The sequence below is a fragment of the Saccharopolyspora soli genome (assembly GCF_022678645.1).
Lineage (GTDB): Bacteria > Actinomycetota > Actinomycetes > Mycobacteriales > Pseudonocardiaceae > Saccharopolyspora > Saccharopolyspora soli.
Genome location: NZ_JALBWV010000014.1, coordinates 57,672 through 113,105 on the forward strand (window position 1 = coordinate 57,672; position 55,434 = coordinate 113,105).

The following is a 55,434-nucleotide window of genomic DNA, read 5'->3' on the forward strand; positions in this document are numbered from 1 at the left end:
CGCGGTGATGCGCAGTCTTCGAAGCTCTGCGCCGAACAGTGTGGGCTGCTCGTTCACATCGACCTCCGGGTTTCCCGTTGCCCGGTTCAGTTGGCGCGGGGAAACGGGTGTTCGCATCGACCGCATTTCGCACAAGGTGAAACGTGCCGGTCCAGCTGGCGAACCGCCGGACCACTGGCCGACCATAGGAGAAGAAATGATCAAGGACGAGCCCATCCGCGAATCGATACCCGAACAGCGCAATCGGGCCCGCGAATTGTTGCTCGGCCGCGCTGCGCTCACATTCGGGTTCACCGGGGCGCAGGTGTGGGCCGCGAGCATCCTCATCGATCTTGAGCTCACCGGGACGGTCCGGTACGCGTTGGTCCTGGTGCTCGCTGCCGCATTCATCGCCGCCCTCGACGGGTGGAGGGAAATCTGGACGCTGTTTCGAACCGCTGTTCGCGACTCATCGACGGATTGTGGCGGAGATGTGGAACCCAGCGGTAGGAAATAGGAGGGTTTCCCGTTTCCTCTTTCACCAGACCGCGAAGTTCGCCGGGTGCAGCCAGATCGAGAGCGCGCTGCGGTACATCCACCTGTCCGGCCGAGACCTTGCCCAGAAGCTCGACCAGGGCATGGAGCAGATCCACCAGTGGCGCGTCGAGATGCTGGCGCGCCTCGGCCAGGACCAAGCCGGTCGACCCGATCCTCGGCCGCGCGATCGCCGAGTGGGAAACCAGGCTGGGCCACCGGTTGTGAAGGGGTACTGACTCAAGGTGAGATGTGGCGTGGCGAACCCACTGCTGTCGCCGCTTTTGCGTCACGGCACCACGAGCTCGGCATAGTCTCGGCGGGATAGATCGATCAACCTCTGGCTACGAACCCCCACAACCAACCCGACAAACCCACCCAAACCTTGAAAAGTGGTACGCCACTTCTCAAACACGACCCAAGTCCAAAGAAAGACAGGGCAGAACGTGACTTCCACCAGGTACGACGGAGACACCTGGGACCTGGCATCCAGCGTCGGCGCGACCGCCACCATGGCCGCGGCGGCCCGGGCGATAGCTACCCGCGCGGATCGTTCGCTCATCGACGACCCGTTCGCCGAACCGCTCGTCCGAGCGGTCGGCGTCGACCTGCTCACCCGGCTGGCGACCGGCGAAGTGCCCCCCAACGACTTGGTCGAGCAGGTATGGATCGACGTGGCCAAGGTACGTACCAAGTTCTACGACGAGTTCTTCCTCGATGCGACGAACGCGGGCATCACGCAGGTCGTGATCCTGGCCTCGGGGCTGGATTCTCGCGCGTACCGACTGCCCTGGCCGACCGGAACCGTGGTGTATGAGGTCGACCAGCCGCAGGTCGTCGAATTCAAGACCCGCACACTGGCCGAGTTGGGCGCTGCGCCCACCGCCGACCGGAGAGTGGCCGCGGTCGATCTGCGCGACGATTGGCCCACCGCACTGCGCACCGCCGGATTCGACCCGGCCGGGCCGACCGCGTGGAGCGCCGAAGGTCTGCTGGGCTACCTGCCGCCCGAGGCACAGGACCGCCTGCTGGACACCATCACCGAACTCAGCGCGCCGGGAAGCCGGGTGGCCACCGAAAGCAAGCCCAACCCGCAACCGGGCGACGAGGACAAGACGAAGGAACGCCTGCACCGCATCTCCGAACGCTGGCGTGCGCACAGTTTCGATCCCGACATGGCGAGGCTGCGATATTTCGGTGAGCGCAACGAAGCGGCTCCCTACCTGACCGACCGTGGCTGGGCGCTGAACGGAATCAGCATCCGAGACCTGTTCGCCGCCAACGACCTTCCGCCTCTGAAGGACGACGACATGCGCATGGGCGACATGCGCTACGTCAGCGGCACCCTCAACAAGACCACGAAGTAGCAGCTACCCCGCATGACGACCGACTCGGCACGCGGGATCGTCGAAGGAGTCGGTCCGTCCCAATCCGCATTGTCTCGCTCGGGAGGTTGGAGCGGGTGCGGAAGGCGTCGTGGCCACCTTCGTTGCGACGGGTGGAGTCGATGTGGGTCAGATGATGACGGATTCGAGGGACTCGGGGGCGAAGAGTTCTTCCGGGGCATAGCGTTTGTCGGCGAGACCTTGTTCGTGCGAGTAGCGCAGGAACGCTTCCAGGGTAGTTCGGTTCGGTTCCAGTCCGTAGGGCCACCAGTCGGCGCCCAGTGCTTCTCGGGTGCGGTCGACTTCTGCCCAGAGCCAGGGGAGGGCGTACGGCAGTGCGGCGGTCTCCTCGATCCCCGCCATTCCCAGTGCTTTCGCCGTCTCGCATGCCTTGGCCAGCTCGCGGGCGAGCCACCGGTGTTGTTCGTGCACTTCTCGGCGGATGACGAGCACGTGCATGATCGGGAAGATGCCGGTTCGGGAGTGGTAGGCGCGTTCGACCTCCACCGGGTCGGCGAACAGCCGTCGGATGCCGCTGTGGAGTCGGCGCGGGTTGCGCGCGCTGTAGATGGCATCCACCTCGCCGTCCAGCAGCATCTGGGAGAGGGTCTGACCCGCCCCGATCTCGGTCGCCTCCACGTCGGGCGGCAGGTGCAGCGCCAGCTTCTCGGTTCGGCCTGGTTCGTCGAGCCCTCCGGTGCGGTAGCGGACCGAGTTGACCGCCAGGCCGTGGTGTTCGGCGAGGATGCCGCGGATCCACACCGCGGCGGTGATCTGGTATTCCGGAACGCCGACCACTCGGCCGCCGAGTTCCGCTGGTTCCGTGATCCGCGAGTCCGTTCGCACGTAGATTCCGCTGTGCCGGAAGGCGCGCGACGGGAAGACCGGCACGGCTGTGAAAGGTGCGCCCCTGCTGAGCGTCAGCACGTAGCTGGAAAGCGACATCTCCGCGATGTCGAATTCGTGGAACTTCAGCATTCGCAAGAACGTCTCCTCCACCGGCAGGTCGAGGAAGTTGATCCGCGCGCCGCCGAGGCGGACGGTGCCGTCGCGCAACGGCAGCATGCGGTCGTAAGCCTGGCAGGCGAGGGTGAACAGAGGCGCGTCCATGACGGGGCTCCTGGGGTTGGGACCTGCTCGGCCCGCGGTCGGGGGTTCAGCGTGCGGCGGGTGGCGCGAGCCCCGGTGGCAGACCGGCCATGCGGTCCTGCACGACGTCGATGATGACCGGGCGGTCCTGGTCCAGGGCCGCTGCCAGTGCTGGTCGCAGATCGTCGTCAGCCTCGACGCGGATGCCGAAGCCGCCGAGTGAGCGGGCGAAGTCGGCGAAATCCGGGTTGCCGTAGAAGACGCCGAGGAAGCGGCCGTCGTGGGCGAACCGCTGGCGGTCCCGGGTGTTGCCGTACGAGAAGTTGTTCATCACGACGTTCACCAGCGGGATGCGCTCGCGAACGCAGGTTTCGAAGTCCTGGGCCACCATCCAGAAGCTGCCGTCCCCGCTGACGGTGATCACGCGCTGGTCCGGGCTGGCCAGCGCTATCCCCATGCCAGCGGGCAGTCCCCAGGCCATCGCACCGCCAGCGGATCCGAAGAAGCTGCGATGCCGCGGCAAGCGCAGGTAGCGGTGGCTCCACGGCCCGAAGCTGGGGGCGTCCTGGACCAGCAGGATTCCGCTGCGGTCGGCGAGCTCCTGCAGCGCGCGCACGACGTTCTTGCTGGAGACCCCCGAGGTCGGCGCGGTGGCCTCATCGTCGAGGGTGGCTTCCTGGTCGTAGGTGCTCCTGAGCTTGCTCAGCCGCTCCACCCTGCTGGCGCTGGGCGCGTGCGCAGTGGCGTCCACCAGTGCTCGGGCGGCGAGTTGTGCGTCGGCGACGATGCCGACGTCCGGTGGGTAGATGCGGCCGAGTTCGTCCGGGTCGATGTCAACGTGCACGAGCTTCGTGGCGGGTGAGATCAGCGTCCAGCGCTTGGTGGTGAATTCGGAGAACCGGCAACCGAACGCGAGCAGCACGTCTGCTTCTCGGACCACCTGCTCTGAGATGTCGTGGGCGCCGTAGCCGAGCGCACCGAGGAATGCGCGGTGGTCGTGCGAGACGATGCTCTGCCGCAACCACGTGGTCAGCAGTGGTGTCGCGGTGCTCTCGGCGAGTTGGAGGTAGGTGCGGGGATCGCCCGAAGCCCCGCCGCCGAGCAGCATTGCGGGGCGGTGGGCACCCGCGAGCAGTTCCGCGGCCTCGTCGACGGCTGCTGGCGCGGCTGCTGGCGGATGGATTCGTCGCCGCGGCGCGGGCACCGTCTCCTCCGGGGCGGGTGATTGCAGTACGTCGAGCGGCAGTGACACGACCACCGGCCCAGGTCGGCCCGATGTCGTGGTCCGGATGGCGCGTTGCAGGAGTTCCGGTACGCGCCGAACGTCGTGGATCTCCAGCGTCCACTTTGTCATCGGTCGAAACGTCGCCAGGACGTCCATCTCCTCGAACGCCCGTCGCTCAACCACATCTGACGGGACCTGACCGATCAGCACGAGCAGCGGCACGGACTCGTCGTAGGCGTTCTGCACGGCGATGGCGAGATTGGCGGCGCCGGGCCCGCGAGAGGCCAGGCAAGTCCCGAGCCCGGTTCCGGACCGCGATATGCCGTCGGCGAGGAAACCGGCCACCTGCTCGTGCCGGGTGGACACGAAGCGGATGGTGTCCTGGCGCGCGAAGCTGTCGATGAGGTCCATGACAGTTGTGCCCGGGACACCCGCGACCAGCCGTACCCCTTCGACGGCCAAGCATTCGACCACCAGGTCTGCTCCGGTGCGGACCGGGACCATCGCGCTCACCTCTTCGGTTGCGACTCTGTACAGAGGAGAAGTTATCTGTGGTGCAGAAGTGTCTATCGGGGATGTTCGGTCGTCAACCCTGTTGATGTCGAGTCTTGACGGACACGGCGAATTGGCAGAAGGTACCTCTGCACAACAGAAGTGGCCAACCGGGCGGGAGCCCTCTCCCGTTTGTCACTGTCCCGTCGGCCCAGGGAGAGCTCGTGTCCATCCACGCCATCGGAGTCGTGGCCCTATTACTCGTCTTCATCATCGGAACGCTGCGCCCGGTCAACATCGGTGTGCTGGCGCTCACCGCGACCTTCCTAGTCGGAACTCTCGTCGCTGGCGAGAGCTTCGACGAACTGCTGTCCGGCTTTCCGCCGGACCTGTTCGTACTCCTCGTCGGCGTCACCTACCTCTTCGGCCTCGCCGCGGCCAACGGAACGATCGAATGGATCGTCGATCGGGCCGTTGGCTTGCTCGGTGACCGACCGGCGCTGGTGCCCTGGCTCATCTTCGTGTTCTCCGCGGTGCCGACCACCGCAGGAGCGTTGGGGCCAGCCGGGGTGGCCATGCTCGCTCCGCTGTGCCTCAGGCTCGGCGAGAGGTACGGGGTCGATCGGCGGATGTCGGCGCTGATGGTCATGCACGGATCGTGCGCGGGGAACTTCTCGCCGCTCAATGGATTGGCGATCATCCTGCGACAGGCAGCGGCCGCGAACGGACTCGAAACCTCGGCGGCAGCGCTCTTCCTCGGCAACGCCGCCTACAACCTCGGCCTCGCCGTCGTGATCTACCTGCTCTTCGGCGGCCGTGCGCTGCTCCGGCGGCGCCATGCGGAAGCCGTTGCCGTGGCGGTTGGCAACGGCCCCGGCGCCGCGCCCGCCACCATTTCCAGCCCGGCCGTTCGCGAGCGCGCGAAGTTGCGATTCGATCAGGCGACGACGCTCGTCGTCATCCTCGCGGTTGCGGTCGGGGCGTTGGTCTTCGAAATCGAGATCGGCATCCTCGCCCTGGCGGCCGCCGCTTTGCTGCACGCCTGCTTCCCCAGCCGCTTCGCCGGGGCCGACCGGCGCATCGTCTGGTCGGTCGTACTGCTGATCTGCGGTGTGGTCACGTTCGTCGCGGCATTGCAGCGCTACGGCACGGTCGATCTCGTCGGGGGAGCCATCGCCGGGCTCGGCGCGCCGCTGCTGACCGCATTCCTGCTCTGCATCGTGGCGGCCTTTACCTCGGCCTTCGCTTCCAGCGCCGGGCTGCTCGGCGTGCTTTTGCCGCTCGCGGTGCCGTTTCTCGTCCAGGGGAAGGTCGGCGTGACCGCGATGGTCATCGCCCTGGCGATCTCGGCCACCGTCGTCGATTCGACCCCGTTCTCCTCGGTGGGTGCGCTGACCCTGGCCAATGCGCCGGAAGACGAGCGCAAATCGCTGTTCCGCGTGATGTTCGCCTGGGGCATCGGGATGGCCGTCAGCGCGCCCGCGCTCACCTGGCTGATCTTCATCTTGCCGAGCGTTGTTTAGGAGAGTGCGCGAATTCGGTTGCGTGGCGGTGCGGGTGGCGGAACCTCAGACGCCGTCTCGGTCCGGGATCCCGACATCATGTATGCCATACACCACGTCGTGGCTGTCCTCCCGAGACGACGTCTGAGAACCCGCGGCGGTGCAAGTGCCGTAGGTGGGCTAAGCGGCTGCGCCGCTTCAAAACAAGAACAAGAGACAGGCACCAAGCCAGCGCTCGGACGCCGGAATCGGCTGGAATCCAGAGAGGACGACCCACAATGAGAGATCCGGAAACTGCCGTCGTGGACCGGTCGTGGCAGGTGCTGCTCGACGGGCGGCCGATGCGGACGCGCGCCCGGTACGAGGTGGAGGACCCGACTACCGGTGCTCAGCTCGCAGAGGTCCCGGACTGCTCACCCGAGGAAGTCGACCGAATCGTCCGCGCCGCAGGCGATGCCCAACGATCGTGGGCGCTGCTGCCGCCTCGCGAGCGCGCTGGGAAGGTCCGCGAGTTCGCCGCACTCCTGCGCGGCAACGCCGTCGAACTGGCCACGCTCGATGCCGTCGACGCGGGTTTCCCGCTGCCCGTGATGACCGCCGATGTGGAGGCCGCCGCGACCGTCCTGGAGATCATGGCCGACCATGCGTTGGGCATCGGCGGTGCGACGTATCCCTTGTCGCGCAACCTGCATTACAGCGTGCAGCAGCCTTACGGCGTGGTGGCGCGAATCGTGCCGTTCAACCACCCGCTGTTCTTCGCGGCGAGCAAGGCGGCCGCCCCGCTGGTGGCTGGCAATGCTGTCGTGGTCAAAGCTGCGGACCAGACGCCGCTGTCCGCGCTGCGCATGGCTGAGATCGCCGCTGAGGTGTTCGGCCCTGATCTGTGTGCGGTGGTGACCGGTCGTGGGGCGGTCACCGGTCAGGCCGTGGTGCGGCATCCGCTGATTCGCCGCATCGGCTTCATCGGAGCCCCGGAAACCGGTCGTCTGGTGCAGCGCCAGGCCGCGGAAAGCGGGGTGAAGCACGTCAGCCTGGAGCTCGGAGGCAAGAACGCGTTGATCGTGATGCCCGACGCGGACCTGGTTCGGGCAGCTGACAGCGCGGTGTTCGGGATGAACTTCACCGCGACCGCTGGGCAGTCGTGCGGCTCGACCAGTCGTCTCCTGTTGCACGAGTCGATCGCCGAAGAGGTTCTCGGCAGGGTGGTCGAACAGGTGCGGGCGATCCGGGTCGGGCACCCGCTGGCCGATGGGACCGAAATGGGGCCGCTGATCGACCGCAGGCAGTACGAGAAAGCCCTGAGCGCGATCGGGCGGGCGACCGCCGCCGGGGCCCGAGTGCTGGTCGGTGGTGGTCGGCCGGACGGTGTCGGTGCGGACGGCTGGTACGTCGAACCGACCGTCCTGGGGGAGCTGGCAGCCGACAACCCCGCAGCGGTCGAAGAGATCTTCGGTCCGGTGCTGTCCGTGCTGACCTTTCGAGACGAGGACGACGCGGTCGAGATCACCAACCGGAGCGAATACGGGCTCACCGCTGGTGTTTGGACGAGCGACGTCAACCGCGCGCACCGGATGGCGGCTCGACTGCAAGCGGGTTATGTCTGGGTCAACGGGAGCTCCCGGCACTTCTGGGGGCTGCCGTTCGGCGGGGTGAAGGCGTCCGGGGTCGGCCGCGAGGAGTCGATCGACGAGCTCCTGTCCTACACCGAGACCAAGGCCGTCACGGTCTTGCTCGACTGAGCCGGTCGCGCAGAACCGAGTCGAGGAACCGCTGCGAGGCGTCGTGCGAGCGACGCCTCGCAGTCATGCGTGCCCATCGCTGGAAGCCGCGAGCAACAGGATTCGGTACCGGGTTGACAGGTCCCAGCACCACGGTTCACTCTGTATAGAAGAACATAACTCTGCAAAGCAGAGAATGGTTGGTTGCCGTTGAACGGTCCTGGCCAGCTCAACACGTCAGGTGGGAGTCACTGATGGCGGAACTGCCCTTCGATCCGGAGGCGGTGCGACGCGGGATGATCCCGGCGCACATCTACAACGACGAAGAAGTCTTCCGGCTCGAACGCGAGCGGTTGTTCAACCGTGCGTGGATCTTCGTGGGACACGTCTCGGAAGTTCCGCAGCCCGGCGACTACGTGGTGCGCCAAGTGCTGGACGACTCGTTCATCATCTCGCGGGGTGAGGACGGGGAAGTCCGGGCGCTGTTCAACATGTGCCTGCACCGCGGGATGCAGGTCTGCCGGGCGGAGATGGGCAACGCATCCCACTTCCGCTGCCCGTACCACGGTTGGTCCTACCGCAACGACGGGCGGCTCGTCGGGCTGCCGTTCCACAAGGACGCCTACGGCGGCGAGGCCGGATTCCGGCGGAAGGGCCAGACGCTGCTTCCGGCGCCGTCGCTGGACACCTACAACGGGTTGATCTTCATCAGCCTCGACCCGGATGCGCCGCCACTGGTGGACTACCTCGGGGACTTCGCGTTCTACCTCGACTACTACACCAAGCAGTCGCCCAGCGGGATCGAACTGTCCGGGCCGCAACGTTGGCGCATCAAGGCCAACTGGAAGATCGGCGCGGAGAACTTCGCCGGGGACATGTACCACACCCCGCAGACGCATACGAGCGTTGTGGAGATCGGCCTGTTCCGCGAGCCGAAGGCGGAGAAGCGCAAGGACGGCAACACCTACTGGGCTGGCAACGGCGGCGGCACGACCTACAAGCTGCCGCCGGGCACCCTCGAAGAGCGGCTGCGCTACGTCGGCTATCCCGAATCGGTGATCGAAGGGATGAAGCGGTCCTGGACAGCGGACCAACTCGACGTCGTGGGGCGGGACGGCTTCATGGTTTCCGCCGCATCGCTGTTTCCCAACATGAGCCTGGTGCACAACTGGCCGCGGGTCGAGGATTCCGAGGACGTGTTGCCGTTCATCTCGATCCGCACCTGGCAGCCGATCTCCGCTGGCGAGACGGAAGTGCTGTCCTGGTTCGCGGTCGATGCCGAGGCACCTGAGGAGTTCAAGGCGCTGTCCTACAAGGCGTACCTGATGTGCTTCGGCAGCACCGGGATGTTCGAGCAGGACGACGTCGAGAACTGGGTTTCGCTGACGCACACCGCTGGTGGCGCGATGGCCCGCCGACTGCTGCTGAACAGCCGCATGGGTCTGCTGGAAGACGGTGCGGCAACAACACCGGCGCTGACGAAGGAGCAGTTCGCCGGTCCAGGCGAAGCCCACGTCGGCTACGGCGAATACAACCAGCGCCACATGCTGAACCGTTGGTCCGACTACCTGGCGCGGCCAAGTGCCCCGGTGGCATCCGTGAGGGTGGGCGAAGCACCGGTCGGCGCGACTTCCAACGAGACCGAGGCGGTGACGGCATGAGCAGCCCTGTGTCAACCCCAGTAGTCCTCAACCGCACCTCAGGGGACCGCGACGCAAACCAGCCACAAGAAACCACGCAACAGGAGATTGGGCTGGACGCAACCACCACTGTAAATCGCGGAGAAGCGGACGAGTCCGCTGTGGACTCCAGGCTCGGTGCCCACGCTTCGCGGATCCAGCGGGTCGGCCAGACCTTGCCGTTCTCGGACGAGCGACACCTGCAAGCACACCAGTGGCTCGTCGACGAAGCCTACGTGCTCGACGCCCAGGACTACGAGCGTTGGCTGGAGCTGCTCACCGACGACATCCACTACCTCATGCCGGTGCGGGTCACCACCGCGCGGGGCGCCGGTTACGACTGCGCGCCCGGCATGGCGCACTTCGACGAGAACAAGTACTCGTTGAACCGGCGCGTGGCGCGCTTCCAGACCGAGCACGCCTGGACGGAGGACCCGCCGTCCAGGTTGCGGCACTACGTGACCAATGTGCGGACCTTCGCCACCGATGATCCGGACCACCTCGTGGTGGACTCCGCGGTGCTGCTCTACCGCAGCCGTGGCGATGTCCGCGAACCGGCGGTGATCTCCGCGGGGCGCGAGGACCTGCTCCGCCGCACCGCCGATGTCGGGCAATGGCGGCTCGCCCGGCGAACGATCCTGGTGGACGACGCTGTGCTGCGGACCCAGAACCTGGCGATATTCCTATGAAACTCGGTTGGGAAGGCGAAGATGAGGACGCGCGGGCCGCGGCGCGCGCTGCGGCCGAGCACCGCGAGTTGCGCGCCCGGCAACGCGGGGAAGCGATCGTGCTGGGCAACGAGTTCGCCGAGGTCCGGGTCTGCCGGGTGGACACGCGCAACGGCGCGCGGCTGCTGATCGAGTCGCCGAAGTCGGGGCAGTGGGTGGCGCTGTGCCCGTACGAGGTGGAGGCGCTCACCTGGCAGAACCCGGACACGTATTCGGCCCTGATCGGCAACCCGTACGCACCGCTGATCACCCCGGAGGAGGAGACATGAGTGGATGGCTGGCCGGTCAGCGGGCCCTCGTGGTCGGGGCGGGCTCGGGCATCGGTCGTGCGGTGATCGACGCCTTCCGCGCTGAAGGAGCAGAGGTCGCCGCCCTGGAGATCGACGAAGCCAAGGCGCGGCAGCTCACCGCGGACGTCGCGGGAATGCCGGTGGTGGTCGGTGACGCCACTACCCGGGATGCCAACGACGAAGCGGTGTCCGCCGCACTGGACGCGTTCGGCGGGCTCGACGTGCTCGTCAACTGCGTGGGCGTCTTCGACTTCTACCGGGGTATCGAAGAGGTGGCACCGGACGCCGTGGACAGCGCCTTCGACGAGATGTTCAGCGTGAACGTCAAGAGCCACCTGCACTCGGTCAAGGCCGCGTTGCCAGCTCTGCGGGAAAGTCGCGGCTCGATCGTCCTCACCGAGTCCACATCGGCCTACTACCCGGGTCGCGGTGGGGTGCTCTACGTGTCCTCCAAGTTCGCGGTGCGCGGACTCGTCACGGCATTGGCCCACGAATTGGCCCCCGAGATCCGGGTGAACGGAGTCGCCCCCGGCGGAACGCTCAACACGGACCTGCGCGGACTCGGCAGCCTCGGACTGGGCGACGAACGGCTCAACGACAGCCCGGGACGCGAAGCCGAACTGGCCGGACGCGTGCCACTGCGAGTAGCCCTCTCGGGCGAGGACCACGCCTGGAGCTACGTGTTCCTGGCCGCGCCTCGATCGCGCGGGATCACCGGAGAAGTGGTGCACACCGACGGCGGAATCGGGGTCAAGGCGTGACGGCGTGCCGCGTCACGCCGACGAGGAGGTAACCATGCTGAAGCTGACGGCGAACCTGGAGATGTGCCAGGGCTACGCCAATTGCGTTGTGGCCGCCGATGATGCGTTCGACATCGATGATGACGGCCTAGTCGTGCTGTTGAAGCACGAGGTCCCGGAGGAGGAGCGGGCCAGGTTGGAAGCAGCGGTGCGGACGTGTCCGGTTTCGGCGCTGTCGATCGGAGATCGATGAGAACCGTGATCGTGGGTTCTTCGGTCGGCGGGGTGCGCACCGCGCAGGCGCTGCGCGGTGCCGGGTACGACGGCGATGTCGTGCTCGTCGGCCAGGAACGCGTTCTGCCGTACGACAAGCCACCGTTGTCCAAGTCGCTGTTGGCTGGCACCAACGATCGAGCTGGCATCACGCTGCTCTCCGAGAGCGCAGCGGCCGAAGCCGGTATCCGGTTGGAGCTGGGATGTGCCGCGACCCGGCTGGACCTCGACGGTAGTCGCGTCGAACTGGCGGACGGTCGGCGCCTGGAGTTCGACGACGTGGTGATCGCGACCGGGGCACGAGCGCGCCCGTCCCCGTGGGGGCGGCCGCCCGGCCTGCACGTGTTGCGCACCCTGGACGACGCCGAGGCACTACGCGCGGATCTTCGGCGAGGCGGCCCGCTGGTGGTGATCGGCGCTGGCTTCATCGGGGCGGAAGTTGCCGCTACCGCTCGGGAAATCGGCATCGAGGACGTGTCGATCGTCGACCCGCAGCCGGTGCCGATGAGCCGCGCGTTGGACCCCGCGGTCGCAGCCAGGTTCGCCGCGCTGCACCGCGAACGCGGTGTCGCCACCCGGTTCGGAGTCGGCGTGCGGGCCATCGACGAGTCCGGGGGTTCTCTGGTGGTCCGGCTGACCGACGGCTCGGCACTGGCAGCCACCACCGTGGTGGTGGGCATCGGTGCGATACCCGACGTCGAGTGGCTTCGCTCAAGCGGTCTGCGGATCGACGACGGGCTGGTTTGCGATCAGTACAGCCGGGCCCTCGACGCACCACATGTCCACGGCGTTGGCGACGTCGCGCGTTGGTTCCACCCAGGACACGGCAGGTTGGTGCGCGTCGAGCACTGGACGAACGCTGTGGAGCAGGCGGCATGCGTGGCGCACAACATCACGCAGTCGAACAACCCGCGTGTGCACGCGCCGGTGGAATACGTCTGGAGTGACCAGTACGACTGGAAGTTCCAGTTGGCAGGTCGAACCGGCAACGGGCTCGCAGCGCACTTCGTCGCTGGCGCGGACCCGCGGAGCTTTGCCGTGCTGTACGCCGACTCCGATGGCAGGCTCGCCGGAGCGGCGACCATCAACTGGCCGCGCGCGCTCGTCGCCTGCCGAAGGGCCCTGCACCGGGATGCGCACCTCGACGACGTCAGGAGCGCAGTGGCGCCCACCACGCATCCGGGAGCACCGATCGCCCGTTGATCAACGACCGCGGATCATCCGCCCAGCAAACGAATACGGGGACCGACGATGACCGACACCAGCACCGAACCAGCACCGCTGCGCGAGGAGATCGCATGGCGCCACGAACTGGCCGGACTGGATTGAGATGGCTCGACGGGCAGCGCCATCGCACCGGCCGATTCGGACAGTAGATGGGCAACGCATACGCTCGACACATGGATGGAACCGAGGCCTATCCGGCCCCGCCCGAGTACGGGGTCGCTCCGCAGTACCCGATCGAGTCGGTCGACAATGCCCTTCGCGTCCTGCTCCTGCTCGGAGAGCGGCCGAGCGTGCGGCTGACCGAGGTCAGCCAGCTGCTGGGAGTGGCCTCCTCCACCGCGCACCGGTTGCTGGCGATGCTGCAGTTCCGCGGTTTCGTCCGGCAGGACAGCGAGACCCGCAGCTACATTCCGGGCCCGACGTTGGACGGGATCGCCATGGGCGTGTTGCGGCGGCTCGACGTCCGGGCCCGCGCGCATCCGGTGTTGGAACGGCTCAACGCCGAACTCGACGAGACCGTGCACCTCGGCCGGTTGGAGGGGCGCGACGTGCACTTCATCGACTCCATCGAGAGCAGCCGCGCGCTCCGCGTCGGTGGTCGACTCGGCCGCTCCATCCCGGCGCACTGCACGTCGAACGGCAAGGCCATGCTCGCAGGCATGTCCGACGCGGAACTCCAAGCGCTGTACCCGAACGAGCGGCTCCCCAAGCTGACGTCCAACTCCATCGGCACCCGCACCAGGCTGTTGGAAGTCCTCGACGAGGTTCGCCGCCGCGGTTACGCCACCAGCGACGAGGAGAGCGAAGAAGGCGTCACCTCGGTCGCCGTTGCCCTCAAACCCACCCAGTCGACGAGGCTGGCCGTAACCGCGTCGGCGCCCGTCAACAGGATGTCCGCGAGCAACCGCAAGAAGATCCTCGCCCAGCTCAAGAAGGCAGCGGAGGAGATCAACTCACTCCTGCTGTGACGCCCCGCGATCGTGCGGGACGTCGCCCGCACGATCCGAGGAGTACCAACGCATGAGTAGCCCTGTGTCAAACTCAGTCCTCCTCAACCGCACCCCAGGGGACCGTGACGCGAGCCAGCCACCAGAAACCACGCAACGCGAGATTCGTGCTGGAGGTACCACAACTGTGAATCGCGGAGAGGCGGTACTGGAGGCGGACCAGTCATGAGCAGTTCAGTCCGCGAACTGGTCGCGACCTCGTCCCGCATCCTGGCCGCGGCCGGGCACGGTGATCTCATCTGGGGACATGCCGCCGCGCGAGACCCCGAGGGCAGGGGGGCTTGGATCAAGTCCGCCGAGTGGGGGCTCGACGAAGTCACCGCCGACCGGGTGCACCTCGTCGACGAAGACGGGAACGTGCTCGTCGGGGAAGGGCTGCGGCACAGCGAGTTCCCCATCCACACCGAGATCATGGGCGCCCGCGCGGACATCGGCGGGGTGGTGCACACCCACCCGCCGCACGCGGTGGCGCTCGCGGCATCAGGCCAAGCGCTGCGCCCGGTCAGCCACGCCGCGAACCACTTCGTGCCACCGGAGGTCCCCAGGTTCACCAAGACCGCGGACTTGATCCTCACCAGAGAGCTCGGACGCTCAGTCGCACTGGAACTCGGGGACGCCCGCGCGATCTTCCTCGTCAACCACGGGATCGTCGCCGTCGGAGCGACGCTGCAAACCGCCACGGTCGCAGCAGTGCTGCTCGAACGCGCCTGCGCGCAGCAGTTGCTCACCGCCTCGGCCGGTGGCTGGCCGACCTGGTCGTCGCCAGCGGAATCGATGGCCAAGCGCGAGCACATCTACCACGACCAAGCCGTGGCGGCGGTCTGGGACTACCTCGAACGCCAACTACCGAGCTGAACGAGGCGACGCGGATAGCGTCGCTACCGGGGCGGGCGTTGCTTGGCGAGGTCGAGTAGCAGGTCGGCGGATTCGGCGTCGGTGATCAGGGTTGTCACGATGCCGGAGCGCAGGACCGCGTCTATCGCTTTCGCTTTCGGTGTCGTGTAGCCGAGGGCGATCACCTCCGGAACCCGGCGGAGTTGGTCGTGGGGGATGGCCAGCACGTGGTGGGCCAGGCCGGTGGACAGGGCGTTGCCGTCCGCGTCGAACAGGCGGGCCGCCACCTCGGCCGCGGCCCCTCGTTCGCCTATCGCCTCGCGCTCGGCTGGGCTCAGGGCGTCGTAGACCGTTGACTCGCCGGGCAGCCAGGCTCCGATGCTGACCACCGCTTTGGTCAGGTGCTGGAACTGCTCGAACGTTTCGGCGATGCCTGGTTGCTTGCGCAGGATGTCATTGGTGCGGCGGTCGGGGAGCACCAGCGGGCCGTAGATCGGGTAGGCGTCGCCACCCCCGACGGCCGCCACCCGGCCGACCGTCTCCACCGAGCGGTCGCGCATGTCCATGCCCGCCTGCACGCCGCACAGTTGCACGATCGGGCACTTCGGGAGCGTCCGGACGGCTTCCGACATGGCGTTGACCGAACGTGCCCAGGCCAGGCCGATCACGTCGTCGGGCGTGGCGATCTCGGCCAGCAGCGCCGCCGCCAGGGCCCCGATCCGGCGGCGCAGTTCGGTCCGCTCGGCCTTGGTTTGCGCTCGATTGAGCACCAGCACCCGGCGGAGCCCGTAGGCGGCCCGGATTTCGGCGGACAGCGGGAGGTCGACCGGCACCGGCAGGTCGAAATCGATCGTGACCAGGCCGGTTTCCTGCGCTGCGGCGAGGATTCGAGCCACCTTGAACCGGCTGACGCCGAACTCCGCCGCGATCTCCAGCTTCGCGCGGCCCTCGACGAAGTACCGGTGCGCGATGGACGCGGCGGTGATGGTGTCCGTCGGGAGCCGTCGTCTTCTGGCGCTCATATGAGCACCTTAGCGTGAAATCTGGCTGAAAGGTTGACGTAACTGGCAGGTAAGCAATTCAATGCTCGGCATATCGCGGGGTACCCGCGAGCACAATCGCTCATATGAGCAGTACGAAATGGAGTGTCATGCGCGCCGCGATCATTGATCAGCCCGGCTCGATCAGGGTTGGCGACGTGCCGGATCCGAAGCCGGAACACGGGCAGCTGGTGGTCAAGGTCGGTGCGTGCGGGATCTGCGGCACGGACCTGCACATCGCCGACGGGCACTTCCCGCCGACGCCTTACCCGATCGTTCCGGGGCACGAGTTCGCCGGTGAGGTCGTCGAGATCGGCGCGGACGTACCGGGCGACTGGAAGATCGGTGACCGGGTCGCGGTGGACCCGTCGCTGTACTGCGGATACTGCACGCCCTGCCGCTCCGGCCACGGCAACCTCTGCGCGAACTGGAACGCCACCGGCGACACCGTCGACGGCGCCTTCGCCGAATACGTCGCAGTGCCCGCGGCCACCTGCCACCGGATGCCCGACTCGATGACCTGGCAGCAGGGCGCACTGGTCGAACCCGTGTCGTGCGCGGTGCACGGCGTCCGCCAGATCGGCGTCGAGGCGGGGGAGCGGTTCCTCGTGGTGGGCGCGGGCACGATGGGGCTGCTGATGCAGCAGTTGCTCCAACGTGGTGGCGCCCGAGTCACGGTGGTCGACCGCAACGAAGCGCGGCTGGGCCGGGCGACCCAACTCGGTGCGGTGGCGGTGGCGACCGACGTCGCCGCGCTCGACGAGCGATTCGATGCCGCCGTCGACTGCACCGGTGCGGCGCCCGCGATCGAGGCGGCCTTCGACTCGTTGCGCCGCGGTGGCCGGTTGCTGGTGTTCGGGGTCGCCCCGGCCGAGGCGCGGGTGTCGCTGTCCCCGTTTCGGATCTACAACGACGAAATCACCATCGTCGGTTCGATGGCCGTGCTGCACAGCTTCGGTGCCGCACTCGATCTGGTGGCGGCGGGAGCGATCGACACCGAGGCGCTGCTCACCCACACGCTGCCGCTGGAGGAGTTCCCCGCGGCCCTGGAGCTGATGCGTAGCGGCAGCGGGCTGAAGGTTCAGGTCCTGCCAGGAGGTGTTGATGCTTAGAGGTCGCGCGGACTGGGCGTGGCTGCGGTTCGGCGTCAGGCGAGCGGCGAAGCCGCTTTCCACCACGCACGCAGATGGACCACCCGCGGGTTCTCCGGGGTCGTCCCGCGAGGGCGGCTCCGACGAGGTGTCGGACGTACATGGGTCGGGGATCCCGGAGCCGAGGCGCCCGCTGCGGTTCCGCTACCTGACCACCAAGGCGAAGCGATCCCGGCTCAGGCCGAGCAAGCTGGCGCTGCTCGCGGTGGCCGCGCTGCTCGGGCTCACCAGCTGCGCTGGAGCGGGGTCGCTGGGTTCGGGCGGGCGGACGCTGGTGATCGCGATCGTGTCCAACCCGCAGATGGAGGACGCCATCGCGCTGTCGGACCAGTTCGAGCGCGAGAACCCCGGCATCCGGCTGAAGTTCGTGCAGCTGCCGGAGAACCAGGCGCGCGCCAAGATCACCGCATCGACCGCCACCCAGGGTGGCGAGTTCGACGTGGTGATGATCAGCAACTACGAAACCCCGCAGTGGGCGGCCAACGGCTGGTTGGAGAACCTGCAGCCCTACATCAACGCCAGCCCGGACTACGACCAGAACGACTTCATCCCCAGCATTCGGGATTCGCTGTCGTACCAGGGGTCGATGTACGCGGTGCCGTTCTACGGCGAGTCGTCGTTCCTGACCTACCGCAAGGACTTGTTCGAGCGGGCCGGGCTGACCATGCCGGAACACCCGACCTGGCAGCAGATCGCGGACTTCGCCGCCAAGCTCGACGACAAGGCCGCGGGCGTGTCGGGCATCTGCTTGCGCGGCAAGCCGGGTTGGGGTGAGAGCCTGGCGCCGTTCACCACGGTCGCCAACACCTTCGGCGCCCGCTGGTTCGACGAGAACTGGAACGCGCAGCTGACCTCGCCGGAATTCCGGGCCGCTGCGGAGTTCTACGTCAACCTGGTGCGCCAGCACGGTGAGGTCGGCGCCTCCAGCGCGGGCTTCTCCGAATGCGGCACGCGGTACGCACAGGGCCAGGCGGCGATGTGGTACGACGCCACGGTCATGGCCGGGACCAACGAGGACCCGGAAAGCAGCAATGTCGTCGGCAAGTCCGGTTACGTGGCTGCGCCGGTGGATCGCACCGCCGCCAGCGGCTGGCTCTACACCTGGTCGCTGGCCATGCCGAAGGTGGCTGAGGACAAGGACGCCGCCTGGCGGTTCATGCGGTGGATGACCGACAAGCAGTTCGTGCGCACGGTCGGCAACACCTTCGGCTGGAACCGGGTTCCGCCGGGATGCCGCCTGTCGACCTACCAGATCCCGGAGTACCAGCAGGCCGCTCAAGCCTACGCACAGCCCACTTTGGACGGAATCGATCAGGCGCAGCAGCGCAACACGATGGTGAACCCGGTGCCCTATCCGGGGATCCAGTTCGTCGGCATCCCGGAGTTCCAGGACCTCGGCACGCGGGTCAGCCAGCAGTTGTCCGCGGCCATCGCCGGGCAGATCTCAGTCGATGAAGCGTTGCGGCAGTCGCAGGAATACGCCGAATCGGTCGGCGAGTCCTACCGGGAGACAAGATGACAGAGACCGCCGCGAAACCCGGCGTCGTCCCGATGCGCAAGCCGGTCAGCACTTGGTCCACCGCCGCGTGGTTGCGACGGGCGCCGCTGCTGCCCGCGTTGTTGTTCACCGTCCTGGTGACCCAGATCCCCTTCCTGCTGACCGTTTTCTACTCGTTCCAGTCCTGGAACCTGGTACGCCCCGGTTCCCGGCACTTCGTCGGGCTGCGCAACTACGTCGACGTCTTCGCCGACAGCCAGTTCCGGGTGGCCTTGATCAACACCGTGGTGTTGACCGTGGTCTGCGTGCTGGTGGCGATGCTGCTCGGTCTGGGGTTGGCCATCCTGCTGGACCGGCAGTTCCTCGGCCGCGGCGTGGTGCGCACGCTGCTGATCACGCCGTTCCTGATCCTCCCGGCAGCCGGTGCGCTGCTGTGGAAGACCACGATGTTCGACCCGACCTACGGGCTGCTGAACTTCGTCTTCGGCGGCGACACCGACTGGTTGTCCGAGTTCCCGCTGGCCTCGGTGATGGCGCAGATCGTCTGGCAGTGGACGCCGTTCATGATGCTGCTCATCCTCGCCGGTCTGCAGGCGCAGTCCAAGGAAGTTCTCGAAGCCGCGGCGGTGGACGGCGCGGGCCGGTGGCGCACGTTCATCTCGATCACGCTGCCGCAGCTCAGCCGCTACCTGCAGCTGGCGATCCTGCTGGGCGCCATCTACATCGTCAACAGCTTCGACGCGATCTTCCTGATGACCCAGGGCGGTCCGGGCACGGCCAGCACCAACCTGCCCTACTACATCTACCAACGGGCCTTCGAAGGCTTCGACATCGGCCAGTCCTCGGCGATGGGCGTCATCGTCGTGATCCTGACCCTGATCGTGGCGACCTTCGCACTGCGCCTGATGTTCCGCACCTTCGGCATCAGCGGTGAGGTGAAATGACCATGCGTACCCACAACCCGGCCGGGCGCTGGGCGCTGACCACGTTCACCTGGGTGGTCGCGATCCTGTTCGTGTTCCCCCTGCTGTGGATGGTCCTCACCGCGTTCAAGCAGGAGGCCGACGCCTACACCGACCCACCGCGCCTGCTGTTCACCCCCACGCTGGACCAGTTCGCCGGGATCCTGGAACGCGGATTCCTGCCGTACCTGGGCAATTCGGCGTTCGTCACGGTCGTGTCCACATTGCTGGTCCTGCTGCTGGCGGTCCCGGCGTCGTACGCGCTGTCGATCGCACCGGTGCCCGCCACCCGCGATTCGCTCGGTTTCTTCTTGTCCACCAAGATGTTGCCGATCGTCGCGGCGATCATCCCGCTGTACGTGATCTCGCAGAACCTCAAGCTGCTGGACAACGTCTGGGCCCTGGTCATCCTCTACACGGCGATGAACCTGCCACTGGCGATCTGGATGATGCGCTCCTTCTTCCTGGAAGTCCCGAGGGAGATCGTGGAGGCCGGACGCGTCGACGGCGCGAACCTGCCGACGCTGCTGTTCCGGGTGATCCTGCCGGTGGTCGCGCCGGGAATCGCGGCGACCGCGCTGATCTGCGTGATCTTCTCCTGGACGGAGTTCTTCTACGCGGTGAACCTCACGGCGGCCCAGGCGGGCACGGTGCCGGTGTTCCTCGTCGGCTTCATCACCAGCGAAGGTCTCTACTGGGCGCAGCTGTCCGCCGCGGCCCTGATGGCCTCGTTGCCGGTGATGATCATCGGCTGGATAGCCCAGAACCACCTCGTCCGAGGACTGTCGATGGGAGCCGTCAAATAGCCGTTGCCCCGGATCGGGCCACGCCCCCTACCCGATCCGGGGCAGCCCCCCCGAGGCGACCCGGGCCACGGAGTTGTCCGTTGAGCCGGTCCGCGATCAAGCTGAGGCATGCCCTACCTCGGATTCGGGGGTTGGCGGTTGGGGTTTCGGGGGTTTGCTCCATCGATGCTGTTCCGCGTGGCTGCCAGGCTTTTCCACGTCCGGCCCGGAAGGGCGAACTTGGGAAAGCGCCGGGGATCACCGGCATCGGGGAGGCAACGAAATGGCGAACAACGCCGCGCAGCGCGGGAAGTCCACACGCGTCAAGGTCACCACGGCAGGCATGGCGGGTGCGCTCGCGCTCGGGCTGGTCGGTGGTATCGCGTGCAGTCAGCAGTCGCAGTCGCACGAGGTTCAACTGGAGGCGGTCTCGACGGCCGGGGCGAATCCGTTCTCGGCTCCGGTGGGTCAGGACCGGACCGGTGTCACACCACCAGCGGGCAGCGCGGGTGAGTACTCGGGCGACACCTCGGGGCTGTTCGCTGACAACGGCGACACGCCTGCCTGCGACGCGCAGAGCCTGGTCTCGAACCTGCAGGCCGATGACGCCAAGGCGCAGGCGTGGGCGGAGGTCGAGGGCATCAAGGCCGCCGACATCCCGGCGTTCGTCAAGAGCCTGACCCCGGTCGTGCTGCGTTCGGACACCTCGGTCACCAGCCACGGCTACGACGCTGGCAAGTTCGTGCCCTACCCGGCGGTGTTGCAGGCGGGCACCGCGGTGTTCATCGACGGCCACGGCCAGCCGACGGTCAAGTGCTTCAACGGCAACCCGCTGACCAAGAGCGACGCGAACCAGCAGGGCGGCTACGCCGGTGCCGGGTGGGCGGGCTTCCAGCCCGGCTCGGTCACCATGATCCAGCCCAGCAGCCACGTGATCAACGAGCACTCCCTGGTCGACGTCGACACCGGTGGCCCGGTCAACCGCCCCGGCGGGCCGAACCCGGGCAAGGCCGACCCGTTCCTGGACGCCCTCGCCAAGGAGGCGCAGGAACGCGCCGCGAAGTCCCGCCTGGATGCCGACAAGGCGCTCCAGGACGCCAAGGACGCGGCCAAGGCCGCTGAGCGGTCCCAGGAGGTCGCGAACAAGAAGTTGCGCGAGCGCGACGACGCGTTGGAGGTGTTCCAGAACTTCTTGAAGCTGTTCGGCCCGAACGACCCGCGGACGATCCAGGCCAAGCAGGACTTCGACACCAGGTTCAACCAGCACAAGTTCGCGCAGGCGAAGGCCGACAACGACAAGAACGTCGCGACGTTCGCCGACGAGAACGCCAAGAAGAAGGACGAGGACGCCAAGAAGGCTGAGCAGGAGGCGAAGCAGCGGCAGCAGGACGCCGACGACGCCCGCAACGGCAAGCCGGTCAAGAAGCCGACCGAGCCGACCACCAAGCCCCAGCCAGCGCCCAAGCCGCTCGACGACCAGCAGCAGGGCAAGCAGCAGCTGGACGAGCAGCAGGACGAGCAGGCGGTTGAGCCGGACCAGCAGTTGGTCGACCAGGACCAGCAGCAGCCGGAGCAGGAGCAGGCCGACACCGGCCAGGGCGGCGACGAGCAGGCCCCTGACCAGCCACAACCGAACAACTCGGAGCAGTCCAGCAGCGGCAGCTGACCACAGCGCAGGCGGCGTCGGGCCCGGATCCACATCCCGCACGGGATCGGATCCGGGCCTGACGCTCGATTGGGACGGTTGCGAAAAACGGGACGAAGGTCCCGGTCACAGCGTGTTCGGTGTTGGGCATGCTGGCAGTGGCCGCCGCACCCGAGGGAATGTCCGCAGCGGCATTTCGAGCTGTTTTCGCTAGGAGAACGATGATGAATCAGACCTGGATCGGCGCGCCCGCATCGAGCGGCATCGAGGAGTTGGACGAGTCGACTCGGTCTTGGTTGGAATCCGTCCCGGCAGCGCAGCCGGTCCCGGCGCCTCGCGGGCCGGGGGATCCGTGCGGGCGCGCCCGGCTCGTGATCAGCCGGGGACCGGACGCGGGTACCGGGTTCGCGATCAGCACCCCGCGCACCACCATCGGGCGCGGCCGCGAATGCGACATCGTCGTCGACGACATCACCGTCTCGCGGGAGCACGCCGAGCTGCGTCGGCGGGCGGGCCAGTACGTCCTGGTGGACGGCGGCTCGCTAAACGGCACCTACCTCAACCGGCTGCCGGTGGAATCCGCCGAGCTCGCCGACGGCGACGAGATCTGGGTCGGCAAGGTCCGCTTCACCTTCCGCACCGACGCGTAGTCGAAGGTCCACCGGTCCCGGCCGGTAGGTTGTCAACTCGAACCATCCGCGCACCGACCGTAGCCTGGACGCGTGAAAGGCTTACACGACGGTGTGATCACGGTATTCCTGGTGGACGACCACGAGGTAGTGCGGGTCGGCCTGGCTGACCTGCTCGACGCGGAGCACGACCTCGAAGTGATCGGGCAGGCATCCACGGTGCGCGAGGCGTTGGCCCGCGTTCCAGCCCTGCGGCCGGACGTGGCGGTGCTGGACGTCCGGCTGCCGGATGGCAACGGCATCGAGCTGTGCCGCGAGCTGCTCTCCAGCACGCCGGGGTTGAACTGCCTGATGCTGACCTCGTTCCCGGACGAGCAGGCCACCCTGGACGCCATGCTGGCCGGGGCCGCGGGCTACGTGATCAAGAACATCAAGGGGATGGAGCTCGCGGCGGCGGTGCGCAAGGTCGGGTCGGGGGAGTCGTTGCTCGGCGAGCAGGCGACCGCGGCGCTGGTGGACAAGTTGCGCACCAGGCTGGACACCTCGGCGACCTTGTCCGACCTGACCAACCAGGAGCGCATCCTGCTGGACCTCATCCGCAAGGGCATGACCAACCGGCAGATCGCCGACCAGATGCACCTGGCCGAGAAGACGGTCAAGAACTACGTGTCCCGCCTGTTGTCCAAGCTCGGCTTGCAGCGCCGAACCCAGGCCGCGGTCCTGGCCACCCAGCTGCACCACCGCCCGAGCTCGGCCTAGCCGGTGCGCGGGTCAACCAGGGCGGTTGGGCGCCGGTTCGCCGTCGACGACCTCGTCCAGGGACCGCCGCGGAGTCATGGGTACCGGCGATCCGTAGCCGATCCGCAGCACCGCTTGCGGCCACAGCCCGCCGCCGATGAGGGTGCGCAGCTCCTTGCGCGCCGCGGGGACCTCGATCGCATGGGAGAGGAACGAGGCCGACAGCCCGGCCGCAGTGGCGGTCAGCAGCACGCGTTGCATCGCCATCCCGGCGTGCAGTTGCGCCGACCGCGAGTCCTGGAACGAGCCGAGGACGCAGATCAGCGGCTCGGGTTCGAAGTCCTTGCCGGGCACCCGGGCGTTCGCACGGCCGCTGCTGAAGTCGCGCAGCACCCATTCGTCCTGCGGCTCCGGTGCCGGGCCGCTGCTGCGCACGGGCACGCCATCGGTGGCGTCGATGTCGCGGCCGGTCCAATGCCGCCATTCGGCCGCGAACGCCGGATTGGCGAGTTGCGCCTGGTGCGCCTGGTGGAGCAGGGATCGCAGCTTGGGCAGCTGCGGCTGCTCGGGGATCGCCAGCCAGGCCCGTTCGGCTTCGGCTGCCTGCCGCAACTGGTTCTGCACCGCCTGCGGTACGGGTGTCGGGTGGAACGGTCGGCGGTTGGTGCGGCGCCGGTGGATCGCCGTCGCCAGCGCGACGCCGGTCGGTGTTGCCGGACGGCGTCCGGCGGGCCGGACGACCGCGAGCAGATCCGGCTCGCGGCGCCGTGCTGGCATGCGCACGTCCGCCTGCACCCCGGTCATCCGGATGGCCAACCGCAGGTTCAGCAGGGCAGCGCCGCAGGCGAGCACGAGTTCCCGGTCATCCGGATCGGCCACCGGGATCGCCTGGCACCGATCCGCGTACAGCTCGATGGCCTCCGGCGTGCAGTGGAACCGCCAGGGCTGGCTGTTGTGCAGCGAAGGTGCGGCGACGGCCGCGAGCAGCACTTCCTGAACCTGGTCGGCGGCCAGGCTCCCGACCGCCCTGCTGGGAGCGTTCATCGATCCCCCTCCGAGGTCGCACCGGGGCAGAAGCGCCGCCTCGGCTGCGGATGCCCGACCGGCACGCGGCATCGCAGTCCTCAAGGCGGTCATCTCGGCTGCGCCCTCGAACTGCGGTGGCGCACATCACGCGGGATCCGCTGCTTGTCGCAAGCGTGCCTGCAGCTCGGGTGAACCGGACAGAGTCGATCGTCACCAGTCCGGCGATGTCGCCCGGCGGAGTTCGGCCTCGGTGCGAACCCCCGCGCCATGTCACAGTGGAAGGCGTGAGCAGGGCAGATCCACCTGGCTACCGAGAGCGACGCGAGGGTGCGACGTCCTCGGTGGCGGGGTTGTCCCGGCTGCGGCTGAGGGAGTTGCTGACCCAGGTCCAGGTGCGCATCGAGGAGGTCATCGGTCTTCGGGACCGGATGGACGGTCTGCTGGAGGCCGTGCTCGGGATTTCCTCGGAACTCGAACTGGACGCGGCACTGCGGCGCATCGTGCACACCGCCACCGACCTCGTCGACGCGCGCTTCGGCGCCATCGGAGTGCTGGGTGCGGACGGCTCGCTCACGCAGTTCGTGTTCGAAGGCGTTGACGACGAGACGCAGGAGAAGATCGGGCGGCTGCCGACCGGGCATGGCGTGCTCGGCGTGGTCATCGAGGCGGACAAGCCGCTGCGCCTGGACGACATCGCCGAGCATCCGGCGTCGGTGGGATTCCCACCGCACCACCCGCCGATGCGCAGCTTCCTCGGGGTGCCGATCCGGGCCAGGCAGGAGACGTTCGGACGGTTGTACCTGGCGGAGAAGCGCGGCGGCGGGGCGTTCACCGAAGACGACGAAGTCGTCCTGCAGGCGTTGGCCGGGGCCGCGGGCATCGCGGTGGACAACGCCCGCCTGTTCGAGGAGGTCCGCCGCCGGGAGCGCTGGTTGGACGCCACCAGCGAGATCACCGCGGAACTGCTGGCGGGCACCGATTCCATCGATGCGCTGCAGTTGATCGCCGAGCGCGCCACTGAACTCACCGCCGCCGACTACGCGCTGATCGCGGTGCCGGTGGGCGACGATCCGGGCGAGGTCAGCGAGCTGGTCATCACCGTGTCGGCAGGAGCGGGCGTCGACGAGCTGGTGGGCCGTACGATCCCGATCAGCGCCTCCACGGCTGGGCGGGTGTTCCGGGAACGAGTCCCGCGCAACGTCCCGAAGCTGCCCTTCGACGTCACCGAAGGAGTCGACGTGCAGTTCGGGCCCGCCCTCGCCGTGCCGATGCGGGCCGACGAGACCATCTCCGGGGTCGTCCTGGCCATCCGGGCCGCTGGCGCTGCGGAATTCGACGAGAACGAGCTCCAGGTGGTGTCGTCGTTCGCCGACCAGGCCGCGCTGGCGTTGCAGCGCGCGGAAGCGCAGGCCGCCCGCCGGGAACTCGACGTGCTGGCCGACCGCGACCGGATCGCCCGCGACCTGCACGACCACGTCATCCAGCGGTTGTTCGCGATCGGCATGGCCATGCAGGGCACCCAGCGCCGGGAGAAGGCGCCCGCGCTGGCCGGTCGGCTGACCGAGCACATCGACCAGCTGCACGAGGTGATCCAGGACCTCCGGGCCAGCATCTTCGACCTGCAGGCCACCACCGAGAACGCGGTCAGGTTCCGGGCGCGAGTGCAGCGCATCATCACCGACCTGGTCGGGGACAACCCGATCCGCATCACCGTGCGGATGGCCGGTCCGCTCGACGTGCTTGCGCCGAAGCTGGCCGAGAACGCCGAGGCAGTCGTCGAGGAGGCGGTGAGCAACACCGTCCGGCACGCGCAGGCCACCGAGCTGTCCGTGACGATCTCGCTGGACGGCAACCTGACGATCGAGGTGACGGACAACGGCGTCGGCATCCCGGACGCGGTCGCGCACAGCGGACTGCACAACCTCGCCGAACGCGCTGCCCAGGTCGGCGGCCGGTGCACTGCGGAGCCGCTCCCAGCGGGCGGCACCAGGTTGCTCTGGACCGCACCGGTGAGCTGAGGATTTTGCCGATTCAGGGGAGAGTTTGGGTGACGCGCCACAACCGGCGAGGTAGTTCGCCTTCTTCGAAGGGGTGGACCTCGTCGAGGTGCCAGCCGGTGGCGAGCTGGTCGACGAGGTCGCGGTCGAAGAAGTGCACCGCGAAGCCGCCGTGCTCGTAGATGTCGTCACCACGGGCGATTCCCGCTCCGTAGTGGGCATCGCCGGTGTGCCGTACGGTGTAGACGAGACTGCCGCCGGGCCGCAGGACTCGCCTGATCTCGCCGACGAGCGCGTGAATGTCGCTTGTGGACAGGGACATGCAAAGCAGCATGTGCGCGAAGACCGCGTCAACGCTCTCATCAGGTAGCGGGAGCGGGTTTCGCACGTCGTGAACCGTGGTCGTGATCCGGTCGGCGATGCCGTCGTGCTCGGCGGCGCGGGCCAGTTGCTCCAGTCCGCTGGGGCTGAAATCGACGGCGTGCACGGTGAAACCGGCTCGGGCGAAGAGCAAGGAGTCCCGCCCGTGGCCCGCGCCGAGTTCGAGCACGATGCTGGCGCCTCGGCCGCGGAAGAGCTCAGCGGCGTAGCGCGCCGGTTCCGACGGCATCTCGCCGTACATGTGGGGATGGCGCTGGTAGACGGACTGCCAATGCGCCTGTTGGGCGTTCCCGGCCATCGGTCAAGCAGTCTAGCTGCCCGAACGCGGAGATCGAGGGGCCGCTGTGGTGGGCAACACCCCGCGCGCCGGGGCCGAGCAGTCGGGCCCGGCGCGTCAAGCCGTCTTCAGACCCCGGACCTCGGCGAGGAGTTCGAGCGACCGCAGCCAGGCGGCGCGATCGGTGGCCGCGGACACCACGATCAGTTCGTCGGCCTGGGCCTGCTTGGCGAAGCGGTCCAGGTAGTCGTCCACCTCGGCCGGGGTGCCGACCGCGGTGTACCTGGTCATCTGCAGAACCTGCTGTCCGGCTGGAGAGGCGAGGATCGCGTCCGCTTCCTCCCGCGTGAACTCCCGGCCCTGACCCAGCATCCGGGTCACCCGGTAACGCTTCGCGGCCTCGAACTGCTCCTCGGCGTACTGGGCGGTGTCCGCCGCGATCACGTTGACCCCGGCGATCACGTACGGCTCGGCGAGCTGCGCGGACGGCTGGAACTCGCGCCGGTAGAGCGCGGTGGCCGCTTCGAGCGCGTCCGGCGCGAAGTGGGAGGCGAAGGCGTACGGCAGGCCGAGCAACGCGGCGAGCTTGGCGCCGAACATCGACGAACCGAGGATGTACAGCGGCACGTTGGTGCCCTCGCCTGGCGTCGCGTTGACCCCGGCGATCCGGGTCTCGCCCGACAGATAACCCTGCAGTTCCAACACGTCCTGCGGGAAGGCGTCGGCCGATGTCGGATCGCGGCGCAGCGCGCGCATGGTCTTCTGATCGCTGCCGGGCGCCCGCCCCAGACCGAGGTCGATCCGTCCCGGATACAGCGTTTCGAGGGTGCCGAACTGCTCGGCGATGGTCAGCGGCGCGTGGTTGGGCAGCATCACCCCGCCCGCGCCGAGGCGGATGCTGCGGGTGTGCGCGGCCACATGCCCGATCAGCACGCTGGTGGCCGAAGACGCGATCGTGGGCATGTTGTGGTGCTCGGCGTACCAGATCCGCTGGTAACCCCACTCCTCGGCGTGCTTTGCCAGGTCGACGCTGGCGGCGAAGCTGTCAGCCGCTGTCTCCCCCGAGCCGATGTGTGCCAGATCGAGGATGGAGAGAGCAACAGCCACGGCAGCATCAGCCTTTCATCGCGCGAAACAGGACGAGGCCGTCGCCTCGCGCCAGTTGCAACAGCACAACTACCCCGGTTATTTCCGTGCACCGCGTGGCTGTCGGTGCTCCGGGCTAGCTTCGCTAGGACTGCTCACCAATGGAGGTCGTAGTGCTACGCGCGGTGTTCGTCCGGACCCTCAAACCAGGAGTCAGCTACGAACAGATCCTCGACAACGGTTCGCTGTAGGCACCCGGTAACGCCGCTGGGCGTGGGCGGCGGGTCCGTGCCGTCGTCACGGACCCGCCGCATAGACCTGCGCAGGTCACCAGATGTTGCCGCCGCCGTTGCCGCCGATGCCGCCGCCGCCGTAACCGTTGCCGCCGAAGCCGTTGCCGCCGGGGCCACCGTGACCGGCCGGGGCACGTGAGCCGCCGTCGCCGCCGTCACCACCGTCACCGCCACCGGTGCCGCCACCGGTGCCGCCGCCGTCGCCGCCGTCGCCACCATTGATCTCGAAGTCGCCCCAGATCGGGCCAGCGAGCGGCCATGTCGTCAGAACAGTTCGCGCGGGCAGGAACTCCACCCGCTGGTCATCGAGCTCCGTGGAGCTCAACGGCTGAGTCGAATCGAACACTTGGTCCTCCTTCGCCGATTGGGCTCGGAACCGACGCGGAGATCGATGCCTAAGCAAGGTCATAAACGCCCCCAGATCCCCATTCCAACGCCCCAGATTCGTTGGCATCAGCACGCAGCCTAGGTCGACTTGGAAACGCGCGCAGCACGAAAGTGTCAGCATGCCGACCGTCATCGTGAACCACTAACAAAACCCCAGCTCAGCGTCGAGTTGGTGATATTCCAGCAGGCGCTTGCGCGTTCAACTACGCGCCGCAGCCGTTGATGATAATCAACTGCCGCTGGTAGCCGCCGCGGATCGACATCAATGCGACATCGCACCGGTGTTTGCGATACCCGGTCAGCGCCTTTTGTGATCGTACTGGTCGCCAGTGGATGCCGTTGTTCCGCGGTTTCCGGAATAACCGGCGCGACCTGGCCGAACATTGTTTCCAACCGGCTGGACGGCATTGATCCGTTTCCGCTGATTTTCAAACCCGCGCCTATTCAACCAATTCGTCGGCGGGGTCGCCGCCGACCGGCGAAGCGGGACGCGGTGGCTCCGGAACCGGCGGCGAGTCCTGCCGAGCGGATCAACCCGGCGATGCGGAGCACGACACAAGCCGATCAATACCACGTGTTCTGGTTCTCCTGGCCTAAAATCCTCGGCTGTTTAGCCTAGTGAAATTACTCTGAGTAAGGAGTTCTCTCGATGAGTCATCGTCCCTGCTGGGCTGCTCCCGCCGAAGGTTTGGGCGCGGCGAACTCCCAGGCCGTCTCCGGCGGCAGCCAGGCTTCGGGGGTCGGACGCCATCGCTGGTGGCCGCTGTCCGGCGTCGGCATGCTCGCCGTCACCTTCGGCCTCGTCTCGGTCCAGCCAGCCGCCGCCGCCCCGGATACCTGCACGCGCACCGACAACGGTTCCGGGGACAACATCGTCTGCAGTCGAGGTCTCCCAGCCGGACAAACGCTCAACGGCACGGACGGGAACGACCGGATCATCTTGAGCGGGTCGGTGGCGGGCGCCATCAACACCGGTGCCGGGGACGACACGGTGATCGTGACCGGTCGCAACGGTGGCAATGGCGGCGCTGGTGGAAACGGCCATCTCGACGGCTGGAGCGGCATCAACGGCGACGGGAAGACCAGTGCCAGTGCGCGGGCTGGCGGTAGCGCCGGTACCGGTGGTCATGGCGGCAGCGGCAGTGCCGGGGTGGAGAGCACCGGCACGATCGACACCGGTGCCGGAGACGACGCGATCACCATCATCGGCGGCAGGGGAGGCAACGGCGGCAGAGGAGGCAATGCCGGTCCGGGCAGTCCCGATCCAGCTGACGCCCGTGGCGGCGACGGCGGCAACGCGGGCAGTGGCGGCGTTGGCAACCTCGGCCAGATCTCAGCGGGTGACGGCAACAACAAGATCACCGTCACCGGAGGCGACAACGGCACGGCCGGGAACGGCGGCCGGGGCGCCGACGGGGGAGCGAACACTCGCAGCGGCGACGGCGGTAATGGCGGCAACGGCGGCGGGGGCGTTTTGTACGAGAACGGCCGCGGCGGTGCGGGCAACGGCGAGACCGGCACCATCATCACGACGGGTAACGACATGATCACCGTGCAGGGTGGCAAGGGCGGCCTCGGCGGCGACGGCGGCAGTGGCGGCGGCAACAGCACGATGCTCAGCCAGGACGGCGGCCGTGCTAACGAAGGCACCGGCGGCACGGGCGGCACCGGTGGCAGTGGTGGGTTCGCCAACGTCGGCAAGATCGTCGCCATGAGCGGCGCCGCGGCCACAGTGGACACCTTCAACGGCGTCGGCGGCGATGGTGGCGACGGCGGCTACGGCGGCGACGGAAGCACCCGCGGTGTCGGCGGCCACCAGGGGCTCAACGCCACTGCGAACACGGGCGGCGTTGGCGGAGTTGGTGGTGCCGGAGGGCACATCGTCTCCGAAGGAGTCGAGGCGACTCGGCGCGATTACTGACGAGAGTGGACGGAGCGCGGCCGAGGTAGCCCGATGTGATCACCGCGACCTCGGGCTGGTGTCGGGCGCGTGCGCAGGATTCGTGGGGATCGCTTGGGTTTTCGCCAGGCGATCCGGCCCTCCTAGTACACAATGGACATTGCTTCCGCAACGACCCCCGGAATTGATGTCATGTCCCGTTACCACGTTCTCGAATTCCCCACAAACGGCGGAATGCCGAGCACACCCCTGGGTGATTCGAGGTGCGGTGGGTTCCCCGCGCTCCTATCTTCTGCCCCGAGTGCCAGGAAAACGTCGCGGGAGCGCGAACCAGGGGGGCGGCGTTGTTCCGGGTCTTCCCGGTGAATTCGGTTCAATTTGCTAAGGAGCAGCAGATGCCAAAAAGGTCTCGGTCGCTGAGCGTTGCCGAGCTGGCTGACCAGCGCGTGGAGTTCTTGCCAGCGCGAACCGTGATGTCGACGATGTGGCTCCCCTGGAACGGCGACGACGTGGTCGTGCTGCACGACACCCCGAACTGGGACGACCACCCCCACCCGGCTGACCACCACGACGTGACCACCGGGGACATCACCGGCGGCAGCGGCGGCACCGGCGGCGGCTCGGGCGGCGGCCAGGGTGGCGGCAACGGCGGCAATGGCGGCGACGGTGGTGATGGTGGCGATGGCGGCAACGGCGGCGATGGCGGTGATGGGATAGGCGGCAACGGCATCGGTGGCGCCGGTATCGGTGGAGACGGCGGCGGAACCGTCCACTGATCTCACGTGACAGGCGTTCACGCCGAGACAGTGGCATGGTGCTGACCTACTACCGATAAATGCCGAAGGCACGTCTTCGAATCCGCTTGCGCGGGTAGCGCGAACCCGCGGCGGCGCTGCTTCGAAGGCGAAGAGCTGAAAGTGCACTGCCGGTCGGCGGGGCGGCGTTCTTCTGACGGGGAATGCCCGGCCCGCCGACCGGGCCTGTTTCATGCGAGTACTCCAGGGAGTCGTCATGGTCGCCACTCCGGAGGCCGAGACGCCCTCGGCCGACGAGGAAGTCGCGGATCTCCCGGTGCCCGCCCTCGTCGCGGGCAGCGAGCTGATCGGCCAGTACCAGGGTTCGGGGCACCGCGAACCGCCCTACCTGGCCCGCCGTGCCGATGGTCAGATCCTGCAGCTCTCGCACCTGCTGTACCTGGTCGCCGCTGGCCTCGACGGACAGCGCACCTACCAGCAGCTCGCAGCGCGCCTCAGCGACGAGTGGGGCCGCGACATCACCGCCGGGCAGGTGTCCTTCCTCGTCGAGAACAGGTTGCGCCGGGCGGGTTTGGTGGCGGCCGACCCGGCGGCCGACCAGCCCGCGCCAGCCTTCCCAAAGGGCCGCGATCGGTTGTTGGCGCTGAAGTTCCGCGTCGCGTTGGTGCCGGAACGCGTCGTCTGGGCGATCGCCGGGTTCTTCCAGCCGCTGTACTGGCCGTTGGTGATGGTCATCGCATTGGCGTGCTTCGCCGCCGCAGACATCTGGTTGGTCATGCGCATCGGCATGGGCCAGGTCCTCTCCGGCGCGCAGGCGCTGATCAACCAGCCCGAGCAGCTTCTGCTGGTCATCGGTGTGCTGGCGCTCGCCGGGATGTTCCACGAGTTCGGCCACGTCGCCGCCTGCCGTTACGGCGGCGCCCGTCCTGGGGTGATGGGCCTGGGCATCTACCTGGTGTGGCCCGCGATGTACAGCACCGTCACCGAGTCCTACCGGCTCAGCCGTGGTGGCAGGCTGCGCACCGATCTCGGCGGCATCTACTTCAACGCGCTGGCCATCCTGGTCATGATCGTGCTCTACGCGCAGACCGGGCTCCCCTGGTTGCTGGTCGCGCTGCTGGCGTGGCAGATCACCACAGTCTGGCAGTTCCTGCCTTCGATTCGACTGGACGGCTACTACATCCTCAGCGATCTGGTCGGGGTTCCCGACCTGTTTGACCGGATGGGGCCCATGCTGCGCAGCATGATCCCAGGCCGCCCGCTGCACCCTCGCGTTCGCGAGCTCAAGCCCTGGGCACGGCGGGTGATCGCGGTCTGGGTCGTGTTGGTGATCCCCTTCCTGGCGTACTGGCTCATCGGATTCCTCGTCCTCGCGCCGTACGTCCTGCCTTCGATGTGGCAGGCGCTGCTGCACCAGGGCGAGGGTGTGGGCAGCGCGGCGCAGGCCGGGGATGTCGCCGCGACGTTGGTCGCCATCCTGCGGATCTTCCTGCTGGCGCTGCCGTGGGCGGGTGTCACCCTGATCCTCTTCTACCTGGGCCGCAGTTTCGTGCGGAAACTCCGGGCCTGGCGCCGCCGCGCGAAAAGCTGACGCCGCGTCGGATCGGTGCTGCTCGGTGCTGGCGAGCCGGTCCAGGAGGCGGCGCCAGCATCCTTGCAGACCGCGGCGCGGGCCAGCTGCCGACGTTCGGCCAAGGTGGTGGCGAGGTCGGCGCGGCCGGTGGCAGGCGAGCAGACCGGCATGGCCGTGGCAGAGGGTGGGCGCGAATGCCTGTCGTTCGACTTCTCGCGCGTTGATCATCTGCGGCGTTTTTGGCGCGATACCTTTCGGTGGCTTGGGGCTTCGAGTGGAAAGCAATCCCAAGTGGACTCCTCGGATGTCCGTTGGGCGCGGACTCCGAGCAGCGGTAGGCACCGCGACACATGACGTAGTCGTGGTGGTCGCGAGGGGCGTTCTGGTTGCGACATCGATCCGATCCCCCGGTCCTCGGACGGGCTTACGTTCAGACCTGAGCGTGATCTGGATCCTGACCGAGGGAGGTCCGTGCATGCTCCCGTCCACCGTGCCGAGCCGCACAGCTTCGGACTTCGAAGCCGATCTGGTCGTCGTGGACCGTCGTGACGAAGCGACGGGCGTCGTCGGAGTCGGCTTCGAGCTCCCGACCGGCGGCGAGCTGCCCGACTGGGCGCCCGGAGCCCACGTCGACGTCCTGCTGCCCGGCGGCCTGACCCGCCAGTACTCGCTGTGCGGCGACCCGGCGGACCGGCAGCGGTGGCGGATAGCCGTGCTCCGGGAACCCGACGGGCGCGGCGGTTCCAGGTGGATCGCCGAGGAGTTGGCGGTCGGGATGGCACTGCGGGTGCGCGGGCCGCGCAACAACTTCCCACTGCTGCCAGCCCAGCGGTACGTCTTCATCGCCGGTGGCATCGGGATCACACCGCTGCTGCCCATGATCCGAGCAGTGGCGGCATCCGGCGCCGACTGGGTGCTGCACTACGGCGGTCGCACCCGCCGGTCGATGGCCTTCCTCGAACCGCTGGCCGAGTACGCGGACCGGGTGCGCATCCACCCGCAGGACGAGGTCGGCCTGCTCGACCTGGACAGCGTGCTCGACAGGCATCCGAAGTCGCTCGTCTACTGCTGCGGGCCGACCGGCCTGATCGACGCGGTCCAACAGCGCTGCCCGGAGCCGGGAGCGCTGCATGTCGAGCGCTTCACCGCGGCTGCTTCTTCCGGCGAGAACACCGAATTCGAGGTCGTCTGCGACCGCTCGGGGATCAGCGCCGTGGTCACTCCGGACCTGACGATCCTCGAAGCGCTTGAGAACGCGGGGCTCGACGTCCTCTCGTCGTGCACCGAAGGCATCTGCGGCACGTGCGAGACGGCGGTGCTGGCGGGCGAGCCGGACCACCGGGACTCCCTGCTCACCGACGAGGAGCAGGCGGCGGGCGACACGATGATGATCTGCGTCTCCCGCTGCCGAGGTGCCAGGCTGGTGCTGGACCTCTGACCCGCGGGCTCCGCCACGCGGAGGGGGTCGATAGGCCCTTGCGCTGGGGTAGCTGACTGCCTGACGTTGGCTTGACGTCGACTCGTTGGCGGAGGTGAGGGCAGTGCGCGCAGTGGTCCAGCACGAGTTCGGCCCGCCAGAGGTCCTCAAGGTGGAGGAGGTCGACGCACCGGAACCGATTCCGACCGAGATCCAGGTGCGGGTGCACGCGGCAGGCGTGAACCCGGTCGACTTCAAGACGCGGGTGGGGGAGGGGGTTGCGGCCGTGCTGGGTGACCCGCCGCTGCGCCTCGGTTGGGACGTTTCCGGCGTGGTCTCCGAAGTCGGCTTCGGCGTCACCCGCTTCTCGGTGGGCGATGAGGTGTTCGGCATGCCGTGGTTCCCGCGTCAGGCGGGTGCCTACGCCGAGTTCGTCACGGCACCGGCCCGCGAGTTCGCCGCCAAGCCCGAGCGGCTTTCCCACACCGAGGCGGGAGCGTTGCCGCTGGCCGGTCTGACCGCGTGGCAACTGGTGGTTGACACGATCCGGCTGGAGCCCGGCCAACGCATCCTGATCCACGGCGCGGCAGGCGGCGTCGGACATCTGGCCGTCCAGGTGGCCAAGGCGCGCGGCGGGGTGGTGATCGGAACGGCACGGGCGGACCAGGCGAGCTTCCTGCACGGGCTGGGTGTCGATGAGGTCATCGACTACCGGCGCACGGCCTTCGACGAGGTCGTGTCCGATCTGGACGCGGTCATCGACTTTCCCGGGGCGTACGGGCAGCGGTCGCTTTCGGTGCTGCGGCCCGGTGGCATCCTCGTTTCGGTGCCCAGCGGCGCGCACCAGGACGTGCTCGACTTGGCGGCGCAGACCGGGCGGCGGGCGGCCAGTTTCCTGGTGGAGCCCGATCAGGTCGGCTTGGCCGGGCTCGCCGACCTGATCGCGACCGGCAAGCTCGAGGTGGAGGTGGCCCGGGTCTTCGACCTGGCGGACGTCGTCGCGGCACATCGGCTCGCCGAGAGCGGTCCAGGACGGGGCAAGGTCGTTCTCCAGGTGAATTCCTGACCCTGGCGCCAGACCCTCGCGTCGCCGGGCGGTCGTCGAAGAACCTGCGCATCGACACCCGTTGGGCGGTCAGCTGCGGTCGATCACGCAGAATCGGTTGCCTTCGGTGTCCGCCAGCACCACGAAATCCGCGTCTGGTGGGTAATCCTGCCAGTCCACTCGGGACGCGCCGAGGCCGAGCAACCGATCGACCTCGCCAGCTTGATCGCTGGTGTACAGGTCCAGGTGCACCCGAGGCCGGTGCTGCACCGGTGTCTCGGACAGTCCGAGCGAGATGTTCGGCCCGTCCCCGGACGCCGGGGTGAGCACCACCCACGTGTCCTCCGGCTCCTCGCGCGGCAGGTAGCCCAACGCCCGGCTCCAGAACGCCATCGCACGGCGCACGTCCGACGCGCCCATCACGATCGATCCGATCCGCATCGTCATGCCCCGATTGTCGGGCATCAGGTCGAATTCGCGCGCCCGAAAAGGACTTCGGCGAGTTCGCGAAAGCCCGGCATCGGGCTGTCGGTGCCCGCGGTGAGCACCTGGATGCCGACGTGGTCGGCTCCGGCGTCGAGGTGCGCGGTGAGTCCGGCGGCGATGGCCTCCGGGGTGCCGTGCAGGCTGAGGGCGTCGATCAGGCGGTCGCTGCCGCCGTCGGCCACGTCCTGCTCGGTGTAGCCGTGCCGCCGCAGGTTGCTGACGTAGTTGGTCAACCCGAGGTAGGGATGCTGGATGAACGGTCGGCCGATGGCGCGGGCTGCGTCCGCATCGGAATCCAGCACGACTTTCTGTTCAGGAGCGAGAATCCTGTTCTGGCCGAGGATTTCCCGCGCGGTGCGGGTGTGGTCCGCGACGACCAGGTACGGGTGGGAGCCCGCGGTCCGAGCGGCGGCCAGTTCCAGCGCCCGTGGCCCGAGCGCCGCCAGGATCCGGCGGTCGCCCGGCACCCCGCCGTCGTCGAGCTCGTCGAGGTAGTCGACCATCTTGTCGTAGGGCTTGCGGTAGGTCCGGACGGATTCGGGATGGCCGATGCCGATGCCGAGCAGCAGGCGGTCACCGTGCGCCGCGCGGATTCGCCGGTAGGACTTGGCGATAGCGGTGGCGTCGTTGATCCACATGTTCACGATGGCTGTCGCGACCGTGATCGTCGACGTCGCCTCCAGAATCCGTTCGACCAGCGCGAGATCTTCGATGTGCTGGGTGCCGAATCCCAGCCAGGCGGCGCCGTAGCCGAGTGCTTCGGCCTCCACGGCGTACTTCGTGCGTGCATCGTCGTCGTGCAGCGGATTCAGCCAGGCGCCGAATGTGCCTAGGTGGAGCGACATTTGCTGATGACTCCTCATGGGTTCTTGCGCCGTGCCAGGCGGCGCACGCGGTCAGGTGCAGATCGTCAGCGCGCTGATCTTGTCCTCGGCCAGGGAGAAGTGGTGGTGCAGGTCGACCGGGCTGCCGGGGAAGTCGCCCGCCACCTCGGTGAGCACGATCGCCGCATTGCCGATGAGCGTGGTGTCGGTGACGGTTCGGGTGAAGTTGAACCCGGCTGCGATGCTGTCGGTCCAGGCGCGGATCGCCGCGAGGCCGTGGTAGGTCCGACCGTCGTCGTGCACTACGGCGTCATCGGTGAAGAGTTCGCCGAGCAGCGGGCTCAGGTCGCTCTTCGACGTGGCGAGGTAGGTGTTGACGGCTGCGGGCAGGTCGTTCGTCATCGGATTTCTCCATGCTGGGGCGCGCGATCACAGTGCTGGGCAGTCCTAGGCGCTAGCAGCGGCGTCGCGGATGCTAAAATAGAAGTTAGTGACTTCGAACTTAGCACCTATAGGTGGGGTGGTCAAACAGTGGTGAGCAAGATTCGCCTGGAAGATCGTGAATGTCCATTGTCGACAGCGCTGGGCTACGTCGGCGAGTGGTGGACTTTGCTGATCCTGCACGACGTCTTCGACGGCTACACCCGCTTCGACCAGTTCCAGCGGAACATCGGGATCTCCTCCAGCATGCTGACCGCACGGCTGAAGGCCCTGGTGGCGAACGGACTGCTGGCGCGCCAGCCCTACCAGACCAATCCGGTCCGGTACGAGTACGTCCTGACCGACCTCGGCCGGTCGCTGCGCCCGGTGCTGATCGCGTTGGCGGCGTGGGGGAACTCGCGGCTGGAACCGACCGAGCGCAGCATGATCCTGGTCGATGCGACCACGGGCGTCGAGGTCGAACCGGTCGTCGTCGACCGGGCCACCGGCCGCAGGCTCGACGACGAGAACTTCATCTTCACCGCGGGCCCAGCCGCCAGCGAACCCTTCCGGACCCGCTACCCGCACGAGTTCCCGCGAGAAGACGCGTCGTAGGACGACGACGGCTAGGTATGTGTCGTGCTCTCAACGAGGGCGGAGACCGTCGACAATGACCAGCACTATCGTGTGCGCCCGCGTGTCCCACTCCGATTCGGGTATCCGCGACAACGCGCCCAAGAGAAGGATGATGTCAGCGGCATCAACCTCGTCGCGCACTTGACCGGCGGCTTTTCCCCGATCGAGCAACATCCCGAGCGCTTCATCGAGTCGGTGGTGCTGGTCTGAGTAGAGGTCGTGCCACGCCGATGCCTCGATCGCCGCCATGACACCGCGTTTGACCCGCGCATACTCGACCAGCCGCTGTAGCCAGCAGGTCAGTGCCCGAAGTGGGGGATGCGCTGCCAGCAGTGGTGCCACGGCGTCGACAAGCTGGGTCAACTCGTGCCGATACACCTCCGCCAGCAGGTGCTCGCGGGTCGGGAAGTGCCGATAAAGGGTGCCCTGTCCCACGCCCGCCGACTTGGCGACCCTGTGGAGCTTCAGTTCAGCGGCCGCACCGTTGGACTTGCTCAGTTCGGCTCGCGCAGCCTCGACAATGCGGTCACTGTTGGCGACTGCGTCTGACCGGCGCTCACGACTCGCCACGGCGCGACCTCCCTTCCCGGACAACTGTCCGGTACAGTGGGCTGTAACCGGACAGTTGTCAGTTTAGAGCAGGGGACGTCTCGATGAGCAGGCTGGACAGCAAGGTCGTCGCCATCACCGGAGCCAGTAGCGGTATCGGCGCGGCAACCGCCCTGGAGCTAGCGACCCGTGGTGCGGCTGTCGTGTTGGGCGCCCGGCGCACTGACCGGCTCGACTCGCTCGTAGCGCGAATCCGGACCGAGGGTGGCCGCGCGGAGATGCTGGAAGTCGACGTCACCAAACGCGCCGATCTTGAGCAACTGGTGACCCTGGCCGTGAACCGGTTCGGACGCCTCGATGTCCTGGTGGGTAATGCCGGAGTCGCCCGGATCGCCCCCATGGCAGACGTCGACGTCGACGACTGGGACGTGATGATCGACGTCAACCTGCGAGGTGTCCTGCACGGCATCGCCGCTGCGCTGCCGGTGTTCCGCAAGCAGGGCCATGGGCACCTCGTCACCACTGTGTCGACGTCGGGCCTCAAGATCGTCCCGACTCAAGCTGTCTACGCGGGTACCAAGAACGCCGTACGCACGCTGCTCGAAGCGCTACGCCAGGAGTCCACCGACGGCGTTCTGCGCACGACCTCCATCTCGCCGGGATTCGTACACACCGAACTCGTCGACTACATCGACGACGCCGAGCAGCGAGAGCAAGCCCAGCTTGCCATGGCGGCACTCGGCATCAGCCCCGACGCCGTGGCGCGCGCCATCGCGTTCGCCATCGAGCAGCCCGATGACGTCGAAATCGGCGACATGACCATCCGGCCTGCCAGGCAAGGCTGAGAGGGGAATCTGGGGGCGGTGCCGGTCGTTGCCGATCCCGGTGTCCACCAGGACGGTCTTGCTTTCGTTGCGCGGCCGCGATCTCCTGGCTCGGCGTCAATCCGGGTCCGTCCATTTTGGACCGGTGTCTGGTGTTCAGCTGGTTCGGGTCAATACGACCGGAGCGGACATCAACGCTCCTGCCAGACCCAGCGCCAGCGCCACCGGAGCTACCGCGACCAGGCCGGAGACCGCGAACGGCGCGAGGAACAGCGCCGCCGCGCGGAACGTGCCGGTGGCGGCGACGGCTTCGCCGCGCTGGTCCGGGCTCACCGCCTCGGTGGCAACCGCTGGTCCCACCGTTTGCAGCACCCCAGCTCCGAGCCCGGATACGGCCAGGGCCACCGCGACTGCTGGCAGGTTCGCGGCCAGCAAGCCGACCACGCCAGTTCCGATGCCGGTGCTGAGGATTCCCAGCGCCAGCGACCAGCCCACGCCGCGCCCGCGCACCCGCCCGACCAGGCCGCTGCCAGCCAGCGAAGCGCCCGTGGCCACCGAGACCAGCACGCCGATCGTCGTCGCGGACTGGTCGGCGCGCTCCAGCGCAAGTGGCACGTAAGAGCCGAGCAGTCCGCGCCACGCCCCTGCGGTGGCCCCTGCCCAGCAGGCGCTGGCCACGCCGGGCTGGCGCCAAAGCGCGCCTCGGCGGTGGTCTTCGGCCTTGGGTGCGAACGGCGGCAGCGGTACCAGCAGCAGCGCGATCAGCACTGTGAGTACGCCCAGAACGGCACCGACAGCCAACGCGAGTTGCGCGGAGTGCTCGGCCAGCGCCCCGGCCAGCGCCGGGCCGACGAGCAGTCCGACGCCGCCGAGCACGTTCAGCTGGGCCAACGCCTTGACCGCGGGAGCCGACATCCGGACCGCGTGCGTTTGCGTGCCGGTCCAGAAGAATCCGCGTGCCACGCCCTGCAGCAGTTGGGCGGCAAGCAGTGCGACGACCCCGCTGGACAGCGCGCCCAGTCCGCACGAGACGGCGAGGCAGGCGCCCGAGAGGGCGACGAAGATGCGGTCCGGCAGCTTGCGCAACATCGCGCTCATCACCAGTCGGATCGCTAACTGCGACACCGCGGACGACGCGGTGAGCACCCCGAGCGCTGTCGGGCCGTAACCGGCGTCGATCGCCAACAGCGGTAGCGCCAGACTGGCGATGCCCAGCGAACACGAGAAGATCGCGGCCCCGCCACCGCTGGCCAGCACGTCCAGCCGGTGCCGGTCTGGGGTCACGAGCAGAGCCCGGCGTGCCGCAGCCGCGCGAGCTGGTGGCGCCAGATCTGGCCGTCGTTGAAGCCGCTGCCGAGGTCGGGCAGTTCCGCCAGATCTTCCGGCGGCAGGTCGGGCACGTCGTGCAGCGTGGTACCCAGCCGCAGCGTGAGGCGGGCCAGCGCGTCGATGTTCAGCGCGCGCACCACGGCCTGCGCCACGGTGTCGCCGACGGTGACCAGGCCGTGCGCCCGCAGCAGGCAGACCGGCGCGTCGCCCATCGCTTGGGCGAGTTCAACACCCAGCTCACGTCGGGTGATCAGCGCGCCGCGCGGGAACACCGGGATACCGGCCTCGGCCATCCGCAGCGCCGGGATGTTGTAGGCGCCGATGATCGGCCGCAGCGGCAGCCCGGCCAAGTCCGCGGCCACCACCGCTGGCGGGTGCACGTGCACCACGGCCCGCACGTCGGGGCGGGCCCGCATCACCTCGGCGTGGATGGGCAGTTCGTTGGGTGGTCGATAGCCGTCACCGAGCTCACCGGTCGCGTCGAGATCGACTTCCCGAACGTCCTTGGTGGTGCTGAACAGCAGCCCTTCCTCTTCCGGGCCTCGGCTGCGGACCAGCATCGTGGTCGGCCCGGTGCGCAGGCTGACGTGGCCCAGCACGTCTTCGGCGAGCCCCTGGTGCGCGAGCACCCGGCAGGCCAGTGCGACGGTCTGGGCGTCTTCGCTGCCAGGACTGCTTTCGGTCATGGTTCGGGCCTCCGAACTACGTGCGGACTTGTCGTGAGACGCGGATGTGCCTCATCGGTGGTCTTCGCGCATGGTCTCCAGCAGCGCGCAGCTCTCCGGGAATGGCCTGCTCCGCCAGGGGGTTTGCGCCACCGCGCGGAAGAAGTCGACCACCGGGGCGAGCATTCGGCTGCGGGTTCCGGCTCGGGCGGTCATCGCCTCGGCGAGCAGCATGTCCTTTTCGATCGTGCTGGCCGGTGCGTGCGTGCGCATCGCCTCGTCATCGCCGAGGAAGTACTCGGCGGCGTTGGCGAATCCGGCGTCGCCGCCGCTGCTCCTGCGCACCGCGTCGACCACCACCGCCGGGTCCAGGCCCAGCTTCCGGGCGGTCGCGAGGGCTTCGGCGGAGGCCAGGTACCAGGTGTACTTGATCTGCTGGTTGAGCAGCTTGGTGGCGTAGCCGGACCCGATTCGTCCACAGTAGACGATGTGCTCGGCGGCGGCGGTGAGCACCGGTTCCGCAGCGCCGAGCGATCCTCGCGGGCCGCCGACTAGAACAGTCATCCTCGGCGCCTGCCGACTCACCGGGCAATCGGCGAATTTCCGGCCAACGGCGCGAAACTCCGCGTCGAGTTCGGTGGCCAGGTCCGGTTCGCAGGTCGACATGTCCAACATCGCCGCCCCTCGCTCAAGACCGGCCAGCACGCCGTTGACCGGGTCCAACGCGACTTCGCGGACCTGCGCCGGGCCGGGCAGGAAGGTCAACACCAGCTCGACCTCGGCGGCCAGTTCGCGGGCGCTACCGGTGACCCGCGCGCCGAGCTCGGCCAACGGGGCCGCCGCGGCCACCCGGCGGTCCCAGCAGCTGACCGAATAACCCGCTGCGAGCAGGCTTTTCGTCAACGCCGTACCCATCGCGCCGAGTCCGATCACTCCTATTCGCCGCAACCGCAGGCCCTCCTGAGCTTTCCCTATTCAAGAAAATACTTCTTGTTCGTGCACAGTAGCGAGGCGATGCACGGCGAGCAATCTTGACGCTCCTGGTGGCCTCGGTTACCTTGATCCCGCCACAGAGCAGAAAAAACTTCTTGGTGGCGGCAAGAAGGCTCGGCGCAGGACTTCCCGAGTCCCACCACGTGCCCCGGTCGTCAAAGTGGACGAACTCTGCTTCCCCGGCCGAAGCGGCGCGGCCCGCGAGACCGCTCCCGGCGGAGGAACTGTGACAGACGCGCTCCTAGCCAGCCTCGACCAAGTGGTGCAGTTGCAGACGATCGCGATGATGCTGCTCGGCATCGCGATCGGCTTCCTGGTCGGCATCCTGCCCGGACTCGGCGGCGCCGTGACGTTGGCGCTGATGTTGCCGTTCACCTTCAACATGGACCCGATCCCGGCCTTCGCGCTGCTGCTGGGGATGTACGTGGTCACCGCGACGACCGGCGACCTGACCTCGATCCTCTTCGGGGTCCCCGGCGAGGCGACATCCGCGGCCGTGGTGCTCGACGGCTACCCGCTGACCCGGCGTGGCCAGGCCGGACGGGCGTTGGGGGCGGCGCTGGCCAGCTCCGCGGTCGGTGCCATCTTCGGCGCCGTGGTGCTGGCCCTGTCGGTGCCGATCGTCCGGCCCCTGGTGCTACAACTCGGTCCGCCGGAGTTCTTCGGCCTCGCGCTGCTGGCCCTGACCTTCGTGGTGATCCTCGCCGGTCGCGACCTGTACAAGGGCCTGATCATGGCCTGCCTCGGCCTGCTGGTCGCGCTGGTGGGCATGGACCCGGTCGACGGCGTGCCGCGCTACACCTTCGGCGAGATCTACCTGTGGGACGGCATCGACATCATCCCGGTGGTGGTCGGGCTCTTCGGCGGCGCCGAGGTGCTGCAGCTGATGCTGTCCAAGACCAGCGTTGCGCAGCACACCGCGCCGAGCGACGTCCACCGCGCCGGAACGGGCGCGCGCGAGGCGCTGCGGCACTGGAGCCTGGTGCTGCGCTCCAGCGCGATCGGCACCGGCGTCGGCCTGGTACCGGGGCTGGGCGGCTCGGTGGCGCAGTTCATCGCCTACGGCCACGCCAAGCAGACTTCCAAGCACCCCGAGGAATTCGGCAACGGCTCCATCGAGGGCGTGATCGCCGCCAGCGCCACCAACAACGCCAAGGACTCCGGCTCGCTGATCCCCACCATCGCCTTCGGCATCCCCGGCTCGGCGGGCAGCGCGGTGTTGCTCAGCGCCTTCCTGATCGTCGGGCTCGACCCCGGCTTCGAGATGCTCACCAACGACCTCGACGTGACCTTCTCGATGGTGTGGATCACCGTGGCGGCCACGCTGATCTCCACCGCGCTGGCCTTCGCGGTGCTGCGACCGCTGACCAAGCTGGTGCACATCCCCGGCCAGACTTTGGTGCCGTTCCTGCTGCTGTTCCTCTGCCTCGGCGCGTACAGCTCCACCAACAGCTTCGGCGACGTGCTGGTGATGCTGGCCTTCGGCGCTCTCGGCGTGGCCTGCATCCACTTCAACTGGCCGAGGGTTCCGCTGCTGCTGGGCATCGTGCTCGGCGACATCGCGGAGCGCTACTTCTTCCTGTCCTACTCGCTTTTCGGCTGGAGTTGGTTGACCCGGCCGATCTTCCTCGGCATCGCGGTCCTCATCGTCCTCGCGCTCGGCCTGCCGTGGTGGCGCGAACGCCGCAACCGGCGGCGTGAACTGAGCAAGGTGGCCAGCAAATGACCCAGGCACAGCCAACTTCCGCACTCCGCAGCGATACGAGGAAGACCGATCTGGTCATCACGGCCGTGCTGGTGCTGCTGTTCGGCGCCGCGCTGCTGGCCACCACGGCTTGGCCGTTCCGCACCGCGCTGTTCCCGACCATCGTCAGCGGCGCCGCGCTGCTGCTGAGCCTGGCGCACCTGGCGACGCTGCTGTTGCGCCGCCGCCGCGCGGAACCGGCGGAGCAACAGCGGGAGGCCGCGGCCGACGGGGACGTCGACTACGTCTTCGCCACCGCTGGTCGACGGGCGTGGACGGCGGCACTGGCCTGGGCCGCGGCCTTCTTCGTCGCGCTCTACGTGGTGGGACTGCTCATCGCCGCGCCGCTCTTCTCGTTCTGCTACCTGCGTTTCGCGGCACGCCGGTCGTGGCTGTTCAGCCTGGTCTACGCGGCCGTGGTGCTGGCCGCGATCTACCTGGCCTTCGAGTTCGTGCTGACCATTCCGATCCCCGCCGCAGTCTGGGAGCAGTCGTGAGTAGTCCTGTATCAACCCCAGTTCTCCTCAACCGCGCCTCAGGGGACCGTGAAGCAAGCCAGCCACAAGAAACCGCGAAACGAGAGATTCGTGCTGGACGCGACCACCACTGTGAATCGCGGAGAGGCGGGACAGTGATCCGCCGGACCCTCGCCGCATTCGCCGCGGTCACGTTGCTCGCGGGCTGCTCGGTGTTCGACCGGGCCGACGCCGACACCGCCCAAGGCCCGCTGGCCGGGCAGACCATCGAGCTGATCGTGCCGTTCGAGCCCGGTGGCGGTTATGACCTCTACGCCCGCCAGCTGGCTCCGGAACTCGGCAAGAAGCTGCACGCCGAAGTGGTGGTGATCAACAAGCCCGGTGCTGGCGGACTGCTGGCCACCAACGACGTGTGGAAGTCCAAACCGGACGGCACCAAGATCACCCTGCTGAACACCGTCGGCCACCTGGGCAGCGCGCTCGCTGGCGCGCAGGGGGTCCGCTACCGGGCGCAGGACTTCTCCTACATCGGCCGGATCAGCGGCGAGCCGGACCTGACGATGGCCGCCGCCAGCAGCCCGTACGACACGTTGCAGGACCTCTACAACGCCCACGAGCAGATCCGGGCGGTGGCCACCGGACCGGGCTCCAACGAGTACATCGACGCGGTGGTGGTCAATGCGGCGCTGAAGCTGGACTCCAAGGTCGTGACCGGATTCGTCGGCAGCGGCGAGGCTTGGCTCGCGGTGATGTCCGGATACGCGACGTGCCACAGCCGCTCGCTGTCCAGCCAGCTGCCAGCGGTCAACAGCGGCGATGCGAAGCCGCTGCTGATCATCGGTGACCAGCCGGTTCCGGAACTGCCCGGCGTGCCGACGCTGAGTTCGCTGGCCAACGACGCGAACCGGAACATCATCGAGGACCACGTGCGGCTGATCGCCAGCGGACGCTCGCTGGCCGGACCGCCGGGCATGGACCCGGCGGTGCTTGAGGCGCTGCGGACGGCCTTCCGAGAAGTGGTGACCGACCCGCGCTACATCGCGGACGCCAAGACGCAGAAGCGCCCGGTCGACTTCGCCAGCGGCGAGGACATCGACCGGCTCGTCGACGAAGTGATGCACAGCTCCCCGGAGTACGTGGCCCTACTGCGCGAAGCGTTCGGCGGCTGAATGTATTGAGAGTGCTCGGGTCGGTTAGCGTGGCGGTGCGGGTGGCGGAACCTCAGAGGCTTTCTCGACTCCGGGATCCCCGATTTACGTATGAGCTCTGCGCCAATCCGCACACCGCTCAGCCGCTGACAACTCCGGCGAGGATTTCCTCCAGCTGTCGGGCGCCGGACTGCAACTGCCGCACCACTTGGAGCTGCTTCTTCTTCGGCAGCCGGGTCGCGGGCGAGGACGCGTTGATCGCCGCGATCGCGGTGCCCCGGGGGTTTCGCACCACCGTCGCCACCGACACGATGTCCTCGTCGCTTTCCCGGGTGTTGGTGGCGTAACCCTGCTCCCGCACTCGGGCGAGCTCCGCGTCGAGGGCCTTGCGGCTGGACTCGGAGTGCCTGGTCGAGGTGGGCAGGCGCTTGCCGGGCGGGAACAGCTCGTCGAGCTGTTCCGTGCTGAGTTCGGCCAGCAGCGCCTTGCCGGTGGCGGTGCAGTTGGCGGGCAGCAGTTGCCCGGTGCGGGCGGCCACCCGGAGCACGCGGCTGCATTCGGCGGCGTCGAGGTAGCGGACCTTGTTGCCCTCCATCTGCGCTAGGTGGACGGTCTCCTCCACCTCGTCGGCCAGCGCCTCCAGGATGGGACGGGCATGCGTGCGGATGTCCATGTTGCGCACCGCGGCGAAGCCGATGTCCACTAGCGCGGGACCGGCGATGTAGGTCCGCAGGTTGGGTTCCTGGCGCACGAAGTCGTGGTAGGCCAGCATCGCCAGCAGGCGGTGCGCGGTGGAGTGCGCGACGTCCAGCGAGGCGCTCACGTCGGACAGCCGAAGCCGCTGCCGGTCGCGGAACATCAGCAGCAACCGCAGCGCGTTGTCGACCGAGGAGATGGGGTAGGCCGGTGGTTCTTTCTGCACAGCAGAATACTACCGCCTCAGACCAACCCACCGCTCGAGTGAAGAGTGAAGGGCACCTTTTACCAACTTACTTGGTAAGAGGTGCCCTTCACCCAGCTTTCATCACACGAAGGTGGAGAGGTTTTTGGCCAGGAGTACGGATTGGTCCAGGAGGAGTTCTCGGCGGTAGACCTGCCAGGTGTCGCCGACTTGGCGGAGTCGGTCCCGGCGGCGGCCCACCAGGAAGTCCGTCTCGTCCGCGACTCTGTTGCGGTACACCAGGAATCGGGAGCTCACCGCCACCTCGGGCAGCGCCACCTCGGTGAGCCGGACGTTGGTGACCAGGTGGGAGACTCGGGACACCGGTTCCTCCGCCCAATGCTTGCCCGTCATCAGCTGATCGACTCGCAGCCGCACGGTGTCCTTGCTCTCGTCGAACCAGCAGATGTCCGCGCCCGCTCGGGTCTGCTCCTGCTCGTCCGGCTGGTCGAAGGAGACGTTCATCCGGATCGGCATCGAGTACTGGAAGTCCTCGGCCAGCAGGTCCAGCCACTCGTGGTAGCGCCGCTGGTCGAGCAGATCTGCCTCCGCGTAGAGGAAATCCGCGACTTCGGCGGTCAGCAGCAACCGCTGCTGTCGTTCGTCGGTCATCGTCACGCCTCCTTCGCAACCGGCTTGGCGCGCTCGTCCTGCTCGGCGAGTTCGGTGAGCTCGGACCAGGGCAGCCCGTCGGTGAATTCGGCCCACCGCCGGTAGAACGCGCGAGCGTTCACCTCACCGGCGATCGCGTGGTGCGAGTGCACCGCGCCGTGCAGCTCGCTGGATTGCTCGTCGCCGAGTCCCTGCTGGTAGTTGTACGGGTAGCGGCGGGCCACCACGCCCCGACTGGCCTCGGTGGCGTAGTCCCAGTTCTCCATGTCGTCCTGCTCGGTCATGCCGCCCGGACCCGAGTAGCGCATGTAGTAGTGCCGCAGCCAGTCCCGGACGTGCTCCGGGGCGCTCTTGTCCACCAGGTACCAACGCCACACCTCGGTCTCCCACGGTCCGCGCGGGTGGGAGACCAGGATGGTGCGGGGAAAACCGGCCGAGAAGGACATGTTCGGGAACATCGTGGCCGGACCCCGGCCGCCCAGCGGGCGGCCCTCGGCGCGCAGTTTCGCCGCGCGGGTCTGCCAGGCGTCGGCGAAGTATTCGGTCAGTTCCGCTTCGGCGAAGTCCGGGTAGGGCAGCTCGTAGTCGAGGTTGTCGGAGGCGCCGTGCCCGAGCCGGAAGGAGGTCTTCATCCGGCCCCTGGAGAAGCCGCCCTGGTTCTGCTGCTCGCCGTGCCGACGCTTTCCCCTGCCGCCGGGACCGATGCCGACCGCTTCGACGGAGGCGTGCGTTGACTCGCCGTGGTAGGTGTCGCCGAGGAAGTTCTCCGAGACGAACTTCCAATTCGACTTGATGCGCCACTTCTGCACGCCGTGGAAGACCTCGGTCCCGGCCTCCGCGCCGTCGAAGGCGTCGGCGAGGTTGTCCAGCCAGAACCGGAAATCGCCGACGTAGTCGTCGAATTCCGGTGCCTGCGCGTCCCAGCTGGCGAACACCAGGCCCTTGTAGTCCTCGATCTTGGGGGCGCGCACCAGGCCCCACTTCTCCTTCTCCAACCGGCCACCGTAGGCGGCGCGGTTGTGCGGCACGCCGTGCAGGTCACCGGGCACCGCGACCAGCGACCCGTCCATCGAGTACGACCAGGCGTGGTACGGGCAGGTGAACTGCATCGAGTTGCCCGCGTCGTACCGGCAGACCCGCATGCCCCGATGGCGGCACGAGTTCAGCAGCACGTGCACCTCGCCCTTGTCGTCCCGGGTCAGCAGCACCGGGTCGGCGCCCATCCAGGACGAGAAGAAGTCGCCCGGCTCGGGCACCTGGGTGGCGTGCCCGACGAACAGCCACGCGCGTGGGAACAGGTTCTCCAGCTCCGCTTGGTGAATCCGCTCGCTCATGAAGATGTCGCGGCTGATCATCCCGTCGCGGGTGTTCACCATCTCCCGCACGCCGGGGTAGGAGCGGTCCTTGCCCATCAATTCACCCTCTCGCGTTGTCGTTCGATTGCTTCGGCAGGTTCGAGGGCCGCCAGTGCGGCATCCAGGTCCGCGCCTCGGCGCAGCAGGCGGCGGCAGGTGGCCAGGGCGCGCGGCCAGCCGAACGTCACGGCGGCGGTGAGGCGGCCAGCCGCGGAATACAGCGCGATGGTGCGATTTCCGGCGCGGCGCAGCTCGACGTGGTCTTCGGGGTCGACCCGGCCGACCAGCTGGATCTTCACGCCGTGCTGATCGGACCAGAAGTACGGCACGTCGGTGTGCGCGCGACGCGCATCGGGCTCGGCGAGCAGGTTGTGCGCGACCAGGTCGCCGTGCTCGTTGGCGGTGGTCCAGTGCTCGACCCGGCGGCACGAGCCGTCTTCGGGATTGGTCCACCGCGCGACGTCGCCAACGGCGTAGACGTGCTCCGCGCCGCGCACTGCGCCGTGCTCGTCGCACACCACGCCGTCGTCCACCAACACCGGGGAACCGGCCAGCCATTCGGTGTTGGGCGTGACGCCGACACCGACCACGACGACGTTGGCCGCCACTTTGGCGCCGCCTTCCAGCACGACCGCGCGCACGCTGCCGCGGCCGCGTTCGAACCCCGCCACCCGCACCCCGGTGAGCAGCCCGACCTCGTGCTCTTCGTGCAGCTCAGCGAGCAGTTCGCCGACGACCGGTCCGACAGCTCGGAAGAACGGGGTGGGCAGTGCCTCGATGATGGTGCTCGGGACGTCGAGGCCGCGTGCGGTGGCGGCGACCTCGCCGCCGACGAAGCCGCCGCCGACGACCGCCAGCGGGCCGCCGCGCAGCAGGTCGGCGCGCAGCGCCGTCGCGTCGGCGAGGCTGCGCAACACGTGCACGCCGGGGATCGGTTCACCAGGCAGGGTGCGAGCCCGTGCCCCGGTGGCGATGATCAGCGCCTCGTAGCCGACCTTTTCGCCGTCGTTGAGCCGAACTTCGCGTCGATCGACGTCCAGACCGGTCGCGGCGATGCCGCGGCGCAGATCGACTCCGGCGAGGGTTTCAGCGTCCAGCAGCGAAATCTGCTCGGCGTCGAATTCCCCGGCCAGCAGCTGCTTGGAAAGCGGCGGCTTGTCGTGCGGTAGGTGGGGGTCGGCGGAGATGACCGTGATCTCGCCGTCGAAGCCCCTGGAACGCAGCCCGCGCACTGCGGCGGCCCCGGCGACGGAGGCGCCGACCACCACGACGCGGCGGATCATCCTTCGCTGACCCAGATCGCGTTGACCGGACAACTGCGCACGGCGGCGTTGACGGTTTCGCGTTCGTCGTCTTCGACCGCCTCGCGCAGGACCACCACCAGGCCGTCGTCGTCGAGGTCGAAGTGCTCGCTGTCCAGCGCGACGCAGTTGGCGTAGCCCTGGCACTTGGTGACATCGGACTGGATGTGCGGCATTCCGCTCCCTCGCGCTCGTCCAGTATTTTCTTTATTACAGAAATTTTGTCTCCACAACGTACAGTTTTCGCCTGTCGCTAGGCAAGGGTCCGCGTCGTGAAACGGTGGAATGTCTGCTGTGCAGAAAGTCGGGACGGTGCTCGATCCGCCCATTTGTCCACAGTGGATCCCGATGTCCGGAACGCGGCAGCACCGCCGGTCGGGCGGTATCGTGCGGCTGTTTGGTCGATGGCTGGTCGGTCGAGCCGGTGGCCAGCCGAATCCGGAGGGAAACAGATCGTGCCCAAGGCAGCCTTGCTGGTCATGGACGTGCAGCGCGGCATCGTCGAGCGATACGCCGACGACGCCGAATACCTGCCCCGGCTCGGGACGGCGATCGCCGCGGCCCGCGCGGCGGACGTCCCGGTGATCTACGTGCAGGTGGCGTTCCGACCCGGCTACCCGGAAGTCAGCCAACGCAACCGGGGGTTCTCCGCCATCGCGGGATCCGGGGCCGCCTTCAGCACCGAGGATGCCGCCACCGAGATCCACCCGGCCGTCGCGCCTGCGGCTGGCGAAGTGCTGGTGACCAAACGACGCGTCTCCGCCTTCTCCGGCAGCGACCTCGACGTGGTGCTGCGGTCCGGCGAGATCGACACCCTGGTGCTGACCGGTATCGCCACCAGCGGGGTGGTGCTGTCAACCCTGCGCCAGGCCGCCGACCTGGACTACGGGCTGATGGTGCTCTCCGACGGCTGCCTGGACGGCGACCCCGAGGTGCACGGGGTGCTGGTGGAGAAGGTCTTCCCACGCCAGGCCGAGGTCACCACGATCGCCGAATGGACGACCTCGCTGCCCTAGCGGCGGACCTGGGCGTGGCAATGGGAATCTCAAGCCTGGCGGGATCGCCTGCCGCGGACCGCGGGTCTCGTCGGCTCAACCGGCGGTGGTGGCGGTCCCGGCGCTGATCAACGATCCCATCGTCGGGCCGGAGAAGTAGTACGGGTAGACCGGCTCCGGACGGCTGACCTCCTGCAGGCGCTCCGCCAACTCCTCCGGGATCTCGAAGTCGAGGGCCCGCAGGTTGTCTTCGAGTTGCGCCGAGCGTGTCACGCTGATCAGCGTTGAGACGACGCCGGGGCGCCGGGCGATCCAGTTGAGCGCCACCTGCGCCGGGGTGCGGCCGAGTTCACGCGCGCATTCGCGGAGTACCGCCACGATGGCGAAGTTCCGCTCGGTGAGCAGCTTGGACACCGCCGGGTTGCCGGTGGCGTTCAGGGCGTCGAGGGTGCCGTCGGCCATCATCCGGCTCAGGCGCCCCTCGCCTTGAACCTCGCCCTGCCTCCCCTGGGTGTACTTCCCGGCCAGCAGGCCGTTCGCCAGCGGGGACCACGGGACGATGCCGATGCCGAGGTCGCGAGCGGCGGGGACGTGCTCGCGTTCGATGGCACGTTCGGCGAGGGAGTACTCCATTTGCAGCGCGGCGACCGGTTCCCAATGGCAGGAGCGGGCGATCATCTGGGCTTTGGCGGCGTACCAGGCAGGGACGTTGCTCAGCCCGATGGCGCGGACCTTGCCGTTGCGGATCAGCGCGTCGAGCGTCGACATGACCTCTTCGACCGGTGTCATCGCGTCCCACATGTGCAGCCAGTACAGATCTACGTAGTCGGTCCGCAAGCGCCGCAGCGACGTGTCGAGCGAGGCCACGATGTTCTTGCGGCCGTTGCCCCCGGAGTTCGGGTCACCGGGTCGGGTCGCGACGGCGAACTTGGTCGCTACCACGAGGCGGTCCCGCAGCCCGGTCTCCTTCATGAATGTGCCCAGCAGTTCCTCGCTGCGGCCACCGGCGTAGTTGATCGAGGTGTCGACGAAGTTGCCGCCCGCTGCCACGTAGTGGCGGAAGATAGAGCGGGCGGTGTCCTCGTCGGCGTGCCAGCCTTCCCCGCCGAACGTCAACGCGCCGAGCGCGATCGGCGAGACCCGCAAACCCGTGCGCCCGAGCAGGCGGTATTGCTGCGTCGTCATGGTGACTCCCGTCGAAGTAGTCGATGCCGGTCACCATGCGGCCTGGAGTGTGCTCCAGGTCAACTCCGGCCTTGACCTGGAGCACGCTCCAGGTGCGATGCTCGACGGCATGGACTTCTACTCGCCCGGTGAGGTCGCCGAACGGACGGGTTTCAGCCTGGACACCCTCCGGTACTACGAGCGGATCGGCCTGCTGCACGAGATCGACCGGACCGCGGGCGGACAGCGCCGTTTCACCGAGTACGACGTGCTGTGGTTGCTGATGCTGCGCTGCCTGCGCGAGTCCGGCATGCCGATCGCGCAGATGCGCCGCTTCAGCGAACTGGCCCGAGGCAGTGACGAGACCGTGGCCGAACGCCTCGCACTGCTCGAAGCGCACGACCGGAAGATCGAGGAGCAGATCGCCGGGCTGCGTGCGCACCAGGAGCAGATCCGGCAGAAGATCCGCATCTACCGGGCGAAGCGGTGGCATCCCGAGTCGATTGGCACGGAGTCGTAGGAGCGACGTCGCCCAGGACCGAAGGTGCCGTGGAGGGACGAAAGGACCGCCGATTTCGCGCGAAATCGGCGGTCCTCGTGCGGGGTTGGTGGCCTGGTCGGGGCTCGTTGTTGGGCCTAGCTGCTGATCGGGATGCTGCGGTAGGCCGCTGGTGCTTCCCATTGCTCGGCCGCTTCGCTCCGGCCCCACTTCTCCAGGTCGAGCAGGCCCAGGCCGCGGCCGAAGCCGGACATGTCGCCTCGGGTGTTGACCATGAACGCCAGCCAGCGGCCGTCCGGGCTGACGTTGGAGTTGCTGCACCGCCACGGCGGGTGATCGATCGCCCTGGTCATCCGCACCCGCCGACCGCTGCCGTCGAGCTTGAGCTTCCACAGGTCGATCGGCGGCCAGTAGTTCTCGAAGTCGCAGGAGGACTCCAGGCAGATGTGCTCGCCGTCGGGGAAGATGCCTTCCGGCTCGTTGTGCGTGAGGTGCTCGTCGATGTACGTCCGGACCACGCCGGTGTCCACCTCGACGCCCTTCACCACCGTCTTCCAGTCCAGCGTGTTGCGCCGGGGGAAGCGGTTGACGTATTCGGCGAAGATGACCTCGGTGTCGTTGTGCCGGAAGTCCTGCGGCTCTGGGCAACGTCCGTTGCGGGTCGTGTAAACGACCTTGCGGTCCACCAGTTCCGGCTGGTCGCCGGAGTAGTCGAGGTCCGCGACGCGGATCTCGAAGTCCTCCGGCGCGCCGGTGCTCGGGTCGATCCGGCCGTACACCGAGTACGTCACGGTCGGCGTCCGCGTGGAAACCCCGCAGCCCTCGAAGATCGTGGGGCCCAGCGGCCTAGGTGGCTCGGCGGCGTCGCGGTCCATGAACCACAGCTCCGAGGAGCCGAACCGGCTGCGCTCCCGGTCCTCGAAGTGCCTCGGCCCGATGAGCAGGTAGTCGCCGTTGGGCAGGAACAGCACCCGCAGGAAGCTGTGGTGCGCGCCGTTGTCCTTGGTGAGGTTGCGAACTTGGCGCGAGGCCAGGTCCAGTTCGCAGACATCGCCGAAGTTCTTGTCGATGAACGCGATCCGGCGGCCATCCGGCGACCAGTACGGACGTTCGCCGTAGTCGAGCAGCTTTTCGTGGAATTCCGGTGGCTCGTCCAAGAAGCCGCGCTGGTCAGCGCTCGGCTTGGTCATCTTCTCCCCTTCGATGAGCGGGTGGTTGCGGGTCGTTAGTGCCCAACCGGGCTCCAGCCGGGTTGCGCACTCACGACCGTCGGTGCTCAGCCGATCGTCTTGATGACTTCGCGGAGGTTGTTCTCCTGCTGGGCCCACAGCGCCGAAAGCTGTTGGCCGTCCAGGAATTTCACCTGCATGCCGACCTTCGCGTTCGCCTCCTGGTACTTCGGGTCGGCGCTGACCTCGCGCATCGCGTTCTCCAGGCTCGCCCGCGCCTGCTCCGGAGCGTCAGCGGCCATCGTGACGCAGAAGTACGAGTCGGAGAGCAGGTCGACACCCTGCTCCTTGGCGGTGGGCACGTCCGGGAGGTACGGGCTGCGCTGGTCGGCCAGCGCAGCCAGGATCCGGAACTGCCCCGCCTTGTACTGCGCCTGGAGTCCGGTTAGGCCGCCGCTGAAGAAGTCCACCTGCTTGCCGAGCAACGCGGTCACCTTCTCCGACGCGCCGTCCACCACAACGGTGTTGAAGTTCGCCGAAGCCGCGCGCGCGAAGTTCGCGTACGCCACGGTGTCGTCGCTGAGCGCGCCGTCCGCGGCGGCGTTGACCTTGCCTGGCCGGGCGTGGATGTCGTTGAGCAGGTCGGAAAGCGTTCGGTACGGCGAATCGGCGTGCACCGCGATGACGTTCGGGGTGTATCCGGTGCAGCCGACCAACGAGAAGTCCTGCCGCGAGTAGTTCGCCTGCGCGTTCGGGTAGAGGTACTTCAGCGCGGTGGGCAGGTTGACGTTCGCGATCACGTTGGTGTCCTTCTTGGCCAGCAGCTCGTTGATGGCGAGCTGTCCGCCGGAGCCGGGCTTGTTCACCACCTGGAACTTGGCGCCGGATTTCTGCGACAGCTCGTCGGCGAGGATCCGCGCCCAGGTGTCGGTCGTGCCGCCCGCGGACAGCCCGAGCAGCAGCTGAACGGTGTCGCCCTGCTTCGGGTAACCGCCCTGGTCGGAGTTGCTGAGCGTGCCGCAGGCGCTCAGGCACAGCAGTGCTGCGCTCAGCGCGGCGGCCAACGGGGTTCGCTTCATCGCGTCTCCAGTTCTTCGGGGGACTGCTCCCGGTGTCCGACGACGTCGGCGGTGCGCCGACGCGCCAGACCTCGGGCGGTCTTGACCGCCTTGACCACGATGGTCAGCACGATCAACAGGTAGGCCGTCACGGCGACCGGGCTGGTGAAGAATCCGGCGAAACTGCCCTGGTGGATGGAAAGGGCCCGGCGGAAGTTCTCCTCCAGCATCGGACCGAGCACCAACGTCAGCGCCGCTGGCGCCAGCGGGACGTCCAAGCGGCGCAGCACGAGTCCGACCAGTCCCGCGATCCACATCACCGCGATGTCGAAGACGCGGTTGTTGATGGTGTAGGCGCCGACGGTCATGAAGCCGAGGGTGAGCGCGTAGAGCACCATCGGCGGGACCCGCAGCACCGCCACCCACATCCGGACCATCGGCAGCGCCATGATCAGCAGGATGACGTTGGACACCGCCAAGCTGGCGATGAAACCCCAGGCGACCTCGGGTTGCTGGGCGAACAGCAGCGGTCCGGGCTGCAGGCCGTTGATGGTGAAGGCGCCGAGCAGGATCGCCATCGTCGCGGACGACGGGATGCCCAGCGTCAGCAGCGGGATGAAGTTCGAGATGGCCAGCGCGTTGTTGGCGGTCTCCGGACCGGCGACGCCCTGGATGGCGCCCCTGCCGAAGCGGTGCGGAGTTTTCGACACTCGCTTCTCGACGGCGTAGGACGCGAACGAGCAGGCGGCCGCGGGGGAGCCCGGCACCAGGCCGAAGAAGAACCCGATCCCGGTGCCACGGGCGATGGCGCCGAGGCTGTCCCGGAAGTCCTGCCAGCTCAGCCGAACCGAGCCGATCTTGCCGGAGAAGTCGACCGTGGTGCGGCTGCCGATGTGTTCGAGGATTTCGGCGAGTCCGAACAGGCCCATGATCACCGCGACGAACTCCACCCCGTCGCGC

56 protein-coding genes (2 of these 56 running past the window's edge) are annotated in these 55,434 nt (G+C 67.9%); 32 read left to right on the top strand and 24 right to left on the bottom strand.

Annotated features, from left to right (window positions below; translation table 11 throughout):
- A protein-coding gene (locus MOQ72_RS13005) for a helix-turn-helix domain-containing protein (RefSeq protein ID WP_242183593.1) crosses the window boundary here: on the bottom strand, window positions 1–57 show its 5' portion. Its footprint begins 1,221 nt before the window's first position; 57 of the gene's 1,278 nt are visible here — the first part of the coding sequence; the start codon lies at window positions 55–57; the stop codon falls past the left edge of the window.
- A gap of 139 nt (window positions 58–196) precedes the next feature.
- Between MOQ72_RS13005 and MOQ72_RS13010 the strand changes: the two genes are divergently transcribed.
- Both MOQ72_RS13010 and MOQ72_RS13015 read left to right on the top strand, forming a co-directional pair.
- The gene (locus tag MOQ72_RS13010; RefSeq protein ID WP_242183595.1) at window positions 197–496 is read left to right on the top strand and encodes a beta/alpha barrel domain-containing protein; all 300 of its coding nucleotides are present in this window, start codon (window positions 197–199) and stop codon (window positions 494–496) included.
- Between the two features lie 463 nt (window positions 497–959).
- Window positions 960–1,880: an SAM-dependent methyltransferase gene (locus MOQ72_RS13015; protein WP_242183597.1), complete on the top strand. Its 921-nt coding sequence runs from the start codon at window positions 960–962 to the stop codon at window positions 1,878–1,880.
- A gap of 147 nt (window positions 1,881–2,027) precedes the next feature.
- On the opposite strand, the gene MOQ72_RS13020 is transcribed toward MOQ72_RS13015, so the two are convergent.
- Both MOQ72_RS13020 and MOQ72_RS13025 read right to left on the bottom strand, forming a co-directional pair.
- On the bottom strand, window positions 2,028–3,008 hold the full coding sequence (locus MOQ72_RS13020) for a substrate-binding domain-containing protein (protein WP_242183599.1): 981 nt from the start codon (window positions 3,006–3,008) through the stop codon (window positions 2,028–2,030).
- A gap of 46 nt (window positions 3,009–3,054) precedes the next feature.
- Window positions 3,055–4,716 (bottom strand): thiamine pyrophosphate-binding protein, encoded by a 1,662-nt coding sequence (locus MOQ72_RS13025; RefSeq protein WP_242183601.1) that lies wholly within the window; start codon window positions 4,714–4,716, stop codon window positions 3,055–3,057.
- 212 nt (window positions 4,717–4,928) lie between these two features.
- Here MOQ72_RS13025 and MOQ72_RS13030 point away from each other — a divergent pair, with 212 nt between their 5' ends.
- From MOQ72_RS13030 to MOQ72_RS13075, 10 genes are all read left to right on the top strand, one after another.
- A complete protein-coding gene (locus tag MOQ72_RS13030) occupies window positions 4,929–6,227 on the top strand; it encodes an SLC13 family permease (protein WP_242183603.1) in 1,299 nt (432 codons plus the stop codon).
- Between the two features lie 257 nt (window positions 6,228–6,484).
- Window positions 6,485–7,945: an aldehyde dehydrogenase family protein gene (locus MOQ72_RS13035; protein WP_242183605.1), complete on the top strand. Its 1,461-nt coding sequence runs from the start codon at window positions 6,485–6,487 to the stop codon at window positions 7,943–7,945.
- Window positions 7,946–8,178: 233 nt separating this feature from the next.
- Complete coding sequence (locus MOQ72_RS13040) at window positions 8,179–9,585, top strand: Rieske 2Fe-2S domain-containing protein (RefSeq protein WP_242183607.1); 1,407 nt, start codon at window positions 8,179–8,181, stop codon at window positions 9,583–9,585.
- Window positions 9,586–9,725: 140 nt separating this feature from the next.
- Window positions 9,726–10,292, top strand: a complete 567-nt coding sequence (locus tag MOQ72_RS13045; RefSeq protein WP_242183609.1) for a 3-phenylpropionate/cinnamic acid dioxygenase subunit beta — start codon at window positions 9,726–9,728, stop codon at window positions 10,290–10,292.
- A complete protein-coding gene (locus tag MOQ72_RS13050) occupies window positions 10,289–10,600 on the top strand; it encodes a hypothetical protein (protein WP_242183611.1) in 312 nt (103 codons plus the stop codon). Before MOQ72_RS13045 ends, MOQ72_RS13050 begins: the two co-directional genes overlap by 4 nt.
- Complete coding sequence (gene hcaB / locus MOQ72_RS13055) at window positions 10,597–11,382, top strand: 3-(cis-5,6-dihydroxycyclohexa-1,3-dien-1-yl)propanoate dehydrogenase (protein ID WP_242183612.1); 786 nt, start codon at window positions 10,597–10,599, stop codon at window positions 11,380–11,382. Before MOQ72_RS13050 ends, hcaB begins: the two co-directional genes overlap by 4 nt.
- Window positions 11,383–11,416: 34 nt before the next feature.
- Window positions 11,417–11,614, top strand: coding sequence for a ferredoxin (locus MOQ72_RS13060; RefSeq protein ID WP_242183613.1), 198 nt, complete (start codon window positions 11,417–11,419; stop codon window positions 11,612–11,614).
- Window positions 11,611–12,837 (top strand): NAD(P)/FAD-dependent oxidoreductase, encoded by a 1,227-nt coding sequence (locus MOQ72_RS13065; RefSeq protein ID WP_242183614.1) that lies wholly within the window; start codon window positions 11,611–11,613, stop codon window positions 12,835–12,837. The genes MOQ72_RS13060 and MOQ72_RS13065 overlap by 4 nt, the downstream gene beginning before the upstream one ends.
- Window positions 12,838–13,034: 197 nt before the next feature.
- Window positions 13,035–13,829 (top strand): IclR family transcriptional regulator, encoded by a 795-nt coding sequence (locus MOQ72_RS13070; protein WP_242183615.1) that lies wholly within the window; start codon window positions 13,035–13,037, stop codon window positions 13,827–13,829.
- A 204-nt stretch (window positions 13,830–14,033) separates the two neighbouring features.
- The gene (locus tag MOQ72_RS13075) at window positions 14,034–14,723 is read left to right on the top strand and encodes a class II aldolase/adducin family protein (protein ID WP_242183616.1); all 690 of its coding nucleotides are present in this window, start codon (window positions 14,034–14,036) and stop codon (window positions 14,721–14,723) included.
- 23 nt (window positions 14,724–14,746) lie between these two features.
- Here the strand turns inward: MOQ72_RS13075 and MOQ72_RS13080 are convergent, their stop codons facing one another.
- On the bottom strand, window positions 14,747–15,724 hold the full coding sequence (locus MOQ72_RS13080) for a sugar-binding transcriptional regulator (protein WP_242183617.1): 978 nt from the start codon (window positions 15,722–15,724) through the stop codon (window positions 14,747–14,749).
- 128 nt (window positions 15,725–15,852) lie between these two features.
- On the opposite strand from MOQ72_RS13080, the gene MOQ72_RS13085 reads away from it, so the two are divergent.
- The 7 genes from MOQ72_RS13085 (at window position 15,853) to MOQ72_RS13115 (ending at window position 23,171) form a co-directional block, all read left to right on the top strand.
- Complete coding sequence (locus MOQ72_RS13085) at window positions 15,853–16,854, top strand: zinc-dependent alcohol dehydrogenase family protein (protein WP_242183717.1); 1,002 nt, start codon at window positions 15,853–15,855, stop codon at window positions 16,852–16,854.
- Window positions 16,847–18,412, top strand: a complete 1,566-nt coding sequence (locus MOQ72_RS13090; RefSeq protein WP_242183618.1) for an ABC transporter substrate-binding protein — start codon at window positions 16,847–16,849, stop codon at window positions 18,410–18,412. The genes MOQ72_RS13085 and MOQ72_RS13090 overlap by 8 nt, the downstream gene beginning before the upstream one ends.
- A gap of 32 nt (window positions 18,413–18,444) precedes the next feature.
- The gene (locus MOQ72_RS13095) at window positions 18,445–19,335 is read left to right on the top strand and encodes a carbohydrate ABC transporter permease (RefSeq protein WP_242183718.1); all 891 of its coding nucleotides are present in this window, start codon (window positions 18,445–18,447) and stop codon (window positions 19,333–19,335) included.
- Window positions 19,336–19,337: 2 nt separating this feature from the next.
- Window positions 19,338–20,159 (top strand): carbohydrate ABC transporter permease, encoded by an 822-nt coding sequence (locus MOQ72_RS13100; RefSeq protein ID WP_372495353.1) that lies wholly within the window; start codon window positions 19,338–19,340, stop codon window positions 20,157–20,159.
- A gap of 262 nt (window positions 20,160–20,421) precedes the next feature.
- Window positions 20,422–21,804: a DUF6777 domain-containing protein gene (locus MOQ72_RS13105; protein ID WP_242183621.1), complete on the top strand. Its 1,383-nt coding sequence runs from the start codon at window positions 20,422–20,424 to the stop codon at window positions 21,802–21,804.
- A gap of 203 nt (window positions 21,805–22,007) precedes the next feature.
- Entirely contained in the window at window positions 22,008–22,433 is a 426-nt protein-coding gene (locus tag MOQ72_RS13110; RefSeq protein WP_242183622.1) for an FHA domain-containing protein, read from the top strand.
- A gap of 93 nt (window positions 22,434–22,526) precedes the next feature.
- A complete protein-coding gene (locus MOQ72_RS13115) occupies window positions 22,527–23,171 on the top strand; it encodes a response regulator (protein WP_242183719.1) in 645 nt (214 codons plus the stop codon).
- A 12-nt stretch (window positions 23,172–23,183) separates the two neighbouring features.
- Here MOQ72_RS13115 and MOQ72_RS13120 read toward each other — a convergent pair whose 3' ends face one another.
- Window positions 23,184–24,194 carry an Acg family FMN-binding oxidoreductase gene (locus MOQ72_RS13120; RefSeq protein WP_242183623.1) on the bottom strand — a complete coding sequence of 337 codons (1,011 nt, stop codon included), beginning with the start codon at window positions 24,192–24,194 and terminating at the stop codon, window positions 23,184–23,186.
- A 410-nt stretch (window positions 24,195–24,604) separates the two neighbouring features.
- Between MOQ72_RS13120 and MOQ72_RS13125 the strand changes: the two genes are divergently transcribed.
- On the top strand, window positions 24,605–26,194 hold the full coding sequence (locus MOQ72_RS13125; RefSeq protein ID WP_443706315.1) for a sensor histidine kinase: 1,590 nt from the start codon (window positions 24,605–24,607) through the stop codon (window positions 26,192–26,194).
- Between the two features lie 13 nt (window positions 26,195–26,207).
- Here MOQ72_RS13125 and MOQ72_RS13130 read toward each other — a convergent pair whose 3' ends face one another.
- From MOQ72_RS13130 to MOQ72_RS13140, 3 genes are all read right to left on the bottom strand, one after another.
- Window positions 26,208–26,852: a class I SAM-dependent methyltransferase gene (locus MOQ72_RS13130; protein WP_242183624.1), complete on the bottom strand. Its 645-nt coding sequence runs from the start codon at window positions 26,850–26,852 to the stop codon at window positions 26,208–26,210.
- Window positions 26,853–26,948: 96 nt separating this feature from the next.
- Window positions 26,949–27,938, bottom strand: coding sequence for an LLM class flavin-dependent oxidoreductase (locus MOQ72_RS13135; protein WP_242183625.1), 990 nt, complete (start codon window positions 27,936–27,938; stop codon window positions 26,949–26,951).
- A gap of 306 nt (window positions 27,939–28,244) precedes the next feature.
- The gene (locus MOQ72_RS13140) at window positions 28,245–28,556 is read right to left on the bottom strand and encodes a hypothetical protein (RefSeq protein ID WP_242183626.1); all 312 of its coding nucleotides are present in this window, start codon (window positions 28,554–28,556) and stop codon (window positions 28,245–28,247) included.
- Between the two features lie 690 nt (window positions 28,557–29,246).
- On the opposite strand from MOQ72_RS13140, the gene MOQ72_RS44475 reads away from it, so the two are divergent.
- The 5 genes from MOQ72_RS44475 (at window position 29,247) to MOQ72_RS13165 (ending at window position 35,308) form a co-directional block, all read left to right on the top strand.
- Window positions 29,247–30,518 (top strand): hypothetical protein, encoded by a 1,272-nt coding sequence (locus MOQ72_RS44475; RefSeq protein ID WP_277953998.1) that lies wholly within the window; start codon window positions 29,247–29,249, stop codon window positions 30,516–30,518.
- A 374-nt stretch (window positions 30,519–30,892) separates the two neighbouring features.
- A complete protein-coding gene (locus MOQ72_RS13150) occupies window positions 30,893–31,273 on the top strand; it encodes a hypothetical protein (protein ID WP_242183627.1) in 381 nt (126 codons plus the stop codon).
- 235 nt (window positions 31,274–31,508) lie between these two features.
- A complete protein-coding gene (locus MOQ72_RS13155; RefSeq protein ID WP_242183628.1) occupies window positions 31,509–32,843 on the top strand; it encodes a zinc metalloprotease in 1,335 nt (444 codons plus the stop codon).
- A gap of 457 nt (window positions 32,844–33,300) precedes the next feature.
- Entirely contained in the window at window positions 33,301–34,263 is a 963-nt protein-coding gene (locus MOQ72_RS13160) for a PDR/VanB family oxidoreductase (RefSeq protein WP_242183629.1), read from the top strand.
- A 103-nt stretch (window positions 34,264–34,366) separates the two neighbouring features.
- Complete coding sequence (locus MOQ72_RS13165; protein WP_242183630.1) at window positions 34,367–35,308, top strand: NADP-dependent oxidoreductase; 942 nt, start codon at window positions 34,367–34,369, stop codon at window positions 35,306–35,308.
- Window positions 35,309–35,377: 69 nt separating this feature from the next.
- Here MOQ72_RS13165 and MOQ72_RS13170 read toward each other — a convergent pair whose 3' ends face one another.
- The 3 genes from MOQ72_RS13170 to MOQ72_RS13180 are packed head-to-tail and all read right to left on the bottom strand — an operon-like array spanning window position 35,378 to window position 36,999.
- Window positions 35,378–35,734, bottom strand: a complete 357-nt coding sequence (locus MOQ72_RS13170) for a VOC family protein (protein ID WP_242183631.1) — start codon at window positions 35,732–35,734, stop codon at window positions 35,378–35,380.
- Window positions 35,735–35,751: 17 nt separating this feature from the next.
- Entirely contained in the window at window positions 35,752–36,618 is an 867-nt protein-coding gene (locus tag MOQ72_RS13175; protein ID WP_242183632.1) for an LLM class F420-dependent oxidoreductase, read from the bottom strand.
- A gap of 51 nt (window positions 36,619–36,669) precedes the next feature.
- A complete protein-coding gene (locus MOQ72_RS13180) occupies window positions 36,670–36,999 on the bottom strand; it encodes a nuclear transport factor 2 family protein (protein WP_242183633.1) in 330 nt (109 codons plus the stop codon).
- Window positions 37,000–37,131: 132 nt separating this feature from the next.
- Here MOQ72_RS13180 and MOQ72_RS13185 point away from each other — a divergent pair, with 132 nt between their 5' ends.
- Entirely contained in the window at window positions 37,132–37,632 is a 501-nt protein-coding gene (locus MOQ72_RS13185) for a winged helix-turn-helix transcriptional regulator (RefSeq protein ID WP_242183634.1), read from the top strand.
- A 30-nt stretch (window positions 37,633–37,662) separates the two neighbouring features.
- On the opposite strand, the gene MOQ72_RS13190 is transcribed toward MOQ72_RS13185, so the two are convergent.
- Window positions 37,663–38,223 carry a TetR/AcrR family transcriptional regulator gene (locus MOQ72_RS13190; RefSeq protein WP_242183635.1) on the bottom strand — a complete coding sequence of 187 codons (561 nt, stop codon included), beginning with the start codon at window positions 38,221–38,223 and terminating at the stop codon, window positions 37,663–37,665.
- Between the two features lie 83 nt (window positions 38,224–38,306).
- Between MOQ72_RS13190 and MOQ72_RS13195 the strand changes: the two genes are divergently transcribed.
- Window positions 38,307–39,047 carry an SDR family oxidoreductase gene (locus tag MOQ72_RS13195; protein ID WP_242183637.1) on the top strand — a complete coding sequence of 247 codons (741 nt, stop codon included), beginning with the start codon at window positions 38,307–38,309 and terminating at the stop codon, window positions 39,045–39,047.
- 135 nt (window positions 39,048–39,182) lie between these two features.
- Here the strand turns inward: MOQ72_RS13195 and MOQ72_RS13200 are convergent, their stop codons facing one another.
- From MOQ72_RS13200 to MOQ72_RS13210, 3 genes are read right to left on the bottom strand one after another with little or no spacing between them, the layout of a single operon-like run.
- Entirely contained in the window at window positions 39,183–40,310 is a 1,128-nt protein-coding gene (locus MOQ72_RS13200) for an MFS transporter (RefSeq protein ID WP_242183638.1), read from the bottom strand.
- Window positions 40,307–41,041 (bottom strand): 3,4-dihydroxyphthalate decarboxylase, encoded by a 735-nt coding sequence (gene phtC, locus MOQ72_RS13205; RefSeq protein WP_242183640.1) that lies wholly within the window; start codon window positions 41,039–41,041, stop codon window positions 40,307–40,309. The genes MOQ72_RS13200 and phtC overlap by 4 nt, the downstream gene beginning before the upstream one ends.
- Window positions 41,042–41,092: 51 nt before the next feature.
- Complete coding sequence (locus MOQ72_RS13210) at window positions 41,093–41,968, bottom strand: NAD(P)-dependent oxidoreductase (protein ID WP_242183641.1); 876 nt, start codon at window positions 41,966–41,968, stop codon at window positions 41,093–41,095.
- 271 nt (window positions 41,969–42,239) lie between these two features.
- On the opposite strand from MOQ72_RS13210, the gene MOQ72_RS13215 reads away from it, so the two are divergent.
- The 3 genes from MOQ72_RS13215 to MOQ72_RS13225 all read left to right on the top strand — a co-directional run bounded on the left by MOQ72_RS13215 (window position 42,240) and on the right by MOQ72_RS13225 (window position 45,402).
- Window positions 42,240–43,739: a tripartite tricarboxylate transporter permease gene (locus tag MOQ72_RS13215; protein WP_242183642.1), complete on the top strand. Its 1,500-nt coding sequence runs from the start codon at window positions 42,240–42,242 to the stop codon at window positions 43,737–43,739.
- Window positions 43,736–44,254, top strand: coding sequence for a tripartite tricarboxylate transporter TctB family protein (locus MOQ72_RS13220; RefSeq protein WP_242183643.1), 519 nt, complete (start codon window positions 43,736–43,738; stop codon window positions 44,252–44,254). The genes MOQ72_RS13215 and MOQ72_RS13220 overlap by 4 nt, the downstream gene beginning before the upstream one ends.
- A 134-nt stretch (window positions 44,255–44,388) precedes the next feature.
- The gene (locus tag MOQ72_RS13225) at window positions 44,389–45,402 is read left to right on the top strand and encodes a Bug family tripartite tricarboxylate transporter substrate binding protein (protein WP_242183644.1); all 1,014 of its coding nucleotides are present in this window, start codon (window positions 44,389–44,391) and stop codon (window positions 45,400–45,402) included.
- Between the two features lie 118 nt (window positions 45,403–45,520).
- On the opposite strand, the gene MOQ72_RS45170 is transcribed toward MOQ72_RS13225, so the two are convergent.
- The 5 genes from MOQ72_RS45170 to MOQ72_RS13250 form a co-directional block, all read right to left on the bottom strand.
- The gene (locus MOQ72_RS45170; RefSeq protein WP_242183645.1) at window positions 45,521–46,303 is read right to left on the bottom strand and encodes an IclR family transcriptional regulator; all 783 of its coding nucleotides are present in this window, start codon (window positions 46,301–46,303) and stop codon (window positions 45,521–45,523) included.
- A gap of 102 nt (window positions 46,304–46,405) precedes the next feature.
- Entirely contained in the window at window positions 46,406–46,933 is a 528-nt protein-coding gene (locus tag MOQ72_RS13235) for a 3-phenylpropionate/cinnamic acid dioxygenase subunit beta (protein ID WP_242183646.1), read from the bottom strand.
- 2 nt (window positions 46,934–46,935) lie between these two features.
- Complete coding sequence (locus MOQ72_RS13240; protein ID WP_242183647.1) at window positions 46,936–48,345, bottom strand: aromatic ring-hydroxylating oxygenase subunit alpha; 1,410 nt, start codon at window positions 48,343–48,345, stop codon at window positions 46,936–46,938.
- Entirely contained in the window at window positions 48,345–49,571 is a 1,227-nt protein-coding gene (locus tag MOQ72_RS13245; protein ID WP_242183648.1) for an NAD(P)/FAD-dependent oxidoreductase, read from the bottom strand. Before MOQ72_RS13245 ends, MOQ72_RS13240 begins: the two co-directional genes overlap by 1 nt.
- Window positions 49,568–49,765, bottom strand: a complete 198-nt coding sequence (locus tag MOQ72_RS13250) for a ferredoxin (RefSeq protein ID WP_242183649.1) — start codon at window positions 49,763–49,765, stop codon at window positions 49,568–49,570. The genes MOQ72_RS13245 and MOQ72_RS13250 overlap by 4 nt, the downstream gene beginning before the upstream one ends.
- A 279-nt stretch (window positions 49,766–50,044) precedes the next feature.
- Between MOQ72_RS13250 and MOQ72_RS13255 the strand changes: the two genes are divergently transcribed.
- A complete protein-coding gene (locus MOQ72_RS13255) occupies window positions 50,045–50,605 on the top strand; it encodes a cysteine hydrolase family protein (RefSeq protein WP_242183650.1) in 561 nt (186 codons plus the stop codon).
- A 75-nt stretch (window positions 50,606–50,680) separates the two neighbouring features.
- Here MOQ72_RS13255 and MOQ72_RS13260 read toward each other — a convergent pair whose 3' ends face one another.
- Entirely contained in the window at window positions 50,681–51,769 is a 1,089-nt protein-coding gene (locus MOQ72_RS13260) for an aldo/keto reductase (protein WP_242183651.1), read from the bottom strand.
- A gap of 1 nt (window position 51,770) precedes the next feature.
- Here MOQ72_RS13260 and MOQ72_RS13265 point away from each other — a divergent pair, with 1 nt between their 5' ends.
- Entirely contained in the window at window positions 51,771–52,268 is a 498-nt protein-coding gene (locus MOQ72_RS13265; RefSeq protein ID WP_242183652.1) for a MerR family transcriptional regulator, read from the top strand.
- Window positions 52,269–52,384: 116 nt separating this feature from the next.
- Here the strand turns inward: MOQ72_RS13265 and MOQ72_RS13270 are convergent, their stop codons facing one another.
- From MOQ72_RS13270 to MOQ72_RS13280, 3 genes are all read right to left on the bottom strand, one after another.
- Window positions 52,385–53,437, bottom strand: a complete 1,053-nt coding sequence (locus tag MOQ72_RS13270; RefSeq protein ID WP_242183653.1) for a TolB-like translocation protein — start codon at window positions 53,435–53,437, stop codon at window positions 52,385–52,387.
- Window positions 53,438–53,523: 86 nt separating this feature from the next.
- Complete coding sequence (locus MOQ72_RS13275) at window positions 53,524–54,495, bottom strand: tripartite tricarboxylate transporter substrate binding protein (protein ID WP_242183654.1); 972 nt, start codon at window positions 54,493–54,495, stop codon at window positions 53,524–53,526.
- On the bottom strand, window positions 54,492–55,434 hold the 3' portion of the coding sequence (locus tag MOQ72_RS13280) for a tripartite tricarboxylate transporter permease (protein WP_242183656.1). Its footprint extends 596 nt past the window's final position; the window shows 943 of its 1,539 coding nt (coding positions 597–1,539); the start codon falls outside the window, past its right edge; it ends in the stop codon at window positions 54,492–54,494. Before MOQ72_RS13280 ends, MOQ72_RS13275 begins: the two co-directional genes overlap by 4 nt.

Bases quoted from the DNA above. Each gene is read 5' to 3' on its own strand.
- MOQ72_RS13060 (WP_242183613.1), top strand. From the start codon at position 11,417: ATGCTGAAGCTGACGGCGAACCTGGAGATGTGCCAGGGCTACGCCAAT.
- MOQ72_RS13105 (WP_242183621.1), top strand. From the start codon at position 20,422: ATGGCGAACAACGCCGCGCAGCGCGGGAAGTCCACACGCGTCAAGGTC.
- hcaB (WP_242183612.1), top strand. From the start codon at position 10,597: ATGAGTGGATGGCTGGCCGGTCAGCGGGCCCTCGTGGTCGGGGCGGGC.
- phtC (WP_242183640.1), bottom strand. From the start codon at position 41,041: ATGACCGAAAGCAGTCCTGGCAGCGAAGACGCCCAGACCGTCGCACTG.
- MOQ72_RS13170 (WP_242183631.1), bottom strand. From the start codon at position 35,734: ATGACGATGCGGATCGGATCGATCGTGATGGGCGCGTCGGACGTGCGC.
- MOQ72_RS13085 (WP_242183717.1), top strand. From the start codon at position 15,853: ATGCGCGCCGCGATCATTGATCAGCCCGGCTCGATCAGGGTTGGCGAC.
- MOQ72_RS13220 (WP_242183643.1), top strand. From the start codon at position 43,736: ATGACCCAGGCACAGCCAACTTCCGCACTCCGCAGCGATACGAGGAAG.
- MOQ72_RS13040 (WP_242183607.1), top strand. From the start codon at position 8,179: ATGGCGGAACTGCCCTTCGATCCGGAGGCGGTGCGACGCGGGATGATC.
- MOQ72_RS13160 (WP_242183629.1), top strand. From the start codon at position 33,301: ATGCTCCCGTCCACCGTGCCGAGCCGCACAGCTTCGGACTTCGAAGCC.
- MOQ72_RS13155 (WP_242183628.1), top strand. From the start codon at position 31,509: ATGGTCGCCACTCCGGAGGCCGAGACGCCCTCGGCCGACGAGGAAGTC.
- MOQ72_RS13180 (WP_242183633.1), bottom strand. From the start codon at position 36,999: ATGACGAACGACCTGCCCGCAGCCGTCAACACCTACCTCGCCACGTCG.
- MOQ72_RS13275 (WP_242183654.1), bottom strand. From the start codon at position 54,495: ATGAAGCGAACCCCGTTGGCCGCCGCGCTGAGCGCAGCACTGCTGTGC.
- MOQ72_RS13270 (WP_242183653.1), bottom strand. From the start codon at position 53,437: ATGACCAAGCCGAGCGCTGACCAGCGCGGCTTCTTGGACGAGCCACCG.
- MOQ72_RS13100 (WP_372495353.1), top strand. From the start codon at position 19,338: ATGCGTACCCACAACCCGGCCGGGCGCTGGGCGCTGACCACGTTCACC.
- MOQ72_RS13235 (WP_242183646.1), bottom strand. From the start codon at position 46,933: ATGACCGACGAACGACAGCAGCGGTTGCTGCTGACCGCCGAAGTCGCG.
- MOQ72_RS13130 (WP_242183624.1), bottom strand. From the start codon at position 26,852: ATGGCCGGGAACGCCCAACAGGCGCATTGGCAGTCCGTCTACCAGCGC.
- MOQ72_RS13080 (WP_242183617.1), bottom strand. From the start codon at position 15,724: ATGAGCGCCAGAAGACGACGGCTCCCGACGGACACCATCACCGCCGCG.
- MOQ72_RS13035 (WP_242183605.1), top strand. From the start codon at position 6,485: ATGAGAGATCCGGAAACTGCCGTCGTGGACCGGTCGTGGCAGGTGCTG.
- MOQ72_RS13050 (WP_242183611.1), top strand. From the start codon at position 10,289: ATGAAACTCGGTTGGGAAGGCGAAGATGAGGACGCGCGGGCCGCGGCG.
- MOQ72_RS13245 (WP_242183648.1), bottom strand. From the start codon at position 49,571: ATGATCCGCCGCGTCGTGGTGGTCGGCGCCTCCGTCGCCGGGGCCGCC.
- MOQ72_RS13070 (WP_242183615.1), top strand. From the start codon at position 13,035: ATGGATGGAACCGAGGCCTATCCGGCCCCGCCCGAGTACGGGGTCGCT.
- MOQ72_RS13025 (WP_242183601.1), bottom strand. From the start codon at position 4,716: ATGGTCCCGGTCCGCACCGGAGCAGACCTGGTGGTCGAATGCTTGGCC.
- MOQ72_RS13020 (WP_242183599.1), bottom strand. From the start codon at position 3,008: ATGGACGCGCCTCTGTTCACCCTCGCCTGCCAGGCTTACGACCGCATG.
- MOQ72_RS13150 (WP_242183627.1), top strand. From the start codon at position 30,893: ATGCCAAAAAGGTCTCGGTCGCTGAGCGTTGCCGAGCTGGCTGACCAG.
- MOQ72_RS13195 (WP_242183637.1), top strand. From the start codon at position 38,307: ATGAGCAGGCTGGACAGCAAGGTCGTCGCCATCACCGGAGCCAGTAGC.
- MOQ72_RS13120 (WP_242183623.1), bottom strand. From the start codon at position 24,194: ATGAACGCTCCCAGCAGGGCGGTCGGGAGCCTGGCCGCCGACCAGGTT.
- MOQ72_RS13175 (WP_242183632.1), bottom strand. From the start codon at position 36,618: ATGTCGCTCCACCTAGGCACATTCGGCGCCTGGCTGAATCCGCTGCAC.
- MOQ72_RS13110 (WP_242183622.1), top strand. From the start codon at position 22,008: ATGAATCAGACCTGGATCGGCGCGCCCGCATCGAGCGGCATCGAGGAG.
- MOQ72_RS13260 (WP_242183651.1), bottom strand. From the start codon at position 51,769: ATGACGACGCAGCAATACCGCCTGCTCGGGCGCACGGGTTTGCGGGTC.
- MOQ72_RS13240 (WP_242183647.1), bottom strand. From the start codon at position 48,345: ATGGGCAAGGACCGCTCCTACCCCGGCGTGCGGGAGATGGTGAACACC.
- MOQ72_RS13010 (WP_242183595.1), top strand. From the start codon at position 197: ATGATCAAGGACGAGCCCATCCGCGAATCGATACCCGAACAGCGCAAT.
- MOQ72_RS44475 (WP_277953998.1), top strand. From the start codon at position 29,247: ATGAGTCATCGTCCCTGCTGGGCTGCTCCCGCCGAAGGTTTGGGCGCG.
- MOQ72_RS13065 (WP_242183614.1), top strand. From the start codon at position 11,611: ATGAGAACCGTGATCGTGGGTTCTTCGGTCGGCGGGGTGCGCACCGCG.
- MOQ72_RS13250 (WP_242183649.1), bottom strand. From the start codon at position 49,765: ATGCCGCACATCCAGTCCGATGTCACCAAGTGCCAGGGCTACGCCAAC.
- MOQ72_RS13075 (WP_242183616.1), top strand. From the start codon at position 14,034: ATGAGCAGTTCAGTCCGCGAACTGGTCGCGACCTCGTCCCGCATCCTG.
- MOQ72_RS13090 (WP_242183618.1), top strand. From the start codon at position 16,847: ATGCTTAGAGGTCGCGCGGACTGGGCGTGGCTGCGGTTCGGCGTCAGG.
- MOQ72_RS13125 (WP_443706315.1), top strand. From the start codon at position 24,605: ATGGACGGTCTGCTGGAGGCCGTGCTCGGGATTTCCTCGGAACTCGAA.
- MOQ72_RS13095 (WP_242183718.1), top strand. From the start codon at position 18,445: ATGCGCAAGCCGGTCAGCACTTGGTCCACCGCCGCGTGGTTGCGACGG.